This is a genomic window from Dyadobacter sp. CY351 (genome assembly GCF_021502625.1).
GTDB lineage: Bacteria > Bacteroidota > Bacteroidia > Cytophagales > Spirosomataceae > Dyadobacter > Dyadobacter chenhuakuii.
Genome location: NZ_JAKFFU010000004.1, coordinates 1 through 57,671, shown reverse-complemented (window position 1 = coordinate 57,671; position 57,671 = coordinate 1). Strand labels below are relative to the sequence as shown.

The 57,671-nt window shown below is 45.6% G+C and carries 56 protein-coding genes (1 of these 56 running past the window's edge); 26 read left to right on the top strand and 30 right to left on the bottom strand.

What is annotated here, in order from left to right; all coding sequences use genetic code 11:
* From L0660_RS09400 to L0660_RS09380, 5 genes are all read right to left on the bottom strand, one after another.
* A protein-coding gene (locus tag L0660_RS09400) for a YhcG family protein (protein WP_235159271.1) crosses the window boundary here: on the bottom strand, positions 1 to 1,001 show its 5' portion. The gene continues 34 nt to the left of window position 1, outside the view; only the first 1,001 of its 1,035 coding nucleotides appear in the window; the start codon lies at positions 999 to 1,001; its stop codon lies off the left edge, out of view.
* A gap of 88 nt (positions 1,002 to 1,089) precedes the next feature.
* Positions 1,090 to 1,635, bottom strand: coding sequence for a hypothetical protein (locus L0660_RS09395; RefSeq protein ID WP_235159270.1), 546 nt, complete (start codon positions 1,633 to 1,635; stop codon positions 1,090 to 1,092).
* A gap of 117 nt (positions 1,636 to 1,752) precedes the next feature.
* Positions 1,753 to 2,967 carry an acetyl-CoA carboxylase biotin carboxylase subunit family protein gene (locus L0660_RS09390; RefSeq protein WP_235159269.1) on the bottom strand — a complete coding sequence of 405 codons (1,215 nt, stop codon included), beginning with the start codon at positions 2,965 to 2,967 and terminating at the stop codon, positions 1,753 to 1,755.
* A gap of 108 nt (positions 2,968 to 3,075) precedes the next feature.
* Entirely contained in the window at positions 3,076 to 4,467 is a 1,392-nt protein-coding gene (locus L0660_RS09385) for a M17 family metallopeptidase (RefSeq protein ID WP_235159268.1), read from the bottom strand.
* Positions 4,468 to 4,542: 75 nt separating this feature from the next.
* Complete coding sequence (locus L0660_RS09380; RefSeq protein ID WP_235159267.1) at positions 4,543 to 6,093, bottom strand: M20/M25/M40 family metallo-hydrolase; 1,551 nt, start codon at positions 6,091 to 6,093, stop codon at positions 4,543 to 4,545.
* A gap of 64 nt (positions 6,094 to 6,157) precedes the next feature.
* Between L0660_RS09380 and L0660_RS09375 the strand changes: the two genes are divergently transcribed.
* Together L0660_RS09375 and L0660_RS09370 are read left to right on the top strand one after the other, a co-directional pair.
* On the top strand, positions 6,158 to 7,072 hold the full coding sequence (locus L0660_RS09375; RefSeq protein WP_235159266.1) for a UbiA family prenyltransferase: 915 nt from the start codon (positions 6,158 to 6,160) through the stop codon (positions 7,070 to 7,072).
* 4 nt (positions 7,073 to 7,076) lie between these two features.
* Positions 7,077 to 7,706 (top strand): class I SAM-dependent methyltransferase, encoded by a 630-nt coding sequence (locus L0660_RS09370; protein WP_235159265.1) that lies wholly within the window; start codon positions 7,077 to 7,079, stop codon positions 7,704 to 7,706.
* Here L0660_RS09370 and L0660_RS09365 read toward each other — a convergent pair.
* The gene (locus L0660_RS09365; protein WP_235159264.1) at positions 7,703 to 8,602 is read right to left on the bottom strand and encodes an EamA family transporter; all 900 of its coding nucleotides are present in this window, start codon (positions 8,600 to 8,602) and stop codon (positions 7,703 to 7,705) included. The two genes, L0660_RS09370 and L0660_RS09365, sit on opposite strands and share 4 nt — an antisense overlap.
* 181 nt (positions 8,603 to 8,783) lie before the next feature.
* On the opposite strand from L0660_RS09365, the gene L0660_RS09360 reads away from it, so the two are divergent.
* Positions 8,784 to 9,581 (top strand): HAD family hydrolase, encoded by a 798-nt coding sequence (locus tag L0660_RS09360; RefSeq protein ID WP_235159263.1) that lies wholly within the window; start codon positions 8,784 to 8,786, stop codon positions 9,579 to 9,581.
* 8 nt (positions 9,582 to 9,589) lie between these two features.
* On the opposite strand, the gene fabF is transcribed toward L0660_RS09360, so the two are convergent.
* The 9 genes from fabF to L0660_RS09315 all read right to left on the bottom strand — a co-directional run bounded on the left by fabF (position 9,590) and on the right by L0660_RS09315 (position 16,868).
* Positions 9,590 to 10,840: a beta-ketoacyl-ACP synthase II gene (gene fabF / locus L0660_RS09355; RefSeq protein WP_026628398.1), complete on the bottom strand. Its 1,251-nt coding sequence runs from the start codon at positions 10,838 to 10,840 to the stop codon at positions 9,590 to 9,592.
* A 32-nt stretch (positions 10,841 to 10,872) separates the two neighbouring features.
* Positions 10,873 to 11,109, bottom strand: a complete 237-nt coding sequence (locus L0660_RS09350; RefSeq protein WP_235159262.1) for a DUF2798 domain-containing protein — start codon at positions 11,107 to 11,109, stop codon at positions 10,873 to 10,875.
* Positions 11,110 to 11,158: 49 nt separating this feature from the next.
* Positions 11,159 to 11,908, bottom strand: a complete 750-nt coding sequence (locus L0660_RS09345) for an SDR family oxidoreductase (protein WP_235159261.1) — start codon at positions 11,906 to 11,908, stop codon at positions 11,159 to 11,161.
* A 70-nt stretch (positions 11,909 to 11,978) separates the two neighbouring features.
* Positions 11,979 to 12,563: a TetR/AcrR family transcriptional regulator gene (locus L0660_RS09340; RefSeq protein ID WP_026628401.1), complete on the bottom strand. Its 585-nt coding sequence runs from the start codon at positions 12,561 to 12,563 to the stop codon at positions 11,979 to 11,981.
* A 147-nt stretch (positions 12,564 to 12,710) separates the two neighbouring features.
* On the bottom strand, positions 12,711 to 13,979 hold the full coding sequence (locus L0660_RS09335) for a sorbosone dehydrogenase family protein (RefSeq protein WP_235159260.1): 1,269 nt from the start codon (positions 13,977 to 13,979) through the stop codon (positions 12,711 to 12,713).
* Between the two features lie 136 nt (positions 13,980 to 14,115).
* Complete coding sequence (locus tag L0660_RS09330; protein WP_235159259.1) at positions 14,116 to 14,670, bottom strand: DUF2911 domain-containing protein; 555 nt, start codon at positions 14,668 to 14,670, stop codon at positions 14,116 to 14,118.
* A 52-nt stretch (positions 14,671 to 14,722) separates the two neighbouring features.
* Positions 14,723 to 14,983: a Txe/YoeB family addiction module toxin gene (locus tag L0660_RS09325; RefSeq protein ID WP_235159258.1), complete on the bottom strand. Its 261-nt coding sequence runs from the start codon at positions 14,981 to 14,983 to the stop codon at positions 14,723 to 14,725.
* On the bottom strand, positions 14,983 to 15,186 hold the full coding sequence (locus L0660_RS09320; protein WP_235159257.1) for a hypothetical protein: 204 nt from the start codon (positions 15,184 to 15,186) through the stop codon (positions 14,983 to 14,985). The genes L0660_RS09325 and L0660_RS09320 overlap by 1 nt, the downstream gene beginning before the upstream one ends.
* An 89-nt stretch (positions 15,187 to 15,275) precedes the next feature.
* Positions 15,276 to 16,868, bottom strand: coding sequence for a serine hydrolase (locus L0660_RS09315; protein WP_235159256.1), 1,593 nt, complete (start codon positions 16,866 to 16,868; stop codon positions 15,276 to 15,278).
* Positions 16,869 to 16,997: 129 nt separating this feature from the next.
* Here L0660_RS09315 and L0660_RS09310 point away from each other — a divergent pair, with 129 nt between their 5' ends.
* Positions 16,998 to 18,140 (top strand): DEAD/DEAH box helicase, encoded by a 1,143-nt coding sequence (locus L0660_RS09310; protein ID WP_235159255.1) that lies wholly within the window; start codon positions 16,998 to 17,000, stop codon positions 18,138 to 18,140.
* Here the strand turns inward: L0660_RS09310 and L0660_RS09305 are convergent.
* The 5 genes from L0660_RS09305 to L0660_RS09285 form a co-directional block, all read right to left on the bottom strand.
* The gene (locus L0660_RS09305; protein ID WP_235159254.1) at positions 18,134 to 19,270 is read right to left on the bottom strand and encodes an exo-alpha-sialidase; all 1,137 of its coding nucleotides are present in this window, start codon (positions 19,268 to 19,270) and stop codon (positions 18,134 to 18,136) included. The two genes, L0660_RS09310 and L0660_RS09305, sit on opposite strands and share 7 nt — an antisense overlap.
* 57 nt (positions 19,271 to 19,327) lie before the next feature.
* Positions 19,328 to 20,335: an NAD(P)H-dependent glycerol-3-phosphate dehydrogenase gene (locus tag L0660_RS09300; RefSeq protein ID WP_235159253.1), complete on the bottom strand. Its 1,008-nt coding sequence runs from the start codon at positions 20,333 to 20,335 to the stop codon at positions 19,328 to 19,330.
* Positions 20,336 to 20,496: 161 nt separating this feature from the next.
* A complete protein-coding gene (locus L0660_RS09295; RefSeq protein ID WP_235159252.1) occupies positions 20,497 to 21,927 on the bottom strand; it encodes an efflux RND transporter periplasmic adaptor subunit in 1,431 nt (476 codons plus the stop codon).
* Between the two features lie 67 nt (positions 21,928 to 21,994).
* The gene (locus tag L0660_RS09290; RefSeq protein WP_235159251.1) at positions 21,995 to 23,488 is read right to left on the bottom strand and encodes a TolC family protein; all 1,494 of its coding nucleotides are present in this window, start codon (positions 23,486 to 23,488) and stop codon (positions 21,995 to 21,997) included.
* Between the two features lie 117 nt (positions 23,489 to 23,605).
* Positions 23,606 to 24,841 carry a nucleoside recognition domain-containing protein gene (locus L0660_RS09285; RefSeq protein ID WP_233797257.1) on the bottom strand — a complete coding sequence of 412 codons (1,236 nt, stop codon included), beginning with the start codon at positions 24,839 to 24,841 and terminating at the stop codon, positions 23,606 to 23,608.
* 134 nt (positions 24,842 to 24,975) lie between these two features.
* Between L0660_RS09285 and L0660_RS09280 the strand changes: the two genes are divergently transcribed.
* The gene (locus L0660_RS09280) at positions 24,976 to 25,443 is read left to right on the top strand and encodes a hypothetical protein (RefSeq protein ID WP_235159250.1); all 468 of its coding nucleotides are present in this window, start codon (positions 24,976 to 24,978) and stop codon (positions 25,441 to 25,443) included.
* A 76-nt stretch (positions 25,444 to 25,519) separates the two neighbouring features.
* Here the strand turns inward: L0660_RS09280 and L0660_RS09275 are convergent, their stop codons facing one another.
* From L0660_RS09275 to L0660_RS09255, 5 genes are all read right to left on the bottom strand, one after another.
* The gene (locus tag L0660_RS09275; RefSeq protein WP_235159249.1) at positions 25,520 to 26,638 is read right to left on the bottom strand and encodes a T9SS type A sorting domain-containing protein; all 1,119 of its coding nucleotides are present in this window, start codon (positions 26,636 to 26,638) and stop codon (positions 25,520 to 25,522) included.
* 409 nt (positions 26,639 to 27,047) lie between these two features.
* Positions 27,048 to 27,695 (bottom strand): hypothetical protein, encoded by a 648-nt coding sequence (locus L0660_RS09270; RefSeq protein ID WP_233797260.1) that lies wholly within the window; start codon positions 27,693 to 27,695, stop codon positions 27,048 to 27,050.
* A gap of 99 nt (positions 27,696 to 27,794) precedes the next feature.
* Positions 27,795 to 28,373 (bottom strand): Crp/Fnr family transcriptional regulator, encoded by a 579-nt coding sequence (locus L0660_RS09265; protein WP_235159248.1) that lies wholly within the window; start codon positions 28,371 to 28,373, stop codon positions 27,795 to 27,797.
* A 109-nt stretch (positions 28,374 to 28,482) separates the two neighbouring features.
* Entirely contained in the window at positions 28,483 to 29,436 is a 954-nt protein-coding gene (locus L0660_RS09260) for a sugar phosphate isomerase/epimerase (RefSeq protein WP_235159247.1), read from the bottom strand.
* A gap of 6 nt (positions 29,437 to 29,442) precedes the next feature.
* Entirely contained in the window at positions 29,443 to 30,702 is a 1,260-nt protein-coding gene (locus tag L0660_RS09255) for a Gfo/Idh/MocA family protein (RefSeq protein WP_026628416.1), read from the bottom strand.
* A 224-nt stretch (positions 30,703 to 30,926) separates the two neighbouring features.
* Between L0660_RS09255 and L0660_RS09250 the strand changes: the two genes are divergently transcribed.
* The gene (locus L0660_RS09250; protein ID WP_233797263.1) at positions 30,927 to 32,522 is read left to right on the top strand and encodes a Na+/H+ antiporter; all 1,596 of its coding nucleotides are present in this window, start codon (positions 30,927 to 30,929) and stop codon (positions 32,520 to 32,522) included.
* On the opposite strand, the gene L0660_RS09245 is transcribed toward L0660_RS09250, so the two are convergent.
* A complete protein-coding gene (locus L0660_RS09245) occupies positions 32,523 to 34,049 on the bottom strand; it encodes a S8 family serine peptidase (RefSeq protein ID WP_233797264.1) in 1,527 nt (508 codons plus the stop codon). It lies immediately after the preceding gene.
* Positions 34,050 to 34,181: 132 nt separating this feature from the next.
* Between L0660_RS09245 and L0660_RS09240 the strand changes: the two genes are divergently transcribed.
* The 12 genes from L0660_RS09240 (at position 34,182) to L0660_RS09185 (ending at position 46,095) form a co-directional block, all read left to right on the top strand.
* Complete coding sequence (locus L0660_RS09240) at positions 34,182 to 35,471, top strand: aminopeptidase P family protein (protein ID WP_235159246.1); 1,290 nt, start codon at positions 34,182 to 34,184, stop codon at positions 35,469 to 35,471.
* 57 nt (positions 35,472 to 35,528) lie between these two features.
* A complete protein-coding gene (locus L0660_RS09235; protein ID WP_235159245.1) occupies positions 35,529 to 35,765 on the top strand; it encodes a hypothetical protein in 237 nt (78 codons plus the stop codon).
* A complete protein-coding gene (locus L0660_RS09230; protein WP_235159244.1) occupies positions 35,755 to 36,090 on the top strand; it encodes a type II toxin-antitoxin system RelE/ParE family toxin in 336 nt (111 codons plus the stop codon). The genes L0660_RS09235 and L0660_RS09230 overlap by 11 nt, the downstream gene beginning before the upstream one ends.
* Positions 36,091 to 36,171: 81 nt before the next feature.
* Positions 36,172 to 36,801, top strand: coding sequence for an MgtC/SapB family protein (locus L0660_RS09225; RefSeq protein ID WP_235159243.1), 630 nt, complete (start codon positions 36,172 to 36,174; stop codon positions 36,799 to 36,801).
* A gap of 209 nt (positions 36,802 to 37,010) precedes the next feature.
* Complete coding sequence (locus L0660_RS09220) at positions 37,011 to 37,859, top strand: EboA domain-containing protein (RefSeq protein WP_235159242.1); 849 nt, start codon at positions 37,011 to 37,013, stop codon at positions 37,857 to 37,859.
* 11 nt (positions 37,860 to 37,870) lie between these two features.
* Entirely contained in the window at positions 37,871 to 38,896 is a 1,026-nt protein-coding gene (locus L0660_RS09215; protein ID WP_233797269.1) for a TatD family hydrolase, read from the top strand.
* A gap of 1 nt (position 38,897) precedes the next feature.
* The gene (eboC, locus tag L0660_RS09210) at positions 38,898 to 39,767 is read left to right on the top strand and encodes a UbiA-like protein EboC (RefSeq protein ID WP_235159241.1); all 870 of its coding nucleotides are present in this window, start codon (positions 38,898 to 38,900) and stop codon (positions 39,765 to 39,767) included.
* A 41-nt stretch (positions 39,768 to 39,808) separates the two neighbouring features.
* The gene (locus L0660_RS09205; protein WP_235159240.1) at positions 39,809 to 40,972 is read left to right on the top strand and encodes a 3-dehydroquinate synthase; all 1,164 of its coding nucleotides are present in this window, start codon (positions 39,809 to 39,811) and stop codon (positions 40,970 to 40,972) included.
* On the top strand, positions 40,969 to 42,171 hold the full coding sequence (eboE, locus tag L0660_RS09200) for a metabolite traffic protein EboE (RefSeq protein WP_235159239.1): 1,203 nt from the start codon (positions 40,969 to 40,971) through the stop codon (positions 42,169 to 42,171). Before L0660_RS09205 ends, eboE begins: the two co-directional genes overlap by 4 nt.
* Entirely contained in the window at positions 42,164 to 43,528 is a 1,365-nt protein-coding gene (locus L0660_RS09195) for an alkaline phosphatase family protein (protein ID WP_235159238.1), read from the top strand. The genes eboE and L0660_RS09195 overlap by 8 nt, the downstream gene beginning before the upstream one ends.
* 57 nt (positions 43,529 to 43,585) lie before the next feature.
* Positions 43,586 to 44,791: a sorbosone dehydrogenase family protein gene (locus L0660_RS09190; RefSeq protein ID WP_235159237.1), complete on the top strand. Its 1,206-nt coding sequence runs from the start codon at positions 43,586 to 43,588 to the stop codon at positions 44,789 to 44,791.
* A gap of 92 nt (positions 44,792 to 44,883) precedes the next feature.
* Positions 44,884 to 46,095 (top strand): saccharopine dehydrogenase family protein, encoded by a 1,212-nt coding sequence (locus L0660_RS09185; protein ID WP_235159236.1) that lies wholly within the window; start codon positions 44,884 to 44,886, stop codon positions 46,093 to 46,095.
* A gap of 91 nt (positions 46,096 to 46,186) precedes the next feature.
* Here the strand turns inward: L0660_RS09185 and folB are convergent, their stop codons facing one another.
* From folB to L0660_RS09170, 3 genes are all read right to left on the bottom strand, one after another.
* Entirely contained in the window at positions 46,187 to 46,537 is a 351-nt protein-coding gene (folB, locus tag L0660_RS09180) for a dihydroneopterin aldolase (protein ID WP_082216098.1), read from the bottom strand.
* A 6-nt stretch (positions 46,538 to 46,543) separates the two neighbouring features.
* On the bottom strand, positions 46,544 to 47,611 hold the full coding sequence (locus L0660_RS09175; RefSeq protein WP_235159235.1) for a DivIVA domain-containing protein: 1,068 nt from the start codon (positions 47,609 to 47,611) through the stop codon (positions 46,544 to 46,546).
* 104 nt (positions 47,612 to 47,715) lie between these two features.
* Positions 47,716 to 48,618, bottom strand: a complete 903-nt coding sequence (locus L0660_RS09170; RefSeq protein WP_235159234.1) for a WD40 repeat domain-containing protein — start codon at positions 48,616 to 48,618, stop codon at positions 47,716 to 47,718.
* Positions 48,619 to 48,674: 56 nt separating this feature from the next.
* On the opposite strand from L0660_RS09170, the gene L0660_RS09165 reads away from it, so the two are divergent.
* Positions 48,675 to 49,304, top strand: coding sequence for a 4'-phosphopantetheinyl transferase superfamily protein (locus tag L0660_RS09165; protein ID WP_235159233.1), 630 nt, complete (start codon positions 48,675 to 48,677; stop codon positions 49,302 to 49,304).
* A gap of 1 nt (position 49,305) precedes the next feature.
* Here the strand turns inward: L0660_RS09165 and L0660_RS09160 are convergent, their stop codons facing one another.
* Positions 49,306 to 50,154: a transglutaminase-like domain-containing protein gene (locus L0660_RS09160; RefSeq protein ID WP_235159232.1), complete on the bottom strand. Its 849-nt coding sequence runs from the start codon at positions 50,152 to 50,154 to the stop codon at positions 49,306 to 49,308.
* A gap of 179 nt (positions 50,155 to 50,333) precedes the next feature.
* Between L0660_RS09160 and galE the strand changes: the two genes are divergently transcribed.
* The 7 genes from galE to L0660_RS09125 all read left to right on the top strand — a co-directional run bounded on the left by galE (position 50,334) and on the right by L0660_RS09125 (position 57,519).
* A complete protein-coding gene (gene galE / locus L0660_RS09155) occupies positions 50,334 to 51,353 on the top strand; it encodes a UDP-glucose 4-epimerase GalE (RefSeq protein ID WP_233797280.1) in 1,020 nt (339 codons plus the stop codon).
* A complete protein-coding gene (gene rfbB, locus L0660_RS09150) occupies positions 51,350 to 52,405 on the top strand; it encodes a dTDP-glucose 4,6-dehydratase (RefSeq protein ID WP_235159231.1) in 1,056 nt (351 codons plus the stop codon). Before galE ends, rfbB begins: the two co-directional genes overlap by 4 nt.
* A gap of 62 nt (positions 52,406 to 52,467) precedes the next feature.
* Positions 52,468 to 53,334, top strand: a complete 867-nt coding sequence (rfbA, locus tag L0660_RS09145; RefSeq protein ID WP_235159230.1) for a glucose-1-phosphate thymidylyltransferase RfbA — start codon at positions 52,468 to 52,470, stop codon at positions 53,332 to 53,334.
* Positions 53,335 to 53,374: 40 nt separating this feature from the next.
* Positions 53,375 to 54,016: an O-methyltransferase gene (locus L0660_RS09140; protein ID WP_235159229.1), complete on the top strand. Its 642-nt coding sequence runs from the start codon at positions 53,375 to 53,377 to the stop codon at positions 54,014 to 54,016.
* Between the two features lie 50 nt (positions 54,017 to 54,066).
* Positions 54,067 to 56,598 carry a LysM peptidoglycan-binding domain-containing protein gene (locus L0660_RS09135; RefSeq protein WP_235159228.1) on the top strand — a complete coding sequence of 844 codons (2,532 nt, stop codon included), beginning with the start codon at positions 54,067 to 54,069 and terminating at the stop codon, positions 56,596 to 56,598.
* A 5-nt stretch (positions 56,599 to 56,603) separates the two neighbouring features.
* Positions 56,604 to 57,203 carry a DUF3109 family protein gene (locus L0660_RS09130; protein WP_235159227.1) on the top strand — a complete coding sequence of 200 codons (600 nt, stop codon included), beginning with the start codon at positions 56,604 to 56,606 and terminating at the stop codon, positions 57,201 to 57,203.
* Positions 57,187 to 57,519 carry an MGMT family protein gene (locus L0660_RS09125; protein WP_233797286.1) on the top strand — a complete coding sequence of 111 codons (333 nt, stop codon included), beginning with the start codon at positions 57,187 to 57,189 and terminating at the stop codon, positions 57,517 to 57,519. Before L0660_RS09130 ends, L0660_RS09125 begins: the two co-directional genes overlap by 17 nt.
* The last annotated feature ends 152 nt before the right edge of the window (positions 57,520 to 57,671 follow it).

The following is a 57,671-nucleotide window of genomic DNA, read 5'->3' as shown; positions in this document are numbered from 1 at the left end:
ATCTCAACAGCCTTGTGCAGCTTTTCCTGCAAAATTTCCTGCGAAGGAAGCGCAGTTAGATAGTCGGCCACCCGAATGTTGGACTCTCCCAATTGCATGAGCTCAACATGCTCCTTATTTTTCCCGCTACACAGTATCAGGCCGATCGGTGCATTCTCACCATCGGCCTTTTCATATTTTTCAAGAAACCGCAGATACAATTCCATCTGCCCCTTGAAACCCGCTTCGAAAGCACCCATCTTCAAATCAATCGCCACCAGACAGCGCAGTCTTCTGTGGTAGAAAAGCAAATCAATAAAATAATCGCTGTTATCAATGGTAATGCGTTTTTGCCTAGCCATAAAAGCAAAGTCACTGCCCAGCTCAATGATAAACTTTTGCAGCTCCACAATGATGGAAGTTTCCAGATCCTTTTCGGAATAAGCATCTTTCAAACCTAGAAAATCAAGGAAATAAGGATCCCGGAAAACAAGGTCCGGGTTTAGCTTTTGCTGATCCCGAAGCAGGTTTAGATCATTGCTGATGGTTTCTTCGGGTTTTTTGCTGATGGCAGTTCGCTCGTAGAGCATGGATTTAATGCGTTCACGCAATTGTCGGGATGACCATTTTTCCAGGCGACAAATTTCCAGATAGAAGTCCCTTTTAAGCTGATCATCAATGTATATGATTGATCGAAAATGGGTCCAGCTCAATTGTCTACGCAGTGCGGAGACAATTGAACTATCAGGAAATATGTTGGCAAAATGCATACAATGACGTAGATGCTTCTCACCCCAGCCATCGCCGTATTCCATTGTTAATGTTGCACTTAGTGTGCTGACAACCTGCTTCCCATACTCCGCGCGGTCATTTTTGAGCACATCATCATTGATCTTTTTGCCGATCTGGTAATAAAGCATCGTGATTTCTGCATTCACCGCTACGGCCACCCGGCTTCTGCTTTCCTTGATAAGCTCTTTTACAGATGAAACCAGCTCGTTTGTTTTTATTTCCTCGTTCATAAATGCATTTGGTTAGAGATAACTTTTATGCATTTAGACGTCGCGTCACAACTTCGGTCACATTATTTCCAAAAATATTTTTCACCCCTCATTTTTCATCATAAAACGTCAGCGGGCCTTTGTAATGGGCGGTGACGTGCTTGCCGTTTCTTTCTATGCAATCTACGTCCAGGATGTAGTTGGGGCCGTCTTTTTTTACGGTTAACTTGCCTTCGTAGAGCTCGTAGTACTCGCCGTCTTCGGCGGCGAAATTGCTGTTAAACACTACGTAAGGTTCAAAGAAGGTTCGTACTTCTATTGTGAAGTCGTTGTCAAATGTGTATTCTCCTTCATCCAAGGCATTTGCCGAAGCACTAACCAGCCTGAAATAAATCGCGTGACCAACCCCGTAAATAGAATCAATATGGCCGCCTGATTCCTGAATTTTTACACCTTCGGAAGATAGGAATAGCACCTGGCCGCTTCCGCCTTCGGGATATTCACCTAAATGAACCAGTAGTCCTTTTGATATTTCAAACTCCCTTCCATCGTGCATCAGAGCATTTTTTGGCTCAATTTCTTTGTCATCCTTACAGCCGGCAAATACCAGCACCAACATGAAGACGCAGCAAAGTGATTTCGTAAAATTGTACATTGTTCAAAATAGTTAGGTTAAGGATCGTGAATGCAAAATCAACACAAAAAAAGCACTCCGACTGTACGCGTAATTAATACAATCTGAGTGCTTTAATGATATAACTTAGTGGCTTACCTAATGCGAAGGCCGCTCCGGAACAGGCAGCGATGCATGGTAATCTTGCTGGATAATGTCTGCGTATTTATCCAATAACTCAATGACCTTATCACGGGTTTTGGCTCTGACAACCAACCCTACATGGTAAGGTTCGTTCATGCGCCATACGATTTCAGGATCATTGAAAAAAGACAAATCCGGCCATTCCTGTCTCGCCAGGGAGATAATGATGCCCGAATAATCTTTTCTTACTGGCGGCAACTTGTAGTTGTCGCCTTTTGCCTCGGCCGTCTCCATTTTTGCCCACTCTTTCCAAAGATTGATACCAGAAGACGCCTCAACCATTTCAGAAAGATTCGCCCCCCCTACGCGTGAAGACGTTTCCAGGAAATAATATTTCCCATCATCATGGCACCGGATCACCTCCGTATGCGAAGCGCTGTGCTTTAATCCAAAGGCTTTCAAAAGATCCACGGCCAATGTTTCCAGTGCATGCTCCTCCGAAGAATCAAAAGGAACAGTTACCGACCTGAAAATGCCGCCGCCGTGCGCTACGTCGAAAGGTGGCGCCAGATATTTGCTGTTCCAGGAAAAGATAACCCGGCCGTTGTAAGAAATGGAATCCACGTGATATACGTCCCCGGGCTTGTACTGCTCCACAAGGTAAGCATGCCTCTTATCGCCGAGCTGGTGAATGGTTTCCCAAAGCTCTACGGCATCTTCCATCTTTTTAATCCCCGTAGCAGAAGCCTCAGACCGAGGTTTGATCATCCACGGACCCGGATATTTTTCAATAAATTCATTAATAGCGTCATCATTGAAAAGCGCAGAAAAACCCGGAACAAGAATACCCGACTCGGCCGCTTTGGTGCGCATCGCCAGCTTATCCCGGAAATAGCGACCAGTGGTTTGCCCCATGCCCGGAATCCTGAAATATTCACGGATATGTGCTGCTTTTTCAACATCAAAATCATCCAGCGCCACTACGCGGTCGATTGGCCGGGAGCGCATGACGTAAGCAAGACCGTTAATGATCTCGTTCATGTTATATTTGCCGTCTTCCCCTTCCTCCACATAAAAAAACTCGTCAACTGAGTCCCTGACCCATGGCTTTTGCTCCAACTTCTTGGCCGTAATCAGGAAAACCTTGTTACCGGAATCCTTTAAAGCTTTCAGAAAATCGTTGCCCTTGAAGTACGTCGATATGCAAAGAAAAGTAAGCGCTCGGGTCATAAAATTAAGCTTTCGTGAGTAATAGCTTATAAAAATTCTGAATGTTTAAACCAAAACTTGCTTCTTCAAATCTAGCAAAAAGAACCAGTTAGGCAAGGGAAAGGCATTTTAAATTATCGCTGCCAAATAAGCACGCAACAACCGCACGCCGTAGGCTGTGCCTGCCCTGCCGGGAGCAAATTCTGTATCTCCAAATGCCGTTCCGGCAATGTCCAGATGCGCCCAGGCGGGGTGTTCATCCGTGAATGCTTCCAGGAATTTGGCCGCTACGATGGCTCCTGCCAATGGTTTTCCATGATAATTCTTCACATCGGCGATGTCCGAAGCAATTTCTTCTTTATACGAATCCCAAACGGGCAGCCTCCACATTCTTTCGCCTGTGTTGTCACCTGCTTGGGTCAATGCTTCTGCGAGCTCATTGTTAGGCGTAAAAAGCCCCGCAGCTTCGTAACCCAATGTCTGGATCACACTGCCTGTTAATGTCGCCAGATCAATGACAACGTCTGGTTTGAAAGTCCTGACTGCATAACTAAGCCCATCGGCAAGAATCAATCTGCCTTCTGCATCCGTATCAATCACCTCGATGGTTTTGCCTGAATAGGAACCGATTACGTCCCCGGGTTTCATCGAAAGTCCGTCGACGCTGTTTTCGGTGGATGGAATTACGCCAATGATCCTAACCGGCATCTTCAATTGCGCAGCCAGTTCCACGGCCCCCAAAACAGCCGCCGCACCACCCATATCGCTCTTCATCAAATGCATATTGGCAGAAGTCTTGATAGAAATCCCACCCGTATCAAATGTTACGCCCTTACCGACCAATGCAATGGTTTTGGTATAATGTTCGGGCTCATATTCGGAAACGATCATTAAAGGCGGAGCCTCACTGCCTTTCCCAACGGCCAGCAATGCGTGCATACCCAGCTCTTCAAGCCTGGATTTGTCCAGCACAGTCACTTTATAACCGTTTTTCTCTCCTGATTCGGTTGCCCACTGGGCTAATGTTGCGGGGGTTTTATAGTTAGAGGGCGCATTCATCAGGTCCATGATCCGCATCTGAACCAGCGCTGTTTTTTGAGCGACAATCAATGCTTTGTCGATCTCCGGCGAATGGTTTTCGGTCAATACAGATAATGTTCCGGTATTGAAAAAGGCACTTAATGGTTTGGGTTCTGTTTTATAAAGTTGCAGATCGTAACCGCCTATTATGATTCCGTTCACCGCATTTTCGATCCATTCCGGCGTGCGGACTTTGCAATCCAGAACAATCTTCTCAGGCCAGCGGTCTTTACGTTTGAAAAACAGCGACCTGAAAATTTTAATGATAGCCGGAAGCTGTGGCGATTTGCCCAACCCGATCCAGAGCTCACGCGAAGAATACCACCACATTTCACCTTTTTCAGCCTTGAACATATTTTGATTTTCGGGTTCAAAACCTTGTTCAAACGGACGAATCAGCAACAGATCTTCCGATGCCTCTGATATTTGTTTAATCTGCATTATATGTTAAAAATCAGTTAAAACATTTTCAACTCCCTGTCTCACAACTGCCCGGCACGACAAATAAAACAATTCCTAATCCAAACCGCCACGACGTGTCGGCTTTCTTGGCTCCGGCCATGCTCCCGGCTCCCCTTTTGAATTTAGTGGCAGAACGCTCTTTTCGCGAGATGTTTTGGCGGGATCTTCACTGGCTTGGTAAGCCATTATAGCGGCAAGAATTGCATTGCTCCGCACATCATCGAACACGATTTTGTCGTACGTGTCGCGGTTGGTGTGCCATGTATAGGTTCCGTAGGACCAGTTCAAGGAGCTTAATGAGAATGCGGGTGCTCCTGCTGCCACAAATGAGGCAAAATCAGAGCCGCCCGCGCCGGGTGCACCGGGGAATTTAGATTCGATAGGCGCTTTAATGTTCTCCGGAACCTTGGAGAGCCAGCGGCCCAGGTAGTCGTAGGAATTCAGAAAACCTTGACCAGAGAGATTAATAACCCGTCCCGTGCCATTATCCTGATTGAAAACCGCCTGAATATTCTGCACAATTTCCGGGTGATCTTCCACAAATGCGCGCGAGCCATTCAGCCCTTGCTCTTCGCTTCCCCAATGTCCGACCAGGATTGTTCTTTTGGGATTCGGATATACTTTTTTGAGTATACGCATGGCTTCCATCATCACAATGGTGCCAGTTCCGTTGTCCGTAGCACCAGTTCCGCCATCCCAGGAATCGAAATGTGCGGAAAGGATCACATATTCATTCGGTTTTTCTGAGCCTTTTATTTCGCCAATTGTATTGAATGTCTGGCTTACGCCCGTTTCTTTCGCATCCGCCCGAACGCTGATTTTAGGCGTATGACCCGATTCCGACAGGCGATATAACAAGCCGTAATCTTCCAGAGAAATGTCAATGGTGGGGATTGCCTTTGTATAAGCACCAAAAATTTTATTTGCACCAAAACCCTTTGACCAATAAGACATAACCACGCCTGCTGCCCCAGCTTTTTCCAGTGCCAGCGGCAATGTTCGCGCATTATAACCGCTTTTTTTCATGCGGTTTGCCCAGGCTTCAGTTTGTGCATCTCGGTCTTTTTTCATTTTTTCAAATGATTCTTTTGTACCGAATTCCTGCCAGTTATAGTCCGGACGGCCCGTTGGCTGGTTCATGCTGATCATGACAAATTTGCCTTTGGCAGTGGGCAACCATTTCTGAAAAGCCAGTGAATCAGCCACATCCGGGAGAATGATCACGTCAGCTGTAACCGTTTTTCCACCCGTGCCAGGGCTCCACGCCAGCTGCATGCCTTCGAGCGATTTTACGCGCGGCGCCACCATATCAATGTGTGACACGCCGCGTTCCCAGCCGCGCCATTCACCCCACTTTTCGTTTTTCGCTGTAATGTTCCAGCCTTTGTATTTCGCCACTGCCCACTCGTGTGCCTGCATCATTTGCGGCGAGCCTACGAGCCTTGGCCCGATGACGTCCATTAATTCGTGCGCCAATTTTTCCAGTTGTGAATTTTCGGTTGCTTCTTTAACAATGTTTTCAACCACCGGATCTTTGCTTTGTGAAAAGCCAGGCTGGATCTGAACGGCAAAAAACAACAGGAAAACAAAGGAGACTTTTTTCATGGAAATGTTGGTTTAACAATTAATCTAATTCCTAAGATAGGAAATAGCGATAAAGGTTCGGATAATGGTTAGGAAAATTGTTTCGTTTGTTTTCTTCGCAAACTATTTCGTTGGCCTGCTGGCAGTGGCATTGTCGCTCGAAACCATGTTCCAGCTCAGGCTGCCATTTAATGCTGTTCCCTACTACATTCTTATTTTTTGTGCCACGGTTTTTTACTACACCATTGCCTACTCCATCCCACCGGGCACTGCGTTTTCGAGCAATCCGAGAACGGAATGGTATCGCACGCATTACAACTTTACGCGGATTAGTCAATATGTGCTTTTTACGATTTGTGCGGGGATCAGCGGCTGGTTTTTGATCCGGGATTTTACAAAATTACTGCATTTGCCGCTAGCAAATTGGCTTTTGCTCCTAAGCATTCCCGGCGCGGCAATCCTTTACTACGGACTGCTTCCCAAGTCGCTTATCTCGTTCAACCTTCGCAATACGGGCTGGCTGAAAGCATTTGTTATCGGCTTTGTGTGGGCCGGTTTCGTGAATGTGTTTCCCATTACCATGCTGCGTATCGAGCAGGGAATTGTGGTTCATGAGCCCATTTTCATGTTTTGGTTATTTGTAAAAAACTGGATGTTCTGTACGGTGAATGCGATTATGTTTGATATGAAAGACTATGAGGACGATGCCAACATTCAACTGAAAACGTTCGCCGTGCGGATCGGGCTGAGTAATACGATCGTTTATGTGCTCGTTCCGCTGCTGCTGATCGGATTGCTTTCGTTCCTTTCGTTCGCATTTTTCCAACGGCTGAGCACACCCACATTGATGCTCAATTTGCTTCCGTTTGTTTGCCTGCTGGGCGTCGCTTTTGCGTTACAAAAACCCAAAAGCGTGCTATTCTATCTCATCGTGATTGACGGATTACTGCTGGTAAAAGCCATCTGTGGAATTACAGGAAGCTTTTTTACTTATCATTAAGGTCATGAAAAACAATTACGACCGGGTTGCGGGGTTTTATGACGGGCTTTCAAAGCTGGTGTTCGGAAATGCGCTGACGGATGCCCAACGCTCCGTTCTGCACTTCATTCCGGAGAGAGCGAACATTCTCATTGCAGGCGGAGGAACGGGCGCGGTTCTGGAAGAAATATCACGCATACGGCCATATAACATTGACATTACCTACATTGAAATGTCGGAGAAAATGCTGGATATAGCCAGGAAGCGCGATGCCGGGAATAATAATGTCCGGTTCATTCACGCAGCTGTCGAGTCATTCCAATCTGCTCATCAATTTGATGTTATTATCACCTCATTTTTGTTTGATAATTTCAAACAGGATAAAGCGGAAGTCGCTTTTCAAAACCTCCATAACATTCTTATTTCAAATGGAATCTGGCTTTTTACGGATTTTAATGTGGAAGAAAAGCCCGGTAAATTTTGGCAGAAATGGCTGCTGAAATCCATGTATTTGTTCTTCGGAATCCTTTCAGAAGTGGAAGCAAAAAAGCTGCCCGACACCGCAATGTTGTTCAGTAAGGCTGGTTTTAAAACGATTTTTCAAAGATCCTTTTACAGCGGCTTTATCAACTCATTGGTTTACCAAAAACCTTAACCCAAAGCAGCGCGCCTTCTTCCAAATATAAACCGCTCATTAAAAACCACAATTGAAAGTAAGATCAGCGAATAAGCGGTAATCTGAATGGAATTGATGGGCTCATGAAAGTACACAAGCGCAATGAAGAAATTCATCAACGGATTGATATACAATAAGATGCCCATAGTAGATGAAGTTACGCTCTGCAACGCGTACAGGTTCATATACAGCGGAACGATGGTAAACAGCACCGCGATCACAAATATCAACGCGTAAAATGAAAATTCGGTTGGCAATGCTTCGCTGTATTGCGGATAGAACGGAAGCAGGATCAGGGCCGAGAAAATGATCTGGACGGTCAGGACCAAAAATTTATCCATACCCACATTCTTACGCTGACTGACCAGATAAAATGCATAAGAAAGCGCAACGATAAGACTGTAAGCAATATCGGCAACATTACTGAAAGACAGCAACATACAGCTTACTATGCTCAGTGAAACTGCTGCCCACTGCCATTTGCTCAATTTTTCATTTAATACAAAATACGCAATCACGGTTGTCATAATGGGACAGACTAGGTAGGCAAAGGACGCCGCTTTCACACTGATGTGGTTCATCACGTAAATGAAGAAAAACCAGTTTGCGGTCAGTAATATGCCACCTGCGAGCGTCAGTAATGTGACCCGTTTTCTCTGCTCAGAAGGCATCTGACGGAACGTTTTCACATTTTCCTTCAACACTTTTACCCTAACGAACAGGCTGATCACAGCCATGATAACGGCACACAAAAAGACGCGGTAAAAGAGAATATCAAGCGAAGCGTAAGCCTTTAACGGTTTCAATGCCAGACTGAAAAACCCCCAGATTACAAATGAGATAAATGCTGCCAGATAGTGTTTCGAAAATTTCATGGAGCTGGTAATGTGTATCAAACGGTGTGGATGGATGTATGGAGGGAACAGCAAAACATTTCCGCGGGTTCGGAGGCGCTGAAAATCATTCGTTTCTCAACTCAGGATATTTTAATAATACAAAAAACGGAACCTTAGCCAGTATATTTGGCTTGATTTAAGCAGAACATTAGCATTCAATATGACTTTTTCCGATATCCGGCTTGTAGCGACCGACATGGACGGCACGCTTTTGAACTCCAAACACGAAATACACGAATCTTTCTTCCCCATTTTCAGAAAATTAAAAGACAATGGCATCATTTTCGTCGCAGCGAGCGGGCGCCAATATTTCAATCTGGCCAAAGCATTGGAACAAGTAAAAGACGAGGTGATTTTTGCTGCTGAAAATGGCAGCTACGTTGTCTTTAAAGATGAGGAAATCCACATTCAACCCATTGAAGCAGACATTGTGCGGGAACTGGTGCAGATTTCACGCCCGATTAAGGACGCATATGCAGTGATCTGTGGAAAGAAAAAGGCTTACGTAGAAAATGACGAGGCTGAATTCATCAACCATTTAAAACTGTATTTTGAGAGATATGAGATTGTTGAAGATCTGACAAAAGTGGAAGATGACCAATTCCTGAAATTTACGCTTTGCGACCTGGCTGGTTCGGAAGTGAACAGCTATCCGCATTACAAGCATTTTGAAGACAATTTGCAAGTAAAAATCTCAGGGCCGATCTGGCTGGACATTTCGCACAAAAAAGCCAATAAAGGCCGTGCTATGGAGGTTTTGCAGGAGAAATTCAACATTACGTTTGACCAGACCATGATCTTCGGCGATTATCTTAATGACCTGGAAATGCTTACGAAAGGACATTACTCGTACGCAATGGCAAATGCGCACCCGGATATTAAAAAAATAGCCCGTTTCATCGCTAAGAGTAACGATGAAAACGGGGTTGTAGAAGTCCTTTCGGAAATTACGGATTAGCCTTCGGGTTACTCCGTGTATTTTTTGAATATAGAAGTCGCCGTGTGGCCGCCGAAGCCAAATGTGTTATTCAGCGCATAATTCACGGTTTGCTTCACAGATTCGCCAAGTATAATATTCAGCCCTTCCGGCGTAGCCTCATCAAGCGTCTCCGTATTGATCGTTCCCGGGATAATGTCGTGCTTCACAGCCAGGATAGACACAATGCTTTCAATGGCGCCGGCAGCTCCCAACAAGTGTCCGGTCATTGATTTTGTAGCGCTGATCGCCACCGGGTGATCCCCAAAAACGGTTTTGATGCCATTTAGCTCGCTCATATCGCCCAGCCCCGTGGATGTAGCATGCGCATTTACGTAGTCAATTTTGTCGGGAGTGATCTCGGCCTCTTTTAAAGCTTTTCTCATGCCCAGCGCTGCGCCCATTCCGTCTGGTGGCGTGCCCGTTAAATGGTAAGCGTCTGCCGCCATGCCGCCTCCGACAATTTCAGCATAAATGGTTGCTCCGCGGGCCACTGCATAGTCCAGGTCTTCCAGAACCAAAGCGGCCGCTCCTTCGCCCATTACGAAACCATCACGGTCCTTATCGAACGGACGGGATGCTTTTTCAGGCGCATCATTGCGTTTGGATAACGCTTGCGCCGCACCGAATCCACCCAATGCAGAGTAAATGATCGCTGCTTCCGAACCGCCCGCGATCATCAGCTTCGCTTTGCCCATTTTAATGGTGTCAAATGCGCTGATCACCGCCGTATTGGACGATGCACAAGCAGAAACTGTACAATAATTGGGACCGTGCAACTTGTGGCGGATCGAAATAACGCCTGCTGCAATGTCCACGATCATTTTTGGGATAAAGAAAGGACTGAAACGTGGCACACCATTCGATGCATGGAATTCCAGCAGCTGGTCTTCAAAAGTGCCCATTCCACCGTTTCCTGTCGCCCAGATCACGCCCATATCGTAGCGGTCTTCCAACTCAACCGTGCTGAAATCCAGCCCGGCGTCCTTGATGGCCGTATCCGATGCAGCAATGGCATACTGCGTGTGCAGATCGTATTTTTTCAGCTCTTTTTTATCGATATAATCCTCAGCAACGAAATTGCGGACTTCGCAGCCGAATTGCGTCTTAAACTTAGAAACATCCATTTTCGTAATGGTAGCAGCACCGCTTTTACCATTCACAATATTTTCCCAAAATTCATCAACCGAATTTCCGAGGGGAGAAATAACTCCCAAACCAGTAACAACTACTCTTCTCATAAAAATTTAGATTTTCTCGACAACATCAGGCGTTATTTGTCAAACTCCTGAGTCACTGCATCTTTGAATAAGGCTTCCACCATTTTTTGCACTCTTGGACCAACTATTAGTATCACCGGGATGACCAGCATATAGGCCATGATCCAGGATTTCAGCCAAATCACCAAAAAATTGGCAACAAATCCAATATTTATAGAAACCAAACTGAAGGAAATTATACCCGTAGTAATCACTCCCATAATCATGGCAAACGCAATTTTCTGCTTCATTTTCTCTTTTTGTTCAGTTTTGAAATTGTCACCGGTCGGTATGCGAATATCAGGCTGCACTTCCCGGGTTCATTGCCAGCAGCGCCTGTTCGGGCGATTGCAGGAATAATCCAAATAGCTCGGCAGTCCTCCCAACCCGGATTTCGTATGTATCTGTCTCAAATGCATGAACCAAAGCCTCGGCTACTTCGCGTGGCGCAATGCCGTTTTCCCCTCCGATTTCGGTTGAAAAATCTGTGTTAACCAAGGGCGGCATCAGTTCGAAAACCTTTGTGGAAGTTGTTTTTGCCAATGTCAAACGCAGTGATTGCGTGTAGGAATGCAATGCTGCTTTGCTCGCGGCATAAGTCGGGATCACGTGATTAGGCACAAAAGCCGCAATGCTGGAAACATTTACGATTGCGGATTCTGCCTGGGTGATTAACAATGGCGACAGTTTCTGATTGATGCCAATAATTGATAAATAATTGGTCAAAATTTCCTCCTCGGCACGTTCATAAGCATTATCTACATTATTAAGGAGATAATAAGATGCTGTGCCGGCATTGTTAATCACAATGTTCAGGTCTGGAAAATCGCTTTTCAATGTTGTCACCAGCTTGTCTACATCCTGCTTGTCAGCAACGTTACTCACAATGGCCGTTGTGTTTTTCAGTTTTGCCACGGCGCTGTTGAGCCGCGCTTCGTTTCTACCCGTGATGATCACATTGTTTCCTTTTTCCGAAAAAATCTTCGCTATCTCAAATCCGATTCCAGCGCTTCCTCCCGTGATCAAAATTGTATTTCCCGTCGTTTTCATTTTTGTTTTTGTTTAAATAAATCAAATATTATAATATACCGATCGGTATATTTATGGTTAAAAAAATAGGTTACAAATCGTCAATCATCTTTTTTACTGCTTTCATTATCGCCGTCCTGTATTGCAGCTTACCCGTAACCTTACTGATCATAATCCCTCCTTCGACCAACGCGATCAATGTGATAGCCACTTCTTCCGGTTCCAGATTGGCACTCAGCTCATTATCCACGATCCCTTTTTTAATCAAGGCTTCAATTTTATTTTTCCATGAATAAATGGCGTCAGCCGCTTTTTGGCGCAGCGGGGGATGTGTGTCGTCGGCTTCGATAGAAGTGTTGAGGATGGGACAGCCGCCTTCGGGAAACGGGTAAGTCAGGAAGTTTTCATAAATGCGCACATACACCAGCAACTTTTCCTTCACCGATTTCTGCGCATCCATTTCAGCCTGGACGGCGGTGAACATTTTTTTCAGGTTAAAATCAAAGGCCGCCAGGGCCACTTCGTCCTTATTACGGAAATTCCCGTAAATGCTACCTTTCGTAAGGCCTGTTGCTTCAATCATATCATTAATTGAAGTTCCTGAATAGCCCTTAACATTGAAAATTGGTGCCGTTTTCTCAATGATAAATTGCCTGGTTTTTTCTGCCTTATTCATATGCTTCAAATTAACAATACAAAAATATACCGATTGGTATATTATAACAAGCAAAGCTTCATTTATTTTCAAATTTATTTTATTGCAAAAACAAAAAGCGGCCTGGTTTTACACCAGGCCGCCATTTTATCTCCCATAGCCAATTTTTTACTTAGCGCTCACACGCCAGATTGTCCCAGCCGAGTCATCATTGACCAGCATCGAACCATCTTCCATAACGGTCACTCCCACCGGGCGGCCGTACACTTTCTTTTCACTTTCTATAAATCCAGTTAGAAAATCCTCTGGCTTTCCAGCTGGTTTGCCGTTTTTGAATGGGATAAATACAACTTTGTAACCCGTTAGTTTCGAGCTGTTCCATGAGCCGTGCTGGCCTATGAATGCACCGTTCTGGTATTTGGCTGGAAACTGTGTTTTGTCATAGAATGCGAGTCCTAGTGAGGCTGTGTGTGATCCTAACGGCACATCGGGCACAAGGGTTTTGGCTACAAGATCGGAGCGTTCACCCTTTCTTCTTGGATCCTCATTTTTTCCAAAATACGCATACGGCCAGCCATAAAAACCGCCTTCCTTTACACTTGTAACATAATCGGGAACCAACTCATCACCGAGCTTATCCCGCTCATTTACAGCCGTCCAGAGTACATTAGAACCAGGCGCCCAATCCATCCCAACCGGGTTGCGCAAGCCGCTAGCGTAAATTCGTTCCCCCGATCCGTCCGGATTTATTTCCAAAATATTGGCCCTGCGCTTCTCCTCATCCATGCCATGATCCGCCACATTACTCGCCGATCCTACCGAAATATAGATTTTAGATCCGTCCGCATTTGCCAGCAAGTTCCTCGTCCAGTGATTATTATAACCGCCAGCCGGCAAATCAAGGATCTTTTCGCCTTTACTCGTTATTTTGGTTTCCCCGCCTTTGTAAGGATATCTGAAAACGCCGTTGGTATTGGCCACATAGAAGTAGTTTTTAAGCACCAGCATTCCCAATGGCTGTTTCAGGTTTTCCATGAAAATTTCCTTGATCTCAGGCTTACCATCTTTGTTGACATCACGCAAAAGGGTGATCCTGTCCGCGCTCTTTTTCGTGTTGGATTCCGCAACGAAAACGTCACCATTCGGTGCAACGTAAGTCCAGCGTGGATTTTTTAGCTTATCTGCATATTTGCTGACCGTGAAACCTGCTGGCGCAGTCGGCATTTTTCCTTCGGGCCAGCCAGCCTCCTCGGGTCTGTTTTCAACCGACTCGGTGGTAAATGGTGCAGGTAATGTAAGGCTGTCGGTAACTGTTTCAACTGAATCAGGGCCACTTTTTGCGGCAGCTTCTTTTTCTTCATCGCTTACTTTGGTGCTGCATCCGCCCAGCGTTAGGGCCAGGCATGTGCATGCAATTATGAGGCAATTTGTCTTCATTCTGTGATGGTATTAAAAGTAAAAAGCAGATCATCGGTTTCTCAACCTGTGATCTGCTTTTTACAATAATGATGCCACTTTGCTATTCAAGCATATTTCGCCCTTTCACTTAGTAAATTACCGCTTGAAGAGCAGTTTAAAAACTAACCGGAACCTCGACCACTGCATCGGCCCAGCCCATAAACATCTTCGCAGAAGTGTCTGAAACTTTCTCAAATACGATAGAAAAATTCTCGATCGGTGCTTCTGCTTTTTTCACAGGCGCCGTTACCCGAAGGACATCGCTGCCTTCTTTGTATTTGTAAGCGCCCCAGTAATCCAGGTCTGAACTCAGGATTACGGTCCATTCTTTTTCGCCAGGAATCGAGAAAAGCGAATAAGTGCCCGCTTTAACTTTCTTGCCACCGAATGTCGCATCCTGATAAAATTTGATCTCGGTCGCCTCGTCCGCGCCCGTTCTCCATACTTTTCCGTAAGGTTCCAGTTTACCAAAAACTTCTCTTCCTTTCAAAAACGGGCGGCTATACGAGACTTTTACCAAAGCCTTTTCACCATCTTTCCGGTCATGCGCAAAGTGATCCGGGAAATAAGCAATATCACGCGGACTTTTATCCAAAGGCCTGAATTTCTGCGCCTGAGCAGCAAAAGCGATCACTAGTAATGTCAAGGAAAGGAAAAATATCTTTTTCATAAATGGATTGAATTTGAAGTAAGATTTGATAGTTAATTAGGCTTGGGCAATTCTACTTTTTATAATGGTGCCGGCATTTCAGGACTATGATCGTATTGTTTTCGACCGCATAAACAAGGCGGTGCTCATCCGTTATTCTTCTGGACCAGCATTCAGTAAGATCTCCTTTTAATGGTTCGGGTTTTCCTATTCCTTCAAAAGGGGATCTTCTGCAAGCCTTGATTAGCTCATTGATCTTCTTAACTATTTTTTTGTCCGTTTCCTGCCAATATAAGTAATCATCCCAACCTTCGTCGTGGAAGAGTAACTTCATTATTCGATCAGTTCGCGTTCATGAATGTTCAGCTTCCCGTTTTTAAGATCTGCAACCGCTTTTAAAAGGCGCGCTTTGTTCACGGAATCACTCAAAAGATATTCGGTCGTGTCTTTCGGCACTTGCTTTTTATCACTTTCCCGAATTTTCTTTTTTGCATTCACGGATGTCTTGTCTTTATTCCATCGGAGGTGTAATGCCATGTTTACAATAATGTGTGTGAGAAATTAGTTTAACGCTTGCAAAACTAAGCGTTTGAACCAAAATACAATAACGTATATCCTTATAACGACTAAGCCATCATCTTCCCACTCAAAACAGGGCGGGAATCTTTTGTTTTTCCCAGGATAGCCAGGCTGCCTTTGAATTCAATGTTTACGTTATCAGCTTCGAATTTGCAGGTTATGGTTTCGTAGTGGGCTGTTTCGATGAAGCGCCAGGTCATTTCGAATGTGTTTTCATCGACCCAAGCTCCGTTGCCTGCTACTTTGGTCAGCTTTTCACCGGGAACAGGCGTTAGTACGAGCTTCAAAGGCATAACGGAAAGATCCGTTAACCCGACTTTCCAGTTACCCAACCCATTAACAACCAAATGCTCCCCCTTATCGTCGTACATCCGGAACAAGCACCACCCTTTCGCGAATTCAAAGGATACTTTATTCACTTTCAAACTGTTATCGGCTATTTTAAAGCTTTTATTGGTAAGTTTTGTCGCCAGCTCGGCGGTTGGTTTCCCAGGTGTTAACGGCAATGCGAGTGATGTTAATTTCTTTTGCAGTTCCGCCTGCGTATCCTTATCCGACTGCACGCGAGCCGACTTCACAGATGCAAGAACGTGGTTCCAAACGTGATCGAGAATGGCTTGCATATCACCTGTTTCGCTGGAAATTGCCACCACCATATCCTCCTTCGGCATCACTATGCAATATTGTCCGTAAGCGCCATCGCCACGGTAAGCATCGTTCCGGCAACGCCAGAACTGGTAACCGTAACCTTGCAGCCAATCGTTTTCTTCCGGTTTCCGGGCTCCTCCTTTGGACATAATGTGCGAACGGGTGGCTTCTTCCACCCATGCCTCGGACAAAATGCGCTTGCCGTTCCACTGACCCTTCTGCAAATAAAGCTGGCCGAATTTGGCAATATCCTCGGTCTTGACCCGCAGTCCCCAGCCTCCCGTATTGATGCCGTTCGGATCCACTTCCCAATCCGGATCGTCAATGCCGAGTGGTTCGAAAAGACGTGGCGTCAGATATTGCAGCAATGTCTGGCCGGTGATTTTCTGGATGATTGCGGACAGCATATACGTTGCCGCGCTGTTGTATACAAAGAATGTCCCCGGCTCATGTTCCACGGGCAAGGATAGAAATGCTTTTACCCAATTCTTTTCCTTGGATTCCCTGACAGGCCCGGTGGCATCCTTATCGTGCCCGGTAGACATGGTAAGCAGATCTTTTACCCGCATCGCGGCCAGATTCGCACTCACTGTTGCCGGTTTGTCGTCCGGAAAGAATGATAAAACTTTGTCTTCAACACTCAACTTCTTCTCTCCTACTGCCAATCCGATGGCCGTCGAAGTGAAACTTTTGCTCAGCGAATACAGCGTATGCTTCATATCAGGCCCGTATGGAGCCCACCAGCCTTCCGCAACCACTTTTCCCTGGCGTAGGATCATTAAACTGTGCAAATTGAGCTTGTCCGCCTCCACAGCGTTGGTGAAATCCAGAATATTTTTAGCCGATAATCCCTGCAATTCGGGTGAACTCCGTGGTAAAGAACCGGAATGTAACGTTGCAGCCCAGGCCGATGCCGGAATTGCGCTGATTATGCCTAATTGTAATGCACCAAATCCAAGTTGTTGTAAAAATTCCCTGCGATTGTAAGACATGTCTATGGAGAATAAATGTTCAGAAAAGTCAAATGGTCGGGTGGCTGCGGACTGGGCATGGACGATTTGTCTGCGGTAATGGTATCTTTGTGCTTACAAAAATATTTTTGACCAACTGCGCAGCACTTTATGTCTTTCGAATCGCTTGGCTTGTCCGAACCATTATTAAAAACCATTGCCGAACAGAATTATACTCAACCTTATCCGATTCAGCAGGAAGCAATTCCGGCTATTTTGAAAGGAAATGATGTGCTGGGCATTGCCAAGACGGGTTCGGGGAAGACGGCCAGCTTCGTCCTGCCGATTTTGGAATTATTTCAAAAACAACCGGCAGCTGCGAACCGGCATATTTCTGCATTGGTCCTGGTGCCTACGCGCGAGCTTGCGGTGCAGATTGCTGTTGTTTTTCAAACATTTGGCGAAAGGCTTCCACGGAAGGTGAAGACGCTGGCTGTTTACGGAGGCGTTTCTATCAATCCGCAAATGATTGGCTTACAAGGTGTTGAGATCCTGGTGGCAACGCCCGGCCGTTTAATTGATTTGCTGTCCCACAAGGCGCTTAATATCTCAGAAACGCAGATTTTAGTCCTGGATGAAGCCGATAAAATGTTGAATCTTGGCTTTGCAGAGGAAATGAAGGACATCTTTTTCCTTTTGCCCAAAAAACGCCAGAGCATTCTGTTTTCCGCCACATTAGGAGAAGAAGTTGACCAGATCAACAAAACGCAGCTCCGAAACCCGGTGCGCATTGAGATTGAGGAAGAAGAACAAAACCTGGATCTGATCAAGCAAACGGGTTATTTCGTTGATCCGGACCGCAGAGGACCGTTGCTGAGATATTTAATCAAAACGCAGGAAATGAAGCAAGTGCTGGTATTTGTTTCGGCAACCAGAACGGCTGATAACCTGGTTGAAAAGCTGAATAAGAACGGAATCCAGGCTATGGCCATGCACAGCAAGAAAAGCCAGGGCGCCCGGACGGAGGCTTTAAACAAATTCAAAGCAGGAAAACTGACCGTGCTTGTTGCCACAGATCTTGTTTCCCGCGGGATCGATATTCAGTTTCTTCCCTATGTGATCAATTTTGAATTACCCAGATCGCCAAAGGATTATGTGCACAGAATAGGCCGGACGGGCCGGGCGGAAGCGTCGGGAGAAGCGATTTCCCTGATCTGCCCGGAAGACGTGCACCATTTCAAAATTATCCAGAAGAAAATGGGCAAGCGCGTTGAAATGCTTGAATCTTATGATCTGGAATTAATGGGTTACTGAGCCGCCTTGGTCTTATTTTTTGCCGCCAGTTCTATAATCTCTTTCTTGCTGCCCGACCAGAATGCAATTTTCCTGCGGTTGAATGTATACGTCACCGCCACAGAGTCCCCAAAACTGATAATGGCCGGATAGGAATATTCGTCTTCCTTTTTACCCGTTGCAATGTCAATGCGATCCGTCCAGTTTTGGCCATTATCATATGACATGATCAGTGAAAGCGGCGATCTTGAACCCCAGTCTTTATCATTCGGGTTGTAAGCGAGCACCAGTGTTCCGTCGGGCAGTTTGGCCAGGTCAATGCCGCTGTTCGGGTTAGGAAGCGATGTTTTCTTGATCGTAGACCAGGTTTTTCCGTTATCAAAAGAATCGCTTCTGCCGATCACGCCGCCGGTTGTTCTTACCAGCATATGCACAGTGCCGGGCTTGGATTCCCACAATGTAGGCTGGATTGCGCCTTTTCCTTTTATTTCTGTTGTATCAATTTTAAAGTAAGGGCTTGCTTTCCAGGTTTTACCTTTGTCCGTGCTTCTGTCTACAAAAACTTCCCAGCGGTTTACCTCGTTGGACGCGCCGGCCAGCCAGTCGCCGTTCGATAGTTCGATCAGCTTGTCTTTTACAGGCCCTCTTCCTCCTTTATCGCCTTTTACCAACTCATAGGCATCCGACCACGTCTCACCATTATCAGTCGAAGTTTTCACCCAGGTTTCCCAATGCGCTATTTCTTTTCCTACTTTGAAATATAAAATAATTTTACCGTCCGAGGTTTTTTGCAAAACCGGGTTCCAATGTGCGTCTTCGCGGATTTTGGCCACTTCTTTGGGCGCACTCCAGTTTCCCGGCTGACCTTTTGAAACCCAAATGCCTACATCCGGATTCTTTTCCTCTGTCCCACCAAACCACGCGATCAGATATTGACCGTTATCCAGCCTTACCAATGTGGATGCATGGCATTGCGCAAAATCCCGTTTATCTCCAAAAACAAATTCCTTATCGCTTGCCAGTGAATCCTTCAACTCTTTATTCTCATTTTCCGCTTTGTCCGAACTTTTCGAATTACAGGAAGTCAGCATGACGGAAGAAAGCAAAAGACCAGTTAACAGGCCGGCACACAGGTTTTTTGGAATGCGCATAGGAAGTTGAAATATTGATGTCTGAAAAATGTACGTAGGATTGGGCGGAACGGGCTATTATTTGAGCAATTTCTTTAACTCGTCCATCACCATGCCCGGCGCTTGCTCTTCGTATAAAATGCGGTAAACGGCACTTGTTATGGGCAGGCTTACCTGGTGGATCTTGTTCATTTCGGTAATGCTTTTGGTAGCATAGTAACCTTCCGCGATCATTTTCATCTCCAATTGCGCCGCCTTGACGCTATATCCGCGGCCGATCATATTGCCAAAAAGCCTGTTCCTGCTAAACTGTGAGTAAGCCGTCACAAGCAGATCTCCCAGATATGCGGAAGAGCTCATATTGCGTTCGCGCGGGTCGAGGGCAGTAACGAAATTCCCGATTTCCTGCATGGCATTGGAAACCAGCACGGCCTGAAAATTATCGCCGTAACCCAGTCCATGCGTTATGCCGCAGGCCAGCGCTACAATGTTTTTCATCACAGCCGCATATTCAACGCCGTAAAGATCGTCGAGCGGGTTCGCGGTCACGTAGCGGCAGGTCATCAGTTTAGCAAAATCCTCCGCGCTCGGACATTCCGTGGAAGCGATCGATAAATAGGATTGCTTTTCCAAAGCCACTTCTTCCGCATGGCAAGGGCCGGCTATCACACAGGTTTCTTGCAGGTCAATGCCGTATTCTTTGGAAACCCAGTCCGTAATAAGCATATTCTGGTCCGGAACCATGCCCTTTATAGCCGAAACAATCCTTTTTCCCTGCAAATGTTTCGAAGAAAGATCGCGCAATGCTTCCTGAATAAATGCGGCGGGAACTGCCAGGATCACGTAATCAGCACCTTTGACGGCTTCTGTGGTCTTTTCAAAGACCTTCACTTTCTTGGGAGAAAGCACCACGTCGCTCAGATAGCTGGGGTTATGATGGAATTTACGGATATGCTCAATATCTTTCTGGTTTCGCAGCCACCACCGGATCTGGACGTTATTCTGTTCACAAAGGATTTTGATCAGCGCAGTTGCCCAGCTGCCCCCTCCTATCACGGCGATCTTAATGTTGTTTAAAAGACTCATTTTTGAGGCCTGAAAAGGTGTTCAGGCATAAATTGGATATGAATGAATGTTTTCAAAAATGAGAAGATTTTGACAGAAAATAAAAAATCCTTGCAGCAAAGCCGCAAGGATTTTCTTTTTTAACCTAAACTAAATCGAACTTATTACCCTTTTACAACGTATCAGTTCGCGTTTTCATTTGATTTCTTATCGTCTTTTTTCACTTCTTCTTTCTTTTTTTCTACCAAGTCGCCGTTCTTCAGGTTTTTGGACACCGCAATGTAAGGGCCGGAAATAATGGTATCGCCCGGTTTAAGGCCGGAAAGAATCTCGATATTCTCAAAATCGCTGATGCCTGTTTTCACTTCTTTCATTTCTGCCTTACCATTCACATCCACAAACACAACTTCTTTGATCGCTTCCTCTTTCTTAGGCTTTTTCTCATCCTCTTCCGGAGCCTGCTCTGTCTGCTCGCCGGGGCGTGCACCAGCAGCAACGGGAGGCGTGCTGTTCCGTGTGGTCACAGCGGCTATTGGAACGGAAACCACACCATTTTTACGTTCCGTAATAATCTCAACCGAGGCGGTCATGCCCGGTTTGAACGGGTAGGATTTTTTCGATTTGGAAACCATCAGATCCGCAAAGGACTCATTCAATATCTTCACCTTCACCTCAAATTCGGTCACAGCATCGGCAGAGGCACTGGAAACGGCTGATCCTGTGGAAGCTGCGGAAGCCAAGCCGGCCGCTGTATTTGCAATTTCCTTGACAATCCCCCTGAACTTCCGTCCGGACGCGCTATATGCGTCTACATCTATTTCGGCCGTGTCGCCCAGTGCCACCCGCACAATGTCGTTCTCGTTCACATTCACACGCACTTCCATGTTGCTCAGGTTGGCAATGCGCATCATTTCGGTTCCTGCCATTTGCGAAGTTCCTACCACGCGCTCACCCGCTTCTACATTCAATAAGGATACAACCCCGGTTACCGGTGCAAAAATGCTCGTTTTTCGAAGGTTTTCTGCTGCATCTTTCAAGCTCGCCTCGGCGCTTTTAATGTTGTACAATGCGGCCGAAACATTGGCTTTCGCAGATTCAACATCCTGCTGCGCAACACCGAATGTTGAGGCAAACTGCTCGTAATCAGCAGCCGAAATCACCTTATCATTATATAGTTTTTTGTTTCTGTCAAAATTCGCTTTCGCTTGCAACAGCCGCGCTTCGGCTTGGGAAACCATTGCTTTTGTCTGTTCGTAGTTGGCTTTGCTGGAATTGACGGCTGCCTGTGCGCGGGCCATCAACGATTCATAGTTGTCAGGACGGATTTTTAATAAAAGTTGCCCTTTCACCACCGAATCTCCTTCCGCAACATTCAGGCTGATAATCTCACCTGAAACGTCCGGGCTGAGCTTAACTTCAACCTCCGGCTGAACTTTGCCCGAAGCGCTTACGCGCTCAATGATATCCGTCTTTTTAACATTGGTATACTCAACCTCCGTTGCTTTGGGCTTGCCAATGTAACCGGCTTGTTTTGCTCCAAATAAACCTGCCACAAGAAGTGCGACAATGCCTGCTGTGATCCACCAGATCCGTTTCGAAGATTTACGTGCCATATTTTACTTTGTTACAATTAATGTTGATTGAGGATTAGAGGCATTAGGCTAAAAATGAAAGCCTTTTTTAAAAATCCGATAACGGACGGTTCATATAAAAATCAAGGATCTTGGTCCGGAAAACATAGTCATATTTAGCCTGAACAAGATTACCATTCGCTCTGTCCAGATTTGCCTTAGCAATGTTGTATTCCACGGAGTTGATTGCGCCAACATCAAAACGAACCTGGGAAACGCGGAATGTTTCCTGTAACGCCTGCACCTGATTGGCCGTTGCCGAGTAGCGCTTGGCTGCATTTGTCATATCAATGTAAGCCTGTTCCACATTTTTACGGATCGTCAACTGAACCTGCTGCGCCTGATATTCATATGTTTTTTGCTGAATCTTGGCATTGGCAACATTGTATTTCACCCTGAAATTGGTAAAAATCGGAATGGTTAAATTGAGATTAATGGCCGAGTTTCTGTTGAAGTTCAGCTGATCCAGGTAACCGAATGTGCGAAGGGCACCATTTGGCGTTTCAATTTTCTGGACGATGGGCAGCTGCTGGCTGTTAACGATGATGTAATCGGTCGGCGAAATTACTTCGGTGATCTTAGTTCCTGAACCGTCGGACACAAAACGTTCCTTTGGAGCTGCGCTGGAATAGGCTGTGTAAATCCCTCCGTTTAATGTTAAGGAAGGTAAAGCTGCGCCTTTTGCCAGATCAATGTTCGTTTTTGCTGCTGCAATGCGTAATTCCGCAGCTTGCATTTGTGGCAGATTACCGAGGGCTACTTCAAATATCTCCTGGATCGTGGCATCATAAGCTTGCAAAGTTGGGTCAGCTACCTGGATCATAACCACGTTAATAGGCTCACTGCCGGGCATATTCATAAACTGTTTCAAATTCAACTTCGCAGTTTCAAGGTTGTTTTCGGCATTAACCAATGTGAGCTCGTCGTTAGCAAGCTGCGCTTTAAGGTCGAGCAGATTGCTTTCTGCCAATGTACCTGCTTCAACGAGCTTAGCAGTCCGGTCGACTTGAAGCTGGGATGCTTCCACTTGCAGCCTCGCCACTCCGATGAGCTCAATGTTGGTCATCACTTGCAGATAGGACAATGCAACATTCAGCATAATGTCATTTCGGGCAGCATCCAGGTCTTTGGCGCTTGCCTTGTAATTTTCATTATTGAACTTGATATTATTTTTTATCTGAAAACCATTGAACAATGTGAGCTGCCCGCCTAGCTGATAGTTGTTCGAGTTCACATTCTGCTGCACAAACTGGTTGGTAAAAGGATCGATATTTCTACCCGAACTGAAACCCTGGCTGGCGCTGAAACTAATGCTTGGCCAGCGCTGCCATTTGGATTGGGCGTAAATGTTGCCGTTGGTCTGAACGGTAAGCTCTGAAATTTTTATGGAAGGATTGGTTTCCAGCGCAATCCGGATGCAATCTTCGAGTGAGTAAGTATTGGCTGCCTGGCTGGTATCTTTCTGTGCGAAGGCTGTGTTTCCCGCAACACATACACAAAATACAATAAACAGCAGTGCGGATTTGCGTAACGATTTCAACATAAGCAGGTCAGAGTTAGATAATCAATATTAGTGTTTACCAGAAAAAACAGCCATCCATTTTGTACGGACGGTTGCATAGGAAGGGTAAAGGGCAATTCGTGCAGAGGTGCAAAAAAATCAGTGAAAAAATAAATATCCCAGCCATATTCCGGCCAAAACGCCTATTAAATCAGCAATTAGTCCGGCCACAATAGCGTAGCGGGTATTCTTAATGCCTACTGAACCAAAATACAGCGCAACAATATACAAGGTCGTATCTGCCGAACCTTGAAAAATACACACCAAACGCCCAACAAATGAATCGGGCCCGAATTCCTTCATGGCGTCGATCATTAATGCCCGCGCACCGCTTCCGCTGAGCGGCTTCATGAGTGCTACGGGCAATGCATCCGTGAAATCGGTGTTCATTCCGGTTGATGCAAACATCCATTTCAGTCCGTCGATCAAATAATCCATCGCTCCGCAAGCCCTGAATGCGCTGATCGCAACAAGCAATCCGACCAGATAGGGAATAATGGTTACGGATGTCGTAAAACCACCTTTTGCTCCTTCGATAAATGTTTCAAACACATTGATTTTCCGATACATTCCCCAAAACAGAAACCCTGCCACAACGCCGAGCAGCACCGAATTACCCACGAAAATGGATACCGTTTCAATCTGTTCTTTGGGAAGGCCGGATAAATACCACAGCATCAGCGCGATAATGGTCGTGATGCTGCCAAGTCCGAGCATGACAGTCCTATTGAAGAGGTTGATCTTCTGCCAGGCGGCGGTGATCAGCATGCTCGTTACCGTTGTAATGTAAGTGCCCACGACACAGGGAATAAATACGTCGGAGGGGCTTTCCGCACCCAGAATGGCCCTTTGTGCAATGATAGAAAGCGGTATGATCTGCAAGCCAGAAGTATGCAAAACGAGGAACATAATCTGTGCATTGCTGGCCGTATCCTTACTTGGGTTCAGCTCCTGCAAACTCTGCATGGCTTTTAGCCCGAAAGGCGTTGCTGCGTTATCCAACCCCAGGAAATTGGCGGAGAAGTTCATGATCATCTGCCCGTTTGCCGGGTGATCTTTGGGAACCTCGGGGAAAAGTTTGTTAAAAAAAGGGCCTATAAACCTGGCGAGCGCATTAATGATGCCTGCTTTTTCACCGACATTTAGAATCCCCAGAAAAAATGTCATCACGCCGGTAAGCGGCAAAGCGATGTCCATCACCGCAACTTTGGCCATTTCCAGCATTCCTTCCGTAATTGCCTTAAAACTCTGCACATCACCGGTAAGGATAAATTTCAGAAGCGCAATGATGAAAGCAATGACAAAAAAGGATACGAAAATGTAGTTTAAAGCCATAGTAAAAGTCCGGGGTAATAGGCAGGATTGGTAAAGATTTGTTTATTATGCCGAAAGTAAATATTTTATTTAATGCAAATAACAAAGGTATATTGCAAAGTAGTATCAGCGTCTCCAACCAAATTGTGAATCCAATGAAGTATTGCAGCCTTTTTATCCTGCTCACCTTATTTGCCTGTAATTCCAATACCAAAAATGAAAACAAAGATGCCCAGGGAAACGAGATCGTAAACGACACCATTCCTGCGGAAAGAAAAGTCGTCGAAAACAGCCCGGTGGCCAGTTATAGCGAAAAAGTGAAAGACCCGCTCAACGATTGGCGCTTTTCCGTGGACGTGTATGAGACGAAATCGACTTTTGATTTTTTGGTTAAAATAAAATACAAGGAACTGGACGCTGAGGACAACATTAAGATCCCGAATTTCGGCATTATGCCTAAAGTGGAAGTCCGCAAGGGAAAAGAAGAGCAATCCTGCATCATTGGTTTCTTGGATAAAGCGGGTGAATTTAAAGAATACAAGCTGGTTCAGGTGAAGAATCAGGAGTTGAAGATCTCCACCATTAAGCATTACGCAAGAACATTATATAAAAAGAAGAAATAAAATTTAAAAAGTTTTTTTTAAACGCAAAAGAGCCTGAATATCAGGCTCTTTTGTCGTTCGTTATGTGAGAAAAAATTTAATTCAACACAACCCGCACATTCTCCCCGGCTTTCTTATTGTGAATAATTTGCAAATAATACGTGCCTCTCGGCAGATCGCTCACCGGAATGGACATCGTTTTTTTGTCATTCAAATCATCGGTTACGACAAACTCCTCCGCTGAAACAGATTTTACTTCCTTCATGCTTGCTTCGCTGAAAAGCTTCACCATTTCAGGCAGCACGTCGTTTTCAACTTTGTTTTCAAATGTAATGTAAATGAAGTCCTTGGCTGGATTGGGGTAAATTTCATAAACCGGCCCATTTTCCAAACAATTGTCCACGCATATCGTAACACCCTTCTTCACCGATCCAAAACAATTGCTCGCCGTCACATCTACGCCATAGCAATTATTGACATAGGAATTGAAGTAAGCCGTGCCACCATTCGAGTTGATGATCGTATTCGCAGGATCGGAGGTGGTCCAGACGCTGAACTTCGTTTCCGGCTCGCTCGTGTAAGCATTCAACGAAACGCCCGCGCCGTTACACATGAAATCCGGAGACCCGCCACCATTCTCTGTGACCAGCAATGCCCCCGGCAAAGGCGCACTCCTTTTCACCTGCACCGGCGTACTATAAGCCGTAGTAACCCCACAAACCGAATTCGTAGCCGAAACCTTCACCGTCCCATCACTAACCCCTGTCAAATGTGCCATATTCGTACTCCCCGGCGAGCTAACCGTTATCCCACCGGAAGCAACCCAATTATAAGAAGTCGCATTACTCGCCGAAGCCGTAATGTCCTTTGGAGCACAAAGCAGGATTGGACCGGAGTTGATCGTAGGAACTGTCGGGAGCGGGCGGGTGATGGTAAGCTGCGAGGAAGTTGCCAGCCCCGGAACATCGCTTCTCGAAGCAACAACCTTAATGACGCCACCCGATCCCGCAGCGGGCGTAATTGTCACAGTATTCCCGCTACCACTGTGACTCCACCCGGCCGGATACGACCAAACATAATTCGTTGCATTCGTCACAGCAGGAACCGAAACCGTAATCGGCGTCTTGCCACAAGCCAGCTGATAACTGCCGGCATAAGCAATGTTATTGATCTTAATGCTGCCTGGTGTGCCTAAATATTTGATTGGGATTTCCATAATGATGGATTTCCCTGCTGGGCAAGATGAACAATCAATGCCCTGACTAGGAACAGCTGATGTTACTTTAATTTTTCCCTTACCATTAAAATTGTCCCATTTGACATCAATGTAGTACTTTCCATCTCCTTCATATTTTGAAGGATTCATGCCATACCCTCCCAAAATAACTCCATTATTAACTTCCCAAGTGTATTTGCAATTCACACCTTTGTTGCAACTTGTAAAGGGCTCGATCTTAGTTTCATATCTGTAAACTTTTTGGTCGGGAAGTGCATATTGGCAGTTAGTATTTGCGGCATTGCAGACTATACTCATGTCCTGGCCGTACGTTGAAATAGTTATGCAAAATATTGCCAATAAGAAAGTTGCGAAAGTGTTCGTGTAATTTCTCATTTTTATTTCTAGTTTACAGGTGATAGGATATGTTAATTACTTTAAGCGGATTGAAGGAAGTGTAGATATTTTTACTTTTCCACCTTACAAAATTGTCATTTAAGTCATGTGCGCGCGAAGCCTCAAATTTGACTGAAAAGGAGGTTTCGGCAGATACAGATAGACGATTTAGGATTCTGTACTTTAGTCCTATAAAAGGGTTGAGTCCAAGACCGTATATTCTTAATGGATATGACGTCTGCTTATGATCGGTGTAATTATTTATTGAAGGCTGCAAGTCAACACCATAGAATATTTGTTGCTTTCCTGAATTGCGACGAAACTCATATCCGACTATTGCTACCACATTGAACGACTCATCCTTGACAACAGGGCGATCAATTGGATTACCCAATGTATCCGTGAGAAACCAATCTTTGGTTTTCCGAGAATCATGATTTTCTAGTGAAAACCGGAATGCACCTTTTTGTTTTGGAGAATATCTAATCATTAGATTGCTAAAAGCCCCGACCCAGCCGTGTAACCCAATATTTACATCCCACTTGTAGTCCTTAAATTCCTTACTCGCTTTTTTTGTTGTCTCAGGAGGTTTTTCCTGTCCATATACATGAATACTCAGCCAGAGCGTTCCGGCTAGAAGAAGGATAAATGTTCTCATCATGACTTTTAGATGTTTATTTGATTGATACAAATAAAACATCCATTAATCATACAATACCCACCAAAAACCCAGCTTCGTTCCTACAAAAACCCAGAAAAATCAGCGTCTGGCTTTGAGTTTGCTTACGTAATTTTCGGAGATTCCGAGGTAGGAGGCGATGTACTTTTGAGGGACACGGAGGAAGAGTTCTCTGGATTGCTGATGGAAAATATTGAGCCGCTCCTGCGCTGAGTGAAGCCGCATTTCGCGAAGCCGTTCTTTATCATGAAGTCCGAAACGCTCGGCGATGATCCTGCCGAGATGGCACATTTCCGGATGTTTGGCGTAAAGGTGATACAGATCTTTGCGTGATATGCAAATGAGCTGGCAGGGTTCTAATGTCTCGATGTATTCCCTTGAAGGAACCTGGCAGACAAAACTTTCAAACGCAAGAAAAAAGTCATTTTCGCTGGCAAACCATTCGGTAATTTCCTGACTCTTCCCAAGCTTATGGATAATGCAGCAGCCACGGGCGAGCCCGGCCTTAACGAACCAAAGTTTGTCGCAAATCTCGCCTTCGGAGAGCAGCAGCTTTCCTTTTGGCACATGTATCAGTTTGAACGCTTGCAGGAAATCCGAATAAACGGTGTCACTTATAGGGGTTAATGCCCCAAGGAAGGAAAGTAATTGTTTAGGCATAAATGGCATAGTGTGTCGTAATAATTAAGCAAGAATAATAAATTTTCTCGCTATAACGCAAAATAGCCCGGAAATTCCGGGCTATTTGCATTTATTACAATTCGTATGGTCACGCCTTAAAAACCTCGTCCATCTTCTCCCGGATGGTAAGCAACCGTTTCCGGTCGCCGCCGGCAACTTCTGCCGATGCCCAGCCTGAGTATCCGATTTTTTGAAGCGCTTTGTTTACTTCGGGCCAATTATTATCACCCTCCATAAACTCAACGTCGAACCCTTTCCAAAGACCCAGGTCGTTTTGTTTTTTAAAACTGAATTCTTTCAAATGGAGCTTTAAAATGCGCTTATTCAACGCTTCGATCCAGGAAGCAGGCCAACTGTAGCGAAGCACATTTCCAACGTCAAAATACCACCCTACCATGGGATGCTTGAAATCATCGACATACTTTGCCGCTTCCAGCGGACTTAGCAAAAATTGGTTCCAAACGTTCTCAATCGCTATTTTGACACCTGTTTTTTCCGCTATGGGAAGCAGTTTACGAATCTCGGCCTGTGACCGTTCATAGGCTTCTCCATAAGTTACAGTGGCATTAACCACACCTGGCACCACCAGCACTGTGTTCCCTCCATATTCTTTGGTATCCCACAACGCTTTTTCAATGGACTTGGCGCATTCTTCCCTTTTCTTGGGATCGGGATCCGATAATGGCAGCTTCCAGTGCATTGAATTAACAGTGCCGGGAATCAGCAAACCGGTTTTATCTCTGGCCGCAAGGACCTCCTTCATATCCAGTTTGTCTGGAGAATCCAGCTCCACACCGTCGTAACCAAGATCCTTTAGCAATTTAAACTTGTCCATTACAGACAAATCCTCTTTTACCATCCCCCACATTAAGCTCTTTTTTACCATTGGTCTGGCCAATGAACTAGCAGGCGTTAAGATGGGTGACCCCGGATTTGTTAGCACTGATGCATTAGCAGCCGATGCAGTGCCAACTGTGGCAGCACCAACCGCAACGCCGGTTGCGGCAAGCGCTGAGTTTTTCAGAAAATTTCTTCTTTGCATAAAATATTATGAAAACGCCGTGATACCAGGTTTAGCAACTTCAACAACCGGCGGCTTCATATCGAAGCTGTAAGTGTCCGGACCTAATTTTTCTGTTGAGTTCATTGCTTCATCCCAGGTTACGCGCTTTCCTGTGTACGCAGCCATTCTTCCCATGATAGCGATCAATGTGCTTTGCGCCATGAATTCACCATCATTTACGTGCTTACCGCTACGGATCGATGCGAAAAGCTCGTTGTGCTCAGTTTGGTACATATCATTCTGAGCACCCGTGTATTTCCATGGATTTTGTCCAAAAATTTCATGCACGTTTCTTGCGCAGTTTACCATAGCGCGACCTTTTGTCCCGATCGTTTCTACAAGATAACTGTTTTCGCAATTGGCTTGCTGTCTTGAATGGTGGAAACCTTTTGCACCGTTTTCATAATCGTAAACCACTGAGAAGTGATCGAAAATATTACCGAAAAGAGAATCCGTACGAACCTGACGGCCGCCCGTTCCTACTGCCGAAACCGGCAATTTGCCGCCCATTGCCCACGACATCATGTCAATGCTGTGCACAGCCTGCTCCACGATATGGTCACCGGCAAGCCAGGTGTAGTAAGTCCAGTTACGCAATACATATTCTGCGTCCGTCCAGCCTTGTACGCGAGGGAAAGACCATAATGTGCCTGTATCGTAAGTGTTATAAATCGCAGAAATATCACCAACGGCGCCATCCAGAATCTTTCCGAAACTCGCACGTTTTGGCTCATGATAGCGCCAGCAGAAGCCGGACATTAAGGCTACATTTTTTTGTTTAGCCAATTTAGCCGCTTCCAAAACCTTGCGGACACCCGGTGCATCCACCGCCACAGGTTTTTCACAGAAAACGTGCTTGCCTGCATTGATTGCTGCTGTCAAATGTTCCGGACGGAAATGCGGAGGCGTTGCAAGGATCACAACGTCAACACCCGAATCAAGCACCTTTTTGAAAGCATCAAAACCTACGAACTTATGACCTTCGTCCACTTTCACTTTCGCGCCGTGTACTTTGGTCAGGTTATCGAATGAAGAATCTAATTTGTCTTTGAATATGTCTCCCATTGCGTGGAGAACAACATTAGGATCTGCTTTCAAAGCTTGGTTTGCCGCACCGGACCCGCGTCCGCCGCAACCGATCAAACCTACTTTCAGCGTTTCGGCATTAACGCCTGCAAACGCGCGGTTTGGATTAAGAATAGTAACAGCTGGTAATGTGCTGCCTGCCAGCGCAATGCCCGCCATTTTCAGAACATCTCTTCGAGAAGTACTCATTGTTAATTAAGGATTAGGTGATAGATTATATGATACATACCAGATCTTTCGGAGCAATAAAGATAGAAAAATCTGTTATTTTTCCAGCAAAAGGGAACCAAAAAATCATTTTGCGTGCTCGATAACACACAAAATGTTATAACGCTGGTTTTGATTTTTGTATACATTTATATTCCGAAACTTCTCATCCCTCTATGATTCACGATAATTTACTATTAATCATTTCCCTGCTTTTCATCGTTTCAATGCTCACCATGCTGAGCGAAAAAATCGGGGTCTCCTATCCTATCTTTCTGGTAATCGCAGGCTTACTGATCAGTTTTATTCCCGGAATGCCGCATATGCAACTGGAACCCGACTGGGTTTTTCTGATATTCCTGCCCCCGCTTTTATACTCCGCAGCATGGAATACTTCCTGGAAGGATTTCTGGGAATCCAGGCGGCCGATCGGTTTGCTTTCAATTGGCCTGGTGGTTTTTACAGCGACAGCGGTCGCCTATCTTTCGAGCGCAATTATTCCCGGATTTACATTGGCAATGGGCTTTTTGCTTGGCGGTGTTATTTCTCCGCCGGATGCTGTGGCTGCGACTTCGGTTTTACAGGGACTTAAAGTTCCGAAACGCGTGGTTACCATTCTGGAAGGGGAAAGCCTGGTGAATGATGCTTCCTCACTGATTGTGTTCAGGTTTGCGCTGGCGACCATTGCTACGGGTGAATTTGTGCTCTGGAAAGCGGAAGTCAACTTTTTTGTAGTGGCCGGGATGGGCATTGTGGTAGGGCTTGTGATCGGGCACATTCTTTATTTTGTACACAAATATTTTCCAACTACGCCGAGCATCGATACTGCGCTTACATTCATTACACCTTATATGATGTATATCGCGGCAGAGCATTTTGAATACTCAGGCGTGCTGGCCGTTGTAAGCGGCGGATTGTTTTTGAGCTTCCGTGCCCACGAAGTTTTTGCTTACCAGTCGCGTATGCAGAGCACTTATGTGTGGGAAACGGTTATTTTCCTGCTCAATGGCATTGTTTTCATTCTCATCGGTCTGCAACTGCCGGAAGTCATGATAGGGCTTCAAGCATACACATTGGGTGAAGTGATCTCTTATGCGGTCATTATCAGCATTGTTACCATTATTATCCGCATAATATGGGTTTATCCGGGAACATATTTACCGCATTTATTATCAAAAAAAGTAAGGGAAAAAGAAGCAAGGCCGAGCTGGCGGACGACATTCATTGTGGCTTGGAGTGGTATGCGCGGCGTTGTTTCTCTCGCATCCGCCCTGGCGATCCCGCTCACGCTTGATGGAAAAGCTTATCCGCACCGCGACCTGATCCTGTTTATCACGTTTGTAGTGATCCTATTCACGCTGGTTTTGCAGGGACTCAGCCTTCCCTGGCTAATTCGCCTGCTCAAAATTGAAGATCCGGGTGAGAACATGACCGAACAAAAAGCGATCATTAATGCGCGCCTGGCCACGGTGAGTCTGGAATATATGCAGTCCAACTATGAAGGTGAAATCTCACAATTCGAGCCTTTCAGACTTTTGAAAGACCGTTATGAGAAAATCATCGAGCTGGCCGACACGCGTTATCTGGATATCGACAACAATGCGACCATTGGTTTTGCAAGAGCTTACCGGAAAATGCTCGTGGAAATTGTGGGCATTAAGCGCGAGGAGATAAGAAAAATTCGCCGGGACAAGGTTTGTTCCGACGAATTGATAAGGACGAAAGAAAGAGAATTAGACCTGGAAGAAGCCAGGCTGAGAAACTCAGGCTGATCAATCCCAGGCCACTTCTATCACATAATTTTTCAGGTCAATGGTCGTGAAGCGCTCGCCATTCTGACGTTTCAATGCGATTTTACCGTTCTGAACTTTGGCTACTTGTTGCGCCAGAACATCCTTCTCGGACTTCTTGCGGTAAATCGCTACCATTTGCTCGTCCGTATTCACATCTACATCACAACTGCGTCCTTTTGCATTGATAAGTTTTGCATTATCAGGCAGATAGGGCGCTTTTGCCAATGCCAGCGCACGTGAAGCCTGCGGCACGCCGTACCCTACAAAATTATTTCCGTATGGATACAAATGCGCCGATTTTTCAATCAGAGAAATCAGTTCTTTGTTGGTCAGTTTGGGATTTGCCTGTAACAAACAAGCTGCAAAACCTGTAATGACAGGCGCTGATAATGAGGTTCCATAAAGCGAAAAGCAGGAAACATTAGGCTTTACATAAGATAAAAACTCAGGCCCTACACTGCTATAACCGATTCGGTTCCAAAGTTTTCCATTGGTAGCACCCACTGCCAGAACGCCTTTTGCATCAGCCGGGGCCGAAACTATTTCCCAGCTCTTATCATCACCTTCATTTCCGGCCGAAACGATCAGCATAATGCCTTTCCTATCCGATGCAATCTGTGCTGCCCTCGAAATAGCCGAAGTTTTACCGTCCATTTGGGAAGGGACATAATTTTCTTTTGGATCTGAAAATCCTTTGGCATAACCCAATGAAGTGTTGATCAGACGCACGCCAAGGCTGTCCATCCATTCCATGGCAGCGATCCAGTTATCTTCCTCGCCCCTGTATTCGCGCAATGAATAATCTGTTCTGGCTAAATAAAACTTGGCATTGGTAGCCATGCCATACTGGATCTCATCCTGAAAATCAACGCCGGCGATCGCTGCTAAAACCTCGGTTCCGTGCATGTCCGAAAACGATTCCGCAGTGCTGAAAAGCAATTCTCCGGCGCGGCCCGGCTTTACATAATCGCGGATGCCCAGAATCCTTTTGTTCTTAAAAATCTGTGTGAGGGAAAGCGAAGAATCTGCGCCATAAAAACCAGCGTCGATCACGCCTATGGTCACGTCTTTGGCTGAAATGTTCTCTTTTGTAAAAGCATTGGCCTGAACTTGCGACATTACGGGTGCCATTTGTGCTTTTTCAATGGCTTTGGTGCGCGCAATGTAAAATCCGGGATCAATAGGAACCACTTCCTGAACAAAATCCAGCTCGCGCACTTTCATGGCCTGCTCGCTGGTCATAATGGCAGAAACTGCATTCAGCCATTTGGAACGATTGATAATGCTGACAGATTGTTCGCGTAGTGCCCGCTCGTACTCGCCCTTTACAGGCAGGTCCATTTCGTCCGAAGCGACTAGACCAAGTTTGAGGCGGTTTTCAAGTGTTAATGCAGAAACAGCCGGTGCGGCGTTCAGGTCCTTGTTTTTGAGGTAAATCCAATATTTCGGACTCGCCGACAAAATAAAAGGTGCAAAAACAAACGCAAGCAGAAACAATCTTTTCATGAATATGATCATAGTTAGGTTATATCAGTCAATCAAAAAAAGCGACGGATTTTTGCAAATTTGCCGCTCTACTATTGAACAAGATAAACGTAATTTTACAAATTAAATTACCAGTTACAAAATTTAACCCCTATGCGCTACGCCCCCATCGGCAAGGAGCTTTTTATAGAAAACCGCCGCCGACTTACCCAATTATTGAGGCCAAAATCCCTGGTTATATTGAATTCCAATGACCTGATGCCTACGAATGCAGACGGCACAATGGGTTTCAAGCAAAGTACGGATCTGTTTTACTTAACCGGCGTAGACCAGGAGGAAACAATCCTCGTCCTGTCTCCCGAACATCCCGATGAAAAGCTTCGGGAAGTCCTTTTTTTGAGGGAAACCAATGAAACTATTGCCGTTTGGGAAGGAGAAAAGCTGACCAAAGAACAGGCCAGAGAAGTAACGGGCATCAAAACCATTTACTGGACGCATCAATACGAAACCGTTTTCCGCAACATTGTTTTTGAAGCGGATCAGGTTTATTTAAATACCAATGAACACACCAGAAACGATTCTTTGGTACAAACGCGTGAGACACGGTTTATAAACGAGTTCAGGGAAAAATATCCTATCCATACATTGGCAAGGCTGGCTCCTTTAATGCACCAGCTGAGGGCTATTAAGCAGCCCAAAGAAATTGAGTTGCTTCAAAAAGCATGTGACATTACCAAACTCGGTTTCGAACGGTTACTAACATTCGTAAAACCTGATGTTCAGGAATTTGAGATAGAGGCTGAGCTGCTCCATGAATTTGTCCGCAATCGTTCCAAAGGCTTTGCTTACCAGCCGATCATAGCATCGGGTGCTAATGCGTGTGTGTTGCACTACATTCAAAATGACCAGCCGTGTAAAGATGGTGATGTGCTTTTACTGGATGTTGCGGCCGAATATGCCAACTACGGAGCAGATCTGACGCGCAGCATTCCGGTGAATGGCCGCTTTACAAAAAGGCAGCGCGACGTTTATGATGCGGTTTTGCGTGTTTTCAAAGCGGCAAAGGGAATGTTGATTGCGGGCAATATCTGGGATGAGTATCATCTTGAAGTCGGCAAAATTATGGAAAGCGAACTGATAGGGTTAGGCTTGATTACCAAAGATGACATTGCCAAACAAGATCCCGAAACGCCTGCCTACAAGAAATATTTCCCGCACGGAACTTCCCATTTTCTGGGTCTGGACATTCACGACGTAGGCAATAAATACCGCCGTTTTGAAGCCGGAATGGTGTTTACATGTGAGCCTGGTATTTACATTCGCGAGGAAGGACTAGGCATTCGCCTGGAAAATGACATCCTCATCACAGAAGATGGCAACCGCGATTTAATGGCACATATTCCGATTGAAGCGGAGGAGATCGAGGAGATGATGAATCGGTAAGTTGAATGCTTTTGAGTCATTCTTTTTGTAAATTTGTACAGATCAAATTGAAATCAAATGGAAAGCACGATCAATTTTAACATTCCGTTGTCGTTTCAGCAGCTCGTCGATTTGGTAATGCAATTACCGAGGCCCGAGCGCGAAAAACTTGTTACAGTTATTCAAGAAGACGACTTGGATGAAGATGAACCGACCAAAGCCCAAATTCTTGAAAACTTGAAGAGAGATTACATTGCTTTGAAGGCAGGAACATTACAAACTCGTCCTATTGAAGACATCTTGAATGAGCTATAAAATTATTGCTTCGAAAGAGTTTGAAAAAGACCTGAAAAGACTTGTTAAGAAATACGCTTCGTTAGCACAGGAAACCACCAATTTGGTAAAAAGCATCGGGGATAATCCTGTACAGGGCACACCGATTGGAAAAGATTGTTTTAAAATTCGCTTAGCGATAAAAAGCAAAGGTCGAGGTAAAAGTGGCGGCGCGCGGGTAATAACCTGTGTTTTCACCTTACAAGAACAAGTTGTGCTCCTTAGCATTTACGACAAAGCAGAGAAAGAAAATATCAGTGCGAAGGAGCTGGAAGATTTGCTGAATAATATTGCCAGGAATCAGTAACATCATATCACATTCATCAAAAGCCGGGAGATTTAGCGTCTTTCCGGCTTTTGGTTATTTAACAACCTTTGGTTTTAGAAAATGGAGTTTTTGCCCGAAGACATTTATAAGCTGCTAGCTTCCTTTTTGCTGGGAGCTGTGATCGGTATGGAGCGGGAATACCGGAGTAAGTCGGCGGGGTTGCGGACCATGATCCTGATTGCGGTGGGATCGACATTGTTTACAATCCTTTCCATTAAGATCAGTGCAGATGCGGGAAGAATTGCGGCGAATATTCTGACAGGGATTGGCTTTATCGGTGCCGGGATCATTTTCCGCGAAAATAACCGGGTCGTAGGCATTACAACGGCTGCCATTGTCTGGGTGACGGCGGCGATAGGAATGGGCATCGGTGCTGGTTTTTACGGGGTTACCATTGCCACATTCGTTATTTCAGGGCTATCGCTGGTAATCCTCGCCCCAATCCAGAAATTCATTCGCAAGAAAAGCCAGATCCGCAGTTACAGAGTCGTATGCCCTTACCAGAAAAAGACGCTGAAACTGTACGAGGAACTGTTTAAAGAGCACGACCTGACAATCCTTCAAGGCGCGCAGAGCCGTTCCGGCGGACAGATCACGGGAAGTTGGACATTACAGGGCTCAGAAAAGAAGCACGATAAGCTGACGCATCATTTGCTGAATGACCAGGGGATCATTGAATTTGATTTCTGATCCGTTTCCAGCAAGAGCGGGAACATTAGATTTTAATTAAAAACGCGTATAAAAACCCTTCTCATGCGTCTTTTTAAAAGCGGGAAAGCGTTATAACCCGGAGGAGGGAAACTTTATAGTTAAAAAAAACTTTATCATTAATATAACCCACATTCAAGAGTGATTTACAAAGCCACAACCCGCGTAAATCGGAATTTTATTGCTTCGTTATGTCCGATATCATAAAACAGAATCTTTGGGATATCATCGTCCTCAACACCTCTGAATCTGAGGCTGAATGGTTACAAAACAGAGCTGCGTCGAGCCGGATGGATTTGATGACGGCTTTCGTTGCGGCACCAAGGTTTCTTTCCAAAAAGATCATTTTCATAAATCAAGACCAGCAATTTGCGCTGAATGCCGAAATCCCCGGATTTTCGGTGGAAGGCTGGTCGCTGGTCCGGCTTGCAAGGGTTTGGTTACTGACCCAGCTTGATCCTTCGGACAAAGAGGATTATACCAAAGACATTGAAACGCTCTTCGACACGGCCGAAATGAATGAACTGGTGGCGCTTTATGCTGCATTACCCGTGCTTTCTTACCCGGACCAATGGCTTTTCAGGGCCACCGATGCGGTCCGTTCTAATATGGGCTTCGTTTTTGATGCCATAGCATTGCATAACCCTTACCCGGAGAAACATTTCAGCGAACTGGCCTGGAACCAGCTGGTTTTGAAAACCATATTCAATGATAAACCTATTCATTTCATAGAAGGCCTCGACAATCGTGCAAACGAGAAACTTGCGATGACACTTTCCGACTTCGCGCACGAACGGTGGGCCGCAGGAAGGAGCGTTCCGGCGCAGGTTTGGCGGCTGGCGGGCAGGTTTATGAATACAACATTACTGGCTGATATGCAGCATTTATTTGATTCTGAACAAGTTGATGACCGAAAAGCTGCTGCATTGGCTTGCAATGATTCCTCACTTGCCCCGGCCCATTATCTTTTGGCAAAATATATTGACCTTGAAAAATCAGTTAAGTCCGGCGCTCTGGCCTGGGCCGATCTCGAACACTGACACCTAAACCTATGTGCCTTAACACTAACGATATAGCACCCAATCCTTCGCATTTTGAAGACAGCGAAGAAACGGCAACTCCTGCGCACCGCGACATTGCCTGGAACGACTACAAAGACCTGATCAAAGGAATGCGCTTTTTTGACCCGCATATCCACATGGTTTCGCGAACAACTGATGATTACCAGGCCATGCATCAAGCCGGCATTGTGGCATTGATCGAGCCTGCATTCTGGGTTGGGCAGCCGCGTACGGGGCTTTCCAGCTTTAAAGATTATTACAGCAGCCTGGTGGGCTGGGAAAGATTCCGCTCTTCGCAGTTTGGCATTAAACATTACTGCACGATGGGGCTTAACTCCCGGGAAGCGAACAATGAGCCGCTGGCTGAGCAGGTGATGGAAATTCTGCCGTTATACATTTACAAAGAAGGCGTCGTAGGCGTGGGCGAAATTGGTTTTGACGACCAGACGCCCGCCGAAGAAAAATATTACCGTTTGCAGCTGGAACTTGCAAAAAAAGCCAAACTTCCCGTGCAGATCCACACGCCGCACCGCGACAAGAAAAAAGGAACGGAACGCAGCATGGCCATTGCATTGGAACACGGCATCGACCCTTCGTGGGTGATCGTGGACCATAATAATGAGGAAACGGTCAAAAGTGTGCTGGACAAAGGTTTTTGGGCAGCATTTACCATTTATCCTTTTACCAAAATGGGCAATGAGCGCATGGTAAAAGTGGTGGAACAATATGGTCCTGAACGCATTATGGTCAATTCGGCGGCTGACTGGGGCATTTCAGATCCGCTGGCCATTCCTAAGACGGCTGCATTGATGAAAATGCGTGGCATTTCAGATGAAACGATTCGCCTTGTTACTTACCAAAATGCGATTGATGCATTTGGCAAAAGCGGACAGATCGATGTGACTGATTTCGAGTCGGGTTATGCCATTGACCATACTGAAAAGTTTCATGGAAACAGCATTTTGAGAGGCGGACAGCAACCTGTGCCGGCCAAAGATTCATTAGTTATTAATTAAAGTGAGCAGCATAAAACCCTATCTGCAGCTAACCCGTCCTGCTAATGTTGTAACCGCATTCACCGACATTTTTGCGGGAATGGCCATTGTACAATTTACTTTTTCAGATTACAACCCTGCCCTGCTGCTCATTTCAACCATGGGTTTGTATGGCGGCGGCGTAGTGATGAACGATGTTTTCGACGCAAAGCTCGATGCCGTCGAGCGTCCCGAGCGTCCTATCCCGAGCGGGAAAGTGCCGCTGAGGTCAGCGACGATGATGGGTTTAACATTGCTTTTCCTTGGCGTGCTCGCTGCTACAATGTTCAGTGCATTAAGCGGGATGATCGCCATTGTGGTGGCATTGCTAACCGTGATTTACAACCGTTTTGCGAAGCATAGCCGGATTTTAGGACCATTAACAATGGGTATGTGCCGCGGTGGCAACCTGATTTTAGGTATGAGTGTGCTACCCGAATCGTTGCAGCAATGGTCCTGGATTGCCATTTTTCCCATCTTATACATTGGTGCTATCACGCTGATCAGCCAGGATGAGGTGCACGGCGGCAAGAAAACGACGCTTTACATTGCGGCGCTCTTATATATGATCGTGCTGTTTGCCCAGTTAAAATTCGCTAATGAGCATGGTAACCTGCTGTACACATTACCATTTATATTGTTACATGCCTGGCTCATATTCAGGCCCTTATGGAATGCAATGCAAAATCCCGTCGGGCCGTTAATTGGTAAGGCAGTGAAGGCGGGCGTTATTTCTCTTATAGTGATGAATGCTTCGTGGTGCGTTGCCTTTGGGCTGTGGCCGCTGGCATTGCTGGTTTTGGCGTTATTGCCCTTATCAATGCTTTTAGCAAAGGTTTTTGCGGTAACTTAGTGTTAAAAATTACTTTTTTGCGTGTTCCAATGTCGATTTCAATGCAAACCATACAACAGCGTTTCCAGGTAGAATACAATTATTCAGTATTCTTTACCGAAAATTTATTTGATACAAAAAACCCTTTGCTTCAAGACTTTTTCAACGAATACACCGAGCAGGGCTTCCAGCGCAAAGCGTTAGTGATTGTGGACGAGGGGTTTGCTCAATATCATCCCGATTTATCCAACCAGATCCAGTCCTATTTTGCTGCATCGGTTTCCCATATCCAGCTTGCTCCGGAAATCATTATCGTGCCCGGCGGTGAAGCTTGTAAAAATGATCCGGCCCTTTTCGAAAGCCTTGTTGAGGCGGTTGACACTTATGGCATTGACAGACACTCGTTTATCATTGGCATAGGAGGCGGCGCGGTGCTGGATCTGGTCGGTTACGCAGCCGCTGTTTCACACAGGGGCATTAAACTGATCCGCATCCCGACAACGGTTTTATCTCAAAACGATTCTGGTGTCGGCGTTAAAAACAGCATCAATTTCCGCGGCAAAAAGAACTTCCTGGGCACATTTGCGCCTCCGGTTGCCGTATTCAATGATCTGACTTTATTGAGAACGCTGGATGACCGCGACTGGCGGGGCGGCGTTTCGGAAGCGATCAAGGTTGCATTGATTAAGGACGCTTCATTTTTTGAGTGGATAGAAGAACACACTTCCGCATTGGCAAACCGCGACGAGGCAGCTATGGCTTACCTGATCCATCGCTGCGCAGAAATGCACACGGACCATATAGCAGGCGGTGATCCTTTCGAATTCGGTTCTTCCCGGCCACTGGATTTCGGTCACTGGGCAGCGCATAAGCTTGAATTTCTGACTGGTTTTCAGGTGCGCCACGGAGAAGCGGTGGCGATTGGCATTGCGCTGGATTGTGTTTATGCTGCCAAAATCGGGAAGCTGTCAGAAACAGAACTGAACCGTATCCTGGATGTTCTGGGGAAATTAGGTTTTGACCTTTTTCATCCAAAACTCTCTGAAAACGATAAAATAAACCTGCGTAATGGCCTGAACGAGTTCCGTGAGCATTTGGGCGGAAGACTCACCATTATGCTTTTGGAAAAAATAGGAAAGGGCGTCGAAGTTCATGAGCTGGACGCCAACATTATCGCACAATCGGTTGATTATCTGGAAGGAACAAAAATCATTCATGCATTATGATCACGCCTTACGGACATTTAACTTATTGCAGCAACATTCATCCCGGTGAAAAATGGGCTGACCATTTCAAATCGCTGCAAGACAACATTCCATACATCAGGGAGCAACTGGCACCCGGACAGCCGTTTGGCCTTGGCCTTCGCGTTGCGAATGAAGCGTCTGTGGAACTGAGCAAGCCGGAGGTTTTACAGGAATTCAAAAACTGGCTTAATGAACAGGATGTGTATGTTTTTGTGATCAACGGCTTTCCATATGGTGGCTTCCACAACACGGTGGTCAAGGACAATGTGCATACACCCGACTGGACAACGACCGATCGGTTAAACTATACAATCCGCCTTTTTAATATTCTATCTGAACTGCTTCCGGAAGGAATGCATGGAGGCGTTTCTACGCCGCCGCTGTCTTATCGCTTGTGGTGGACAACGATGGAGGAAAATATCAATGCTACCGAGCAGGCAACCGATCACATTCTGCAATTGCTGGACGAGCTGATCAAAATTGAGAAAACAACCGGCAAGCTGCTGCATCTTGACATTGAACCCGAACCCGATGGCATTCTTGACAATGCCGTTGATTTTGTAAAATGGTATCGAGATGTGCTTTTGCCAAGAGGAACTGCTTATCTATCAAATAAATACAATGCAACTTCCGAGGAAGGCAGGGACATTATTTTAAAGCACATTCAGCTTTGCTACGACATTTGTCATGCAGCGGTGGGTTATGAAAATCCCGAAGAAATCCTGGCTTCGCTGGATGAGGTCGGAATTCAGGTGGGCAGGATCCAGGTGAGTTCAGCGTTGAAGGTTAATTTTTCAAATGAAAAAGAGATCAAGCTCAAAGCGATTGAAACATTCGACGAGCCCGTTTACCTGCATCAGGTTGTGGCTTTGAATGAGGACGAAACGAAAACCCATTATCCGGACCTGAAAGAAGCACTAACGGACTGGAATGATAAGCAGAAAGAATGGCGCGTCCATTTCCACGTTCCTCTTTTTATCCATTCCTATGGCGTGCTGGAATCGACACAGGGCGATATCATTAAAACACTTGCTATTCACCGGAAAAAGCCTTTTTCGGCATTTTTGGAAGTCGAGACTTACACCTGGGGCGTTTTGCCCGAAGATATGCAGAAACCCATTGGCGATTCAATCGTTCGTGAAATTGAATGGGTGAAGAAAATACTTAGTTATGAATAAAACAGTCGTTATTGACATCGTAGGTTTAAGTGCAAACCTGATCGGTGAACATACTCCGTTCCTTGCCAAATATTTAAAGAACAGGCATTTAACTCCGATTAAACCAGTTCTTCCTGCCGTCACGACCACATCTCAAAGCACTTACATTACCGGCAAATGGCCCGCTGAAAACGGGATTGTCGGGAATGGCTGGTATGACCGTGAGGATTCAGAAATTAAGTTCTGGAAACAGTCCAACAAGCTTGTAAAAGGGGAAAAGATCTGGGATGCGGCCAAAAAGCTGGATCCGAATTTCACTTGCGCGAAGATGTTTTGGTGGTATAATATGTACTCAACCGCCGATTTTTCGGTAACACCGCGCCCGCAGTATCACGCAGATGGCGTGAAAGCGCCCGATTGTTACGCCTATCCGCCCGAACTGCGGGATGAGCTGCAAAAAGATCTGGGGCAATTTCCGCTCTTTAATTTCTGGGGGCCTAATGCCAACATTAAGTCTACAAAATGGATCGCAGACTCGTCGATGTGGGTTGAAAAGAAGCATAATCCAACATTAACGCTGATTTACCTGCCGCACCTGGATTATTGTTTACAGAAATTCGGGCCTGACTTTTCCAAAATCAGCAATGAGCTGAAAGAGATCGACGACGTGGTTGCGGAGCTGATCCAGTTTTACGAGGCGCGCAATGCCAAGATCATTTTACTTTCAGAATATGGCATCAATCCGGTGAGCAACCCGATCCATATCAACCGGATTTTAAGAAATGAAGGCTTGATTTCAGTTCGGACAGAACGTTGGTATGAACTGCTGGACGCGGGAATTTCGAAAGCATTTGCCACTGCGGATCACCAGATTGCACATGTATATTTGAATGATGAATCTGTGAAAGATCAGGTTATCAATGCATTGAAGAAAGTCCCGGGCATTGACCTGATTTTAGATAGAGAAGCACAAAAAGCATATCACATTGACCACGAACGCGCCGGCGACCTGGTTATTATGGCTAAGCCCGACAGTTGGTTTACCTATTATTACTGGCTCGACGACGCCAAGGCGCCGGATTACGCGCATTTGGTAGATATTCACCGGAAGCCTGGCTACGATCCTGTAGAAATGTTTATGGACCCAAAAAATCCGCTGATTAAGCTACGTGCCGGATATAAGTTAGCACGTAAATTGATGGGTTTCAGATATTTAATGGACGTTATCCCACTTGACGCAACATTGGTAAAGGGCTCGCACGGAAGCATTCATGTTCCCAAAGAATTTTATCCGATCCTGGTTACAGATTCTGCTCCCGGAAAACCCGAGATCGAAGCAGTAGACGTTTATGATGTGATCTGGAAGCATCTGACTTAAAACACTTTGCTGAAACAAATAAAGGCTCATCACGTTGTTAAATAAAACTTCAACGTCATGAGCCTTTATTCTTTTCCAATATTCTTCCTTCTGTTATTAGGCGTCGCAACCACTTCCTGTTCCAAGGACAAGGATATTACAGAGGACCCCGGCACAATCGGAAACGCCGATACGACCCTTAAAACCAAAGATACGTTCCCTGCCTTGAAATTTGTAGATCCGGTGGATATGAAGCAGATTCCCGGAGATAGCACCCGTTTTTTCGTTGTTGAGCAGTCGGGAGTTATCAGGGTTTTTCAAAACAATGCGACTGTTTCAAGCAGCGCTGTTTTTTTAGATATTAAAAACAAAGTCCAGGATGGCGGTGAACGCGGCCTGCTCGGGCTGGCTTTCCATCCGGATTTCAAGACCAACGGCTTCTTTTATCTTAATTACACGGCCGGAAATCCTTTAAAAACCGTCATAGCACGCTACAAAGCCTCCACAGCCACAGCTGAACGCGCCGATCCTTCCAGCGAAACGGTCCTGTTTACATTTAACCAGCCTTACGATAACCACAATGGCGGCTCGATGCAATTCGGCAAGGATGGCTTTTTGTACATTGCCACAGGCGATGGCGGCAGCGGCGGTGACCCGCAAAACAATGCGCAAAACCGTAAATCAATGCTGGGAAAAATCCTTCGTGTGGATGTCAACGGGACTGGAAAAGGCAATTATGGCATTCCCGCAGATAATCCATATCCGGTTGGAAATAATGATGGTTTCCTGCCTGAAATATATGCTTATGGTCTGCGGAATCCCTGGCGGATCAGCTTTGATATGGATAATGGCCGCCTTTTTGCCGGGGATGTAGGGCAGAACAAGCGCGAAGAAATTGACATCATTACCAAAGGTGGAAATTACGGCTGGAAGCTCAAAGAAGGAGTGGATTGCTACGAGCCTTCATCCAATTGCAATGGACAGGGCCTTATCGAACCGATCCATGATTATGTCCAAAGCAATGGCGACAGATCTATAACTGGCGGCTACGTTTACAGGGGAACATCCATTAAAAGTTTGGCAGGCAAATACATATATGGCGATTTTGCCAGCGGAAGAATCTGGGCGCTGGAACTGGATGGTGACAAAAAGAAGAGCAATGCCATGCTGTTTGAAAGCAAAGGTGCTATTTCTTCCTTCGCCCAGGATCTGAGCGGTGAGGTTTACTATCTGAATTACGGCGAAGGCAAGATAATGAAGCTGGTTAACGGAAATTTAAATTGAAAGTTTAAGCGGTCATTCTATCTTTGCGGGATATTCGACAAGACTTTCCAGGTTTCAAAACCTGGGAAGTCTTTTAACTTAAACGAAACAAAATGTCTAAGGTTCTGATCATTGGTGCAGGTGGGGTTGGAAGTGTTGTAGCCCATAAATGTGCGCTGAACAGCAATGTTTTTACGGAAATTATGCTGGCCAGCCGTACCAAATCGAAGTGCGATAAAATCGCTGCTGAAATTCAGGAAATGCACGGTGTCACCATTCAAACGGCACAAGTCGATGCAGATATCGTTGCAGAAACAGTGCTTCTGATCAAACGTTTTCAACCAAAGTTACTGATCAATGTTGCCTTGCCTTACCAGGATCTGACGATTATGGAGGCATGTCTGGCAACGGGTGTACATTATCTGGACACAGCCAATTATGAGCCAAAAGATGTTGCCAAATTTGAATACAGCTGGCAATGGGCTTATCAGGAGAGATTTAAAGAGGCTGGTTTAATGGCCGTTTTGGGCTGCGGCTTCGATCCGGGCGTAACGCAGGTTTTCACTGCATATGCCAATAAACATCATTTTGATGAAATGCATTACCTGGACATCATCGACTGTAATGCAGGCGATCACGGGAAAGCGTTTGCAACGAACTTCAATCCGGAGATCAACATCCGTGAAATTACCCAGCCAGGTCGTTACTGGGAAAATGGCGAGTGGATTGAAATTCCCGCTATGTCCATTCACAAGCCTATCGAATATCCTGGGATCGGACCAAAGGAGAGCTATGTGCTTTACCACGAAGAACTGGAATCCCTTGTAAAAAACTTCCCGACATTGAAGCGCGCGCGTTTCTGGATGACATTCGGCCAGGCTTATATCACGCATTTAAATGTGCTTGAAAATGTGGGTATGACAAGCATTAAGCCCATCAAATTCAATGGCATGGACATTGTCCCGCTTGAATTCCTGAAAGCCGTGCTTCCGGCACCGGATTCGTTGGGAGAAAATTATTCAGGCCAAACATCCATCGGTTGCCAGATCAAAGGCATCGAAGGTGGTGAAGAAAAAACCTACTATGTCTGGAACAACTGCGACCACGCCGAATGCTATCGCGAAGTGCGCGCACAAGCAGTAAGTTACACCACCGGCGTCCCAGCCATGATCGGCGCAATGTTAATGCTCACTAATGAAGAATGGATGAAGCCAGGCGTCTACAATGTAGAAGAGCTAAACCCGGATCCATTTATGGACTTACTAAACCAGCATGGGTTGCCTTGGAATGAGCGGATCAATGTGCCGCTGCCGCATGAGTATTAATTAATAACCCTGTCATGCTGAGCGGAGTCGAAGCACGGTACCAAGGAGTAGCGTGCTTCGGCTCCGCTCAGCATGACAGGGTCATATTACTCTACCCTTCCATAGTAATCATCGCTCTGGTACAAACGCCTCCTACGGGTGGATTGAACTTGGAGACCCGGACTGTGATGTTGGCTACAACCGGGTAATGTTCCCTTATTTTTTCAATAACTGTAAAACCAATGTGTTCCAGCAGCTTGGCTGGTTCTTTCATTACTTTGGAAGCGATTTGGTAGATCGTTTCGTAGTTGACTGTTTCGCTTAGCTTATCTTCTTGTGCAGCCTTGATGAAGTCGGCTGTGATGATGATGTCTAATGCATATTTATTTCCAATTCGTTGCTCCTCAGGATAATAGCCGTGGTATGCAAAGAACTCCAGACCTTCAAGACTTATTGTTCCCAATGTATTCTAGATTTGATCAAAAAATGAACCTCCGGTTTTCTTCGGCTGGTTTTCAGGAACGCGTGGACGGTTAACCGGCGTGTTTTCTCTAACCCGCTCGTTTTCCCTTACTCTTTCCGTTTCTCTGTTTAGCTCCGCTTCGCGCTCGCGGGCTGTGCGTTGCAGCTCAGCTAATGCTGCTGCCGAATCCTCAGCTGCAGTTCTTGGCTCTTCTTTTAAGCTGTATGCAATTTCTTCTTCAACCGGCTCCGGTTCCGAGAAAGCTTCCGGCTCTACTTCAACGACTTCATTCAACATTTCAGGTTCCTCGTCTTCATAGGCTATTTGCGGAACAAATTCTTCTTCCTCATCCACCACTACTTCATCCTCCGCATCAACAACTTCAAATAACACCTCAGGTTCGTCATCCTGCAAAACCACTTCCGCCTCCGTTTCTGACGCTTCTTCCAATTGTGGAACAACTCTTGGCTCAGTCAGGAACGAAGCTTTCTTAGGAATTTCAATCTCAGAAATATGCTGCTTGATCTCTTCCATTTTATTCAAAACGGACTGCTTATCATATTTCTGCTCAAACCTTTCGACCGTTTCAATGGTGTTGTTGGCCAGTGAAGAAAGCTGCACAATCAGGTTATCCCTGAAATTCTCTATTGCACGGAAATCACGTTCCTGCAATTTCACTTCGGCAGCAAAATCTTCTTTGAAACGTTTCAGCCTGTCCTCCGTTTCACGGATGATCAGGTTCGTCCTGTTTTCGGCTTCACTTACCAGATCATTGGCAGTTGTCCGGGATTCTTCAATTCGTTTTTCAGCATTTTCATTGGCTTCTTTTTCAATCAGCTTGCTGGTATCTTCTGCCGCTTTTAATGTTCTGAACAGCGTAGATTCAATGTCTTTTAGCTTGCTAAGCTCTTTCTCAGCATATTCAAGCTGCATTTTCAAAAGACTATTTTCGCTTGAAAAACGCTCCCATTCCTGGGACAACGAATTAAGAAAAGCATCTACTTCGTCCGGGTCATAACCTCTGAAAATCTTTTCAAAAGTGTGCTTGCGTATGTCTATAGCGGATATTTTCATGATGCAATCTATGCTTTGTTACTTAGTTAAAAACGGTCGTGTAAGTTAAAGATATATGGATCATTTTTCAAAGTATTTACCAATAATCCCATATTATAAGTATACTATTCAGCCACTTCCCAAACCGAAATCATCCGGTCGTCGCTGCATGAAATCAACTGGTTTTCATAGCTCGTCCAGAGCAGTTTGTTAACCGAAGTCCCATGCCCCGCATGCCTGGCACGGTCAATGATCTTTTTGAGTTTAAAAGTAACAGCATCCCAAACCTTTACCGATTTGTCCATGCTGCAGGAGGCGAATAATGTGCGGTCGGGGCTGAAACTAATGTCGTTGACCGCATATAAATGTGCCGGAATGTCTAAAACCATCCCATAGGCGTCATTTACGTCCCATATTTTGATGTGTGCGTCCCGGCCCGTTGTAAAGAGATATTTACCGTCCGGTGAATACTTAACGGAAAATACTGAGTTACCATGCGATTGGATCGTCTTTTTTAACACAAAACCGTCCAAATCGAAGATATTGACATTAAAATCGCTGTCGCCTACCGCAAATTCACGTGTTTCATGGTTGATTGCAATGGTTCGGATGCTCTTGCCGGAGACTTTAATGTGCTTCTGAACCGCAAAAGAAGCAATGTCCATGACCACGATTACACCGTCGCCCAATGCAATCAATGCCTTGTTGTCAAAAAACTGAATATCAAAAATAGGCGCTGTGGTGATCTTTGAGGTTTTTTCAATCTTGTTTTCGGCAATGTCAAGCACCTGGATGCCTTCGTAGTTTTGCCCGATCCAAAGTGCATTGTTTTCTTTTTCAAGACCTAATGCATATACCGAAACACCCACACGGGCGACGAGATTTCCCAGATCGGGTTTATTAAGGTCCCATTGAATTACAAAACCATCGCCGCCAGCAGAGTAAAAGCCATGAGAAGTGTTGTCAGAAATAATTGTATAAACACTGTCTCTATGACCGGAAAAAGTATCTACTTTGCGAATGTTCATGCTTTACTTGCGATAGGGATTGAGCGTCAAAAATAGAAATTGTAAACAGAATAATTATGCCGCTCGTTCATTCCGAAATGATCGAAGAGTCCAGTACGCTGCTGCTTTGGAAGCTTACCGAAACTGAAACGGAGCTCAAAGAAACGCTGGGTTATGCCTATAATGCGGATGAACTTTCAGCGATCACGCATCCGCAAAAATTGCGTGAGTGGCTGGCCAGCAGGCTGCTGATCAAGATTATTGCTGAACAATTCGACATCAATTACATCGGGACTTACAAGGACGAGCACGGCAAGGCGTTCCTGATCGATAACGATTCGCACATTTCCATAACCCATACCAACGATTTTGTTGCCGTTGCCATTAATCCGCCTGCGGCTGTGGGCATTGATATGGAGAAAATGGACGCAAAACTGCAGCGCACTTCCAAAAAATATCTATCTCAACCGGAATTTGAGCATACCGGCGATGAAATTGCACTCCTATGCATGTATTGGTGTGCAAAAGAGGCGCTATATAAGTTATATGGCAAGAAAAAGGTCAGTTTCAAAGATTCCATATATATAGAACCTTTTGACAAAGACGCACTACTATTAAAGGGCAGGCTGACAGATCTTGGCAGGGATATCGAGGCCAATATAACCGTCAGGTGGTTTGATCAACATTGCCTGGCCATTGCATTATAGCCTATAAATCAGGCATATCGTCCAATGTTGACTTCAGGATCTTCTCAATTTCCTTTATTTTATCCTGCTCACTCGTCTTCTCGTAAGATAAAATCAAGTTACGCAACACCCGCTGCACAATTTCGAGGTTTGTACAAGGCTGGTAAAATATCTCCTTCGACTTAATGTTGAGCTGCGCGATATAATGGTCAATGTCTGTTTTGGAAAAAATAATTCCCCTGTTAAAAACATTGATATAAAACTGCGTCTTGTCGTTTTTGTAAGTCAGCACGAATAGATTCGGCAGGTTCACGCCGTAAACAGGCATTCCCAGCTTTCTGGCAATTAAAAGGTAGATCACGCACAATGTGATCGGGTTTCCCCTCCGGCTTTCCAGCACAACATTAACCATGGAATTAGAAGGCGAATGAAAGTTTTTGGTGTTCGCCGCGAAGTTCATCACTCCAAAAAAGATGCTGTTAATACGCTTGATCTGGTCTACAGCATTCATTTCTTCCTGAAACTGGATCCATATGTCGTAATAAAGCTGTTCAATCGTGGTCCGGAGTTTTTCCATGGAAAGATCCGGATAATGGTAAGTCGAAATGATCCACATTCCTTCGAGCAAATCCAGCGCACCGCCATTTTTCCACGATTGCAAGCGCTCAATCATGATGCTCAGCTGCAATTCGTGTATCAACTCTTCTATTTTACGCTGCACAATCGGGTTGAAGCTTTCCTCCCACTCGGTTTCGAGAAATGGTATGACATTGCCACCCAACGACAAGATTTTCCCCTCCACATGCTGGCTCACTTCATGATCTTCGTCATCAAGCAAGGATATCAGTGCTTTAATTTCTCTCTGGTTCATTTTCCTCAAATCTGCATTTAACAACCAACGGATAAATAAAAACATTTTTTTTTTATGGACATCAAATTTTCTACTTTTGCCCGGAAAAAAAGCTGGCTAACGGAGCAGATTTTGAATGTTCAGCTTCTATTTTTCCACCATCTATACCACAATATTTTTTTTAATTAAGCAAAGAGCACATGAAAATTCTTGTTACGGGAGGAGCCGGCTTTATTGGTTCTCACACTGTTGTTGAACTAGATAAAGCAGGATTTGAGCCAGTCATCGTCGACAATCTCTACAATTCAAATCTCGGCGTTCTGGAAGGGATAAAAAAAATTACCGGCAAGGATTTTCCATTTTACGAAATCGATTGCAATGACTCTGAAAAGATCAAGGCGCTGTTTGAAAAAGAGAAATTTGACGGCATCATTCACTTTGCTGCTTATAAGGCCGTGGGTGAGTCTGTTGAAAAGCCGCTTAATTATTACGAAAACAACCTGATTTCCCTGCTTGTTCTATTGCGTGCGGCTCAGGAATTTAAAGTGCCCAATTTCGTATTCTCTTCATCGTGTACAGTTTACGGTCAGCCAGATGCGATCCCGGTAACTGAAAACACGCCACGCAAGCCTGCCAATTCACCTTACGGTAACACCAAAGCGATCGGAGAAGACATTATCCGCGATTATGTGTATGCCAAATCCGGTGTAAAAGCAATCTCACTTCGTTATTTCAATCCCATCGGCGCTCATGAATCATCCCTGATCGGCGAGCTTCCGAATGGTGTTCCGAGCAATCTGGTGCCGTTTATTACGCAGACTGCAGCCGGACTTCGCAAGTCACTTACCGTTTTTGGAAATGATTACGACACGGCGGACGGAACTTGCATCCGCGATTTTATACATGTTGTAGATCTTGCAAAAGCGCACGTGAAAGCACTTGAACTTTTGGATGAACAACAAGAAACAGACTACTATGATGTCTTCAATGTTGGAACAGGAGAAGGTTACACGGTTCTTGATCTGATCAACACATTTGAAGAAGTGAATGGTGTGAAACTGAATTATACCATCGGGCCACGCCGCGAAGGAGATGTTGAAAAAATCTACGCGCAGTCTGATAAAGTGAATAATGTAATGAAATGGCATGCCGAAAAAACCATGGCGGATGCTTTGAAAGACGCATGGAATTGGCAACTAAAAATAACAGCTCAACAATGAAAAAGATCTTAATCACAGGTGGTGCAGGTTTTATTGGTTCACACGTCGTGCGCCGTTTTGTAAACTTTCATCCGGATTATCATATATACAACCTCGACGCCCTCACCTACGCGGGTAACCTTGAAAATATAAAAGACATTGAGAACGCGCCTAACTACACATTTGTAAAAGGCGACATTGTTGATGCCGAATTCATTGACAAGCTCATTAGTAAAAATGATTTTCATGGCATCATTCACTTAGCGGCTGAATCGCATGTGGACCGGTCTATTTCCGATCCGATGTCATTTGTGATGACCAATGTGGTTGGAACCGTAAATCTTTTGAATGCGGCAAAAAAAGCATGGAAAGATGATTTCACAGACCGCCGCTTTTACCACGTCTCTACAGACGAAGTTTATGGTGAACTGCACGATCCGGGCACATTCTTTACTGAAACGACAAGTTACGATCCACGTTCGCCTTATTCGGCCTCGAAGGCTTCTTCGGACCATTTTGTAAGGGCTTACCACAATACTTATAAATTGCCGGTTGTTATTTCTAATTGCTCCAACAACTACGGACCAAACCATTTCCCAGAGAAGCTGATCCCGCTGATGATCCACAACATTATCCAGCAAAAACCACTTCCTGTTTATGGAAAAGGTGAAAACATCCGCGACTGGCTTTTTGTAGAAGACCACGCTATTGCTATTGACGTGATTTTCCACGATGGCAAAAACGGCGAAACCTACAACATCGGCGGCCATAACGAATGGAAAAACCTGGACCTTGTCTTGTTGCTTTGCAGCATTATGGACCAGAAACTGGGCCGCGAGAAAGGGGAAACAGAAAAACTCATCACTTACGTGACAGACCGCGCCGGCCATGACCTGCGCTATGCGATCGACGCAACCAAACTCTCTAACGAACTTGGCTGGAAACCTTCGCTGCAATTTGAAGAAGGGCTTGAAAGAACGGTAGACTGGTATCTGAACAACCAGGAATGGCTTAATAACGTCACTTCGGGCAATTACCAGAAATATTACACCGAAATGTATTCGGACAGATAGTTCACCCAGACGCGTAGTCAGCAGGGACAACTCATTAATTTACGCTTACCAACGATCTCATAATGAAAGGAATTATTCTGGCCGGTGGATCCGGGACCCGTTTGCACCCATTGACATTGGCAGTTAGTAAACAGCTTATGCCTGTTTATGATAAACCAATGATATACTATCCGTTATCAATTTTAATGCTGGCGGGGATCCGTGAAATACTGATTATTTCAACTCCTCACGATCTGCCGCATTTTGAGAAATTATTAGGAGATGGCAGCCGCCTGGGTTGCGAATTTACTTATGCCGTTCAGCCAAGCCCCGACGGACTTGCTCAGGCATTCATTATCGGTGAAGATTTTATTGGAAATGATAAAGTTGCCCTGATCCTGGGCGACAACATATTTTACGGTTCGGGGCTTTCACAGTTGCTGCAATCCAACAATGACCCTGATGGCGGAGTGATTTTCGCTTATCAGGTGCATGATCCGGAGCGTTATGGCGTTGTGGAATTTGATAAGACCAATAATGTGCTTTCTATTGAGGAAAAACCGGAAGCTCCTAAATCCAATTACGCGGTTCCGGGCCTTTATTTTTATGATAATGATGTGGTGGAAATCGCAAAAACGATCCCTCCTTCCCCACGCGGCGAGCTGGAAATTACAGACGTAAACCGGGTTTACCTGGAACGCGGTAAATTGAAAGTGGGCGTTTTGAACCGCGGAACTGCCTGGCTCGATACGGGCACATTCCAGTCGCTAATGCAAGCCGGACAGTTTGTTCAGGTAATTGAAGAGCGCCAGGGCTTGAAAGTGGGCTGCATTGAGGAGATCGCTTACCGGATGGGCTTTATTAATGCGGAACAATTGCGTGAAATCGCCAAACCATTGGTTAAAAGTGGTTATGGAACCTATCTGGAGCGCATTGTTGCCAATGTCTGATTTCACGGTCACATTGCGTTTAGTCAAGCATTAAGATAAAATGAAGTTTCTGGCAGAGGAAATTGAGGCGTATTCCGTAGCACATACGGAGGATGAGAGTGCATTGCTGAAGTCTTTGAATCGAGAGACGCACGCAAACATTCTTAATCCGCGTATGCTGTCCGGGCACCTTCAAGGCAGATTTTTGTCGATGATATCCCGGATGATCCGTCCGGACAACATTCTCGAGATCGGTACTTATACGGGATATTCTGCGTTATGTCTTTGCGAAGGACTGAATGCAGGCGGTAAGCTGATCACCATCGACATTAATGAAGAGCTGGAAACTTTCACGCGCCGCTTTTTCGCCCATTCTCCTTTCGCCGATTCTATTGATTACCAGATTGGTAAAGCAACCGACATTATACCAACACTGAACGGGACTTTTGACCTGGTCTTTATCGACGCCGACAAGATCAACTACACGAATTACTTCAATCTTTGCATAGAAAAAGTGCGGACTGGAGGTTTTTTAATCGCCGATAACGTACTTTGGAGCGGCAAGGTAATTCAGGACGATATCAAAATTGACAAGGATACTCAGGCGTTACTGGACTTCAACAAAATGGTTCACGACGACAGCCGCGTTTCCAACATTCTGCTTCCTATCCGGGATGGGTTGATGATTCTCCAGAAATTATAATTCACAAAACACATTCAGCCAAGCATTTACAATTTATGGCCAGGACTTTCATGAATAACATCAAGTACATTACAGTTGCCTGGATGCTGCTGCTTATTGCCAACAGCAACGTCATTGCCCAAGCTTACCCGGAGATTCCTTCCAGCATTTCATTTGGTGGAATTAATGTTAAGCTGGACAGGAGTGCCCAGGACATTATTGAAGAAGATGTAAAAAACCTGATGTCCAATAAGAAGTTTTGGGAAGAAAAAATGGACCGCGCCGTGCTTCATTTTCCTATTGTCGAGGGCATATTAATGGATGAAGAAGTTCCTATCGACTTTAAATATCTGGCCGTTCAGGAAAGTTCTTTCCGCCCGGACGTTGTGTCTTCTTCCAATGCGGTGGGTTACTGGCAATTCAAGCCGGAGACGGCGAGGGAGTTGAATCTGCGGGTTGATAATGATGTAGATGAAAGGAAAAACATCAGCGCTTCCACACACGCGGCAGCCTGGTATCTGAAAAAGAATAATCAGCAATTTAACAACTGGGTTACAACACTTTACTCCTATTATCAGGGAGCAGGCGGTGTAAAAAAGGTGGTTCCGGCCGACTGGGCGTATGCTCGGGAAGTGACATTGACAGGGAAAACAGACCGCTATATGCTGCGGTTTTTTGCACATAAAATCGCGTTGGAAGCTGGTATTGAGAAATATAAAACAGCGAACAAACTGGTGCTTCTCGAAGCGGATTATGGCAAGGGTAAAACACTTGATGATATTTCTGCATCATTGGGCGTATCTTCTGCCGATCTAAAAAGTTTCAACAGGTGGTTGACGGACGATAAAATCCCAAATGACCGCCAATATCTGGTAACCATCCCGGTTCCGGCCGATCAGCTTGCTTCTGTTCGTGAAAAATTATCATTGCCACCTCAGCAAACTGCTGTTGCGTCTGTTTATGAAGACACCGGCTACCCTGTTTTGAAAAAAATGCCTGCAAATTCATCTGATCCTAATGGTCCGGATTTGTATGAAATTAATGGTTTAGCCGGAGCACAGGCACGCGCCGATGACAAGCCCAAAACATTGGCAAAAGCTGGCAGAATGAGCGCACCTAAGTTTATGCGCTTCAATGATATGGTTGCCGAAATGCAGCTGATTCCTGGTCAGGTTTATTATTTGGCCAAAAAACACAAAAAAGCATCCACACCATTTCACACAGCCAGACCTGGCGATACCTGGCACAGCGTATCCCAGCAATACGGTATCCGTCTGGTAAGCCTTTTAAAATACAACCGCACAACAAGCCGCAATTACCCTATCCAGACAGGACAGGTTTTGTTTCTGACCAAAAAGAGACCTAAAAAACAGCCGATAGAGATCATTGCACCGCCACAACCATCACCTGGCAAAAAGGATTCGGTTATTGCTAAAAAAGAGGATGTTATCGCCGCCGCGCCAGCAGCTAATACTAATGTAATTCCTGACAAACCCTCGGGACGGAAAAAATATACGCCTGTGTTGGTTGAAAAGAAAGAAGAAACGGCCAGCGCACCAGCCATCGCGAATCCTCCGGTAACAAATGCGCCGGTTGCAGCTGCCACGCCTGCTGCTGCCAACATTCAGACGAATCCAACCGTAAAAACCGCTACGAACGTGCCTGCGTCAGTTCCTACTGAACCGGTGAGCCAGCAAGCGGGTGATCGCGTTGTAATTATTACACAGGACAATGCGGATACGTCTTTCAAATCGGCCGAGGAAAGGCCTGTGGCTACTTCCTCATCTCCTTCCAAAGTGGTTACGCCCAACGATACGCGTGCTACTTCCGAAACTTCTGTATATATGAAACAAAGGGCTGCGGCAGAGGAAAGAGCGGCGAGAGAAGCCGCTGCAGAGCCTAAAACGGCTGCACCGGAAAAGCCGGCTGCGACAGAAAAAGCTTCGTTCCATACTGTGCAATCGGGTGATACGTATTTTAGCATTGCCAGCAAATACAACCTGACATTGAGAGAGCTCATCGCATTGAATAAAAATACACCGGGCAGATTGGTCGTTGGCCAGCGACTCAATGTAAGCAAGGGCGCGCCTGCGGAAACAGCTAGCGCTGCACCAGCAACCGCTGCGCCTACAAGAGAAACGCCCGCCAAAACCACCCAGGAGCCTGAGAAAATCACAGTCGTGCGCACCGAGCCTGCTGAAACATTCAAAACACCCGAAGAGATCAAGCACGAAACCCGCACAGCGACAAGTTCGGGAAGTGAATACCATGTGGTTCAGGGCGGACAAACCTATTACAGCATTTCCAAGGCTTACGGCTTGTCTGTGAAAGAGTTATATGACCTTAATGATCTGAATGGCGCTTCTCCGTTGAAGTCAGGACAGCGTTTGAGAGTAAGAAGAACGGCTTCGGAAGCGCCTGCTGCTGCTCCATCGCCAGGCTCGCGTTCTTCGGGAACACAAACGCATACGGTGGCTGCCGGTGAAACACTCTTCCGCATTTCACAAACTTACCACACAAACGTGGAAGACATCAAGCGATTAAACAATATGTCGGGAAATAGTGTTATGGTGGGACAAAAGCTAAAAATCCCGCAACAATAATTGATATGATACTCATTGACAATACATGTATTAGTGATGACATTGAAGACCAGCTGTTTGTCTGCAATTTAGACAAATGCAAAGGCGCTTGCTGTGTGGAGGGAGATTCGGGTGCACCGCTGGACGAAGATGAGCTTGCTATCCTCGATGAGATCTACCCGCACGTTGAGCCCTATCTGACACAGGCAGGCAAAGATGTCATTGCGAAAGAAGGAACATATACCAAGGATTGGGACGGCGACTATGTAACGCCTATCATTAATGGAAAGGAATGTGCTTATGCCCTTTATGACGAAAGGGGCATTTTAAAATGCGGCATCGAACAGGCTTATAACGATGGGAAAATTGCTTACAAAAAGCCGATTTCCTGCCATCTGTACCCGATAAGGGTTACTAAATACGAACAGTATCACGCGCTGAATTACGATCGCTGGGAAATATGCAGTCCTGCGTGCAGCTTAGGTGAGGAATTGGGTGTTCCGGTTTATAAGTTTCTTAAAGATCCGCTCATCCGCGCTTATGGGCCGAAATGGTACAATCAGCTTACGCAGGAAATTGAGGAGCGCAAAGAAAGCCGACTAAGAGAGCATGAAGCAGGGAAATGATTTTTTCACTGATGTTTACGATGTAGTAAGGCAAATTCCGGCTGGCCGCGCTACTTCCTATGGTGCAATTGCCGCTTACCTCGGCTCCAAACGTGGCGCCAGAATGGTGGGCTGGGCCATGAGCAGCGGATATACCGAACATGGGCTCCCCGCTCACCGGGTTGTGAACAAGCAAGGGGAATTAAGCGCGCGGCACCTTTTCGAGACGCCTACCACTATGCAGGAACGGCTGGAAAGTGAGGGCGTAGAGGTGAAGGATGGCCGCATTCAGCATTGGGAAAAATACTTTTGGGATCCTGAAAAGGAACTTAGTTAACAAAAGAAAGGCTCTTCATCCATTTTGCACTGCCCCCAAAAAGTTAGACACTTCTTGGGGGCATTTTTATGGGCAGAAACAGAAAACATAGTGCAGAATTCCGGCTAGGTCTTATCAAAGCATACTTACGGGGTAATTCAATCAATGGCTTA

Excerpts from the sequence above, each read along its gene's own strand:
- L0660_RS09395 (WP_235159270.1), bottom strand. The coding sequence starts at position 1,635 with ATGTACAATTTTACGAAATCACTTTGCTGCGTCTTCATGTTGGTGCTG.
- L0660_RS09390 (WP_235159269.1), bottom strand. The coding sequence starts at position 2,967 with ATGACCCGAGCGCTTACTTTTCTTTGCATATCGACGTACTTCAAGGGC.
- L0660_RS09385 (WP_235159268.1), bottom strand. The coding sequence starts at position 4,467 with ATGCAGATTAAACAAATATCAGAGGCATCGGAAGATCTGTTGCTGATT.
- L0660_RS09380 (WP_235159267.1), bottom strand. The coding sequence starts at position 6,093 with ATGAAAAAAGTCTCCTTTGTTTTCCTGTTGTTTTTTGCCGTTCAGATC.
- L0660_RS09375 (WP_235159266.1), top strand. The coding sequence starts at position 6,158 with ATGGTTAGGAAAATTGTTTCGTTTGTTTTCTTCGCAAACTATTTCGTT.
- L0660_RS09370 (WP_235159265.1), top strand. The coding sequence starts at position 7,077 with ATGAAAAACAATTACGACCGGGTTGCGGGGTTTTATGACGGGCTTTCA.
- L0660_RS09365 (WP_235159264.1), bottom strand. The coding sequence starts at position 8,602 with ATGAAATTTTCGAAACACTATCTGGCAGCATTTATCTCATTTGTAATC.
- L0660_RS09360 (WP_235159263.1), top strand. The coding sequence starts at position 8,784 with ATGACTTTTTCCGATATCCGGCTTGTAGCGACCGACATGGACGGCACG.
- fabF (WP_026628398.1), bottom strand. The coding sequence starts at position 10,840 with ATGAGAAGAGTAGTTGTTACTGGTTTGGGAGTTATTTCTCCCCTCGGA.
- L0660_RS09350 (WP_235159262.1), bottom strand. The coding sequence starts at position 11,109 with ATGAAGCAGAAAATTGCGTTTGCCATGATTATGGGAGTGATTACTACG.
- L0660_RS09345 (WP_235159261.1), bottom strand. The coding sequence starts at position 11,908 with ATGAAAACGACGGGAAATACAATTTTGATCACGGGAGGAAGCGCTGGA.
- L0660_RS09340 (WP_026628401.1), bottom strand. The coding sequence starts at position 12,563 with ATGAATAAGGCAGAAAAAACCAGGCAATTTATCATTGAGAAAACGGCA.
- L0660_RS09335 (WP_235159260.1), bottom strand. The coding sequence starts at position 13,979 with ATGAAGACAAATTGCCTCATAATTGCATGCACATGCCTGGCCCTAACG.
- L0660_RS09330 (WP_235159259.1), bottom strand. The coding sequence starts at position 14,670 with ATGAAAAAGATATTTTTCCTTTCCTTGACATTACTAGTGATCGCTTTT.
- L0660_RS09325 (WP_235159258.1), bottom strand. The coding sequence starts at position 14,983 with ATGAAGTTACTCTTCCACGACGAAGGTTGGGATGATTACTTATATTGG.
- L0660_RS09320 (WP_235159257.1), bottom strand. The coding sequence starts at position 15,186 with ATGGCATTACACCTCCGATGGAATAAAGACAAGACATCCGTGAATGCA.
- L0660_RS09315 (WP_235159256.1), bottom strand. The coding sequence starts at position 16,868 with ATGTCTTACAATCGCAGGGAATTTTTACAACAACTTGGATTTGGTGCA.
- L0660_RS09310 (WP_235159255.1), top strand. The coding sequence starts at position 16,998 with ATGTCTTTCGAATCGCTTGGCTTGTCCGAACCATTATTAAAAACCATT.
- L0660_RS09305 (WP_235159254.1), bottom strand. The coding sequence starts at position 19,270 with ATGCGCATTCCAAAAAACCTGTGTGCCGGCCTGTTAACTGGTCTTTTG.
- L0660_RS09300 (WP_235159253.1), bottom strand. The coding sequence starts at position 20,335 with ATGAGTCTTTTAAACAACATTAAGATCGCCGTGATAGGAGGGGGCAGC.
- L0660_RS09295 (WP_235159252.1), bottom strand. The coding sequence starts at position 21,927 with ATGGCACGTAAATCTTCGAAACGGATCTGGTGGATCACAGCAGGCATT.
- L0660_RS09290 (WP_235159251.1), bottom strand. The coding sequence starts at position 23,488 with ATGTTGAAATCGTTACGCAAATCCGCACTGCTGTTTATTGTATTTTGT.
- L0660_RS09285 (WP_233797257.1), bottom strand. The coding sequence starts at position 24,841 with ATGGCTTTAAACTACATTTTCGTATCCTTTTTTGTCATTGCTTTCATC.
- L0660_RS09280 (WP_235159250.1), top strand. The coding sequence starts at position 24,976 with ATGAAGTATTGCAGCCTTTTTATCCTGCTCACCTTATTTGCCTGTAAT.
- L0660_RS09275 (WP_235159249.1), bottom strand. The coding sequence starts at position 26,638 with ATGGAAATCCCAATCAAATATTTAGGCACACCAGGCAGCATTAAGATC.
- L0660_RS09270 (WP_233797260.1), bottom strand. The coding sequence starts at position 27,695 with ATGATGAGAACATTTATCCTTCTTCTAGCCGGAACGCTCTGGCTGAGT.
- L0660_RS09265 (WP_235159248.1), bottom strand. The coding sequence starts at position 28,373 with ATGCCTAAACAATTACTTTCCTTCCTTGGGGCATTAACCCCTATAAGT.
- L0660_RS09260 (WP_235159247.1), bottom strand. The coding sequence starts at position 29,436 with ATGCAAAGAAGAAATTTTCTGAAAAACTCAGCGCTTGCCGCAACCGGC.
- L0660_RS09255 (WP_026628416.1), bottom strand. The coding sequence starts at position 30,702 with ATGGCGGGCATTGCGCTGGCAGGCAGCACATTACCAGCTGTTACTATT.
- L0660_RS09250 (WP_233797263.1), top strand. The coding sequence starts at position 30,927 with ATGATTCACGATAATTTACTATTAATCATTTCCCTGCTTTTCATCGTT.
- L0660_RS09245 (WP_233797264.1), bottom strand. The coding sequence starts at position 34,049 with ATGAAAAGATTGTTTCTGCTTGCGTTTGTTTTTGCACCTTTTATTTTG.
- L0660_RS09240 (WP_235159246.1), top strand. The coding sequence starts at position 34,182 with ATGCGCTACGCCCCCATCGGCAAGGAGCTTTTTATAGAAAACCGCCGC.
- L0660_RS09235 (WP_235159245.1), top strand. The coding sequence starts at position 35,529 with ATGGAAAGCACGATCAATTTTAACATTCCGTTGTCGTTTCAGCAGCTC.
- L0660_RS09230 (WP_235159244.1), top strand. The coding sequence starts at position 35,755 with ATGAGCTATAAAATTATTGCTTCGAAAGAGTTTGAAAAAGACCTGAAA.
- L0660_RS09225 (WP_235159243.1), top strand. The coding sequence starts at position 36,172 with ATGGAGTTTTTGCCCGAAGACATTTATAAGCTGCTAGCTTCCTTTTTG.
- L0660_RS09220 (WP_235159242.1), top strand. The coding sequence starts at position 37,011 with ATGTCCGATATCATAAAACAGAATCTTTGGGATATCATCGTCCTCAAC.
- L0660_RS09215 (WP_233797269.1), top strand. The coding sequence starts at position 37,871 with ATGTGCCTTAACACTAACGATATAGCACCCAATCCTTCGCATTTTGAA.
- L0660_RS09205 (WP_235159240.1), top strand. The coding sequence starts at position 39,809 with ATGCAAACCATACAACAGCGTTTCCAGGTAGAATACAATTATTCAGTA.
- eboE (WP_235159239.1), top strand. The coding sequence starts at position 40,969 with ATGATCACGCCTTACGGACATTTAACTTATTGCAGCAACATTCATCCC.
- L0660_RS09195 (WP_235159238.1), top strand. The coding sequence starts at position 42,164 with ATGAATAAAACAGTCGTTATTGACATCGTAGGTTTAAGTGCAAACCTG.
- L0660_RS09190 (WP_235159237.1), top strand. The coding sequence starts at position 43,586 with ATGAGCCTTTATTCTTTTCCAATATTCTTCCTTCTGTTATTAGGCGTC.
- L0660_RS09185 (WP_235159236.1), top strand. The coding sequence starts at position 44,884 with ATGTCTAAGGTTCTGATCATTGGTGCAGGTGGGGTTGGAAGTGTTGTA.
- L0660_RS09175 (WP_235159235.1), bottom strand. The coding sequence starts at position 47,611 with ATGAAAATATCCGCTATAGACATACGCAAGCACACTTTTGAAAAGATT.
- L0660_RS09170 (WP_235159234.1), bottom strand. The coding sequence starts at position 48,618 with ATGAACATTCGCAAAGTAGATACTTTTTCCGGTCATAGAGACAGTGTT.
- L0660_RS09165 (WP_235159233.1), top strand. The coding sequence starts at position 48,675 with ATGCCGCTCGTTCATTCCGAAATGATCGAAGAGTCCAGTACGCTGCTG.
- L0660_RS09160 (WP_235159232.1), bottom strand. The coding sequence starts at position 50,154 with ATGAACCAGAGAGAAATTAAAGCACTGATATCCTTGCTTGATGACGAA.
- galE (WP_233797280.1), top strand. The coding sequence starts at position 50,334 with ATGAAAATTCTTGTTACGGGAGGAGCCGGCTTTATTGGTTCTCACACT.
- rfbB (WP_235159231.1), top strand. The coding sequence starts at position 51,350 with ATGAAAAAGATCTTAATCACAGGTGGTGCAGGTTTTATTGGTTCACAC.
- rfbA (WP_235159230.1), top strand. The coding sequence starts at position 52,468 with ATGAAAGGAATTATTCTGGCCGGTGGATCCGGGACCCGTTTGCACCCA.
- L0660_RS09140 (WP_235159229.1), top strand. The coding sequence starts at position 53,375 with ATGAAGTTTCTGGCAGAGGAAATTGAGGCGTATTCCGTAGCACATACG.
- L0660_RS09135 (WP_235159228.1), top strand. The coding sequence starts at position 54,067 with ATGAATAACATCAAGTACATTACAGTTGCCTGGATGCTGCTGCTTATT.
- L0660_RS09130 (WP_235159227.1), top strand. The coding sequence starts at position 56,604 with ATGATACTCATTGACAATACATGTATTAGTGATGACATTGAAGACCAG.
- L0660_RS09125 (WP_233797286.1), top strand. The coding sequence starts at position 57,187 with ATGAAGCAGGGAAATGATTTTTTCACTGATGTTTACGATGTAGTAAGG.